The sequence below is a fragment of the Pseudomonas guariconensis genome (genome assembly GCF_900102675.1).
Taxonomy (GTDB): Bacteria; Pseudomonadota; Gammaproteobacteria; order Pseudomonadales; family Pseudomonadaceae; genus Aquipseudomonas; species Aquipseudomonas guariconensis.
In genome coordinates this window covers 1-55,802 of sequence record NZ_FMYX01000009.1, presented here as the reverse complement: position 1 = coordinate 55,802, position 55,802 = coordinate 1, and the positions used below count along the sequence as shown (strand labels likewise).

Genomic DNA, 55,802 nt, shown 5'->3' with positions numbered 1-55,802 from the left:
TCACCAGGCCGACGCACGGGCCTTTGCAGCGCTTGATCTGGTATTGCAGGCATGGCCGGGTGCGGTTGGCGTAATAGCTGTCCTCACATTGGCGCACCGAGAAGGCTTTTTGCAGCAGGCTCAGGCTCTCGCGAATGGCGCCAGCGCTAGGGTACGGACCGAAGTAACGCCCCTTGGCCTTCTTGGCGCCACGATGAATGCCCAGCCGTGGGAATTCACCGTCGGAAAGAAAGACATAGGGGTAGGATTTGTCGTCGCGCAGCAGGATGTTATAGGGCGGACGCCATTCTTTGATCAGCGTCTGCTCCAGTAGCAACGCCTCGGTCTCGTTGGCGGTGATGGTGGTCTCCACCTGGGCGATGCGCCCCACCAGGGCTGCCGTCTTGGGCGCAAGACCCGTCTTGCGAAAATAACTGGCCAGGCGTTTCTTGAGGTTCTTGGCTTTGCCCACGTAGAGCAGCCGCGCCTCGGCGTCGAACATTCGGTAGACGCCTGGGCGACCGCTGCAGGTCGCCAGGAATGCACTGGCATCGAAGATTTGAGACATGGGGCCTTACAGACTTGCGTCAACCATACCGTGGCGAACGGCCAGCAAGGTCAGTTCGACGTCGCTGGTGACCGAGAGTTTTTCGAAGATCCGATAACGGTAAGTATTGACGGTCTTGGGCGACAGGCACAACTTGTCGGAGATGATCTGCACTTTCTGGCAGCCCACGATCATCAACGCGATCTGGATCTCCCGCTCCGACAGGGCATCGAATGGCGAGCCCTGGGGCTGGAACGACTTGAGCGCCAGCTGCTGGGCGATCTGCGGGCTGATGTAGCGCTGGCCGGCAAAGGCCAGGCGGATAGCCTGGACCATTTCGTCCAGCCCTGCCCCCTTGGTCAGGTAACCGGCCGCCCCGGCCTGCATCAGGCGCGTGGGGAACGGGTCGTCCTCACACACGGTGACCGCGACCACTTTGATGTCCGGATGGCTGCGCAACAACTTGCGGGTCGCCTCCAAGCCGCCGATGCCTGGCATTTTCACATCCATCAGGACGACGTCCGGCTTAAGCTCCCGGGCCAGCTTCAGTGCCGACTCGCCGGAATCCGCCTCCCCCACCACCTGCAGGCCATCGATATCGGCCAACATGCGCGTGATGCCGGTACGCACCAGATCGTGATCATCGACCACCAAGACCCTAATCAAACAGACACCTCGTCAATGGGGCGATTGGATCCCGCCACCTTAACAAAATTTTTCACTGCTGACCTAGTGACCTGGTTGGCTATTTCGCCTCCTAGCGCGCAGCGGTCACTAGGTCAATGCATCGTCGAAAATCACAGACCGACCCGATGTGCGTACCTGGCCACCATCGCGCTCGCCCGCCTCTCCAGCCAGACGCTGCAACAGGTGGCGCAAGGCAACCTGATCAGCCTCAGGCAGTCGGCGGAAAAGCGCCAGCACGCGGTCTTCATCGACGGTCAGGCTGTCCAGTGGGGCTGGGGTATGCGCACCACTGAGCACATAGAGCGCATCAACGCCCCGCTTGGCCAGCGCGGCCAGATAATCGACCCGCGGCGTGCGCTCACCACTTTCATACTTGCCCTGGGCATTGGGCTCGACACCGCCGATGTCGCCGAACACCCGCTGGGTGAGGCCAAGGCGCTCACGCTCTTCCCGCAGCCGCGGACCAATTCCACTCATTCGACTCCCTTCCCTTGCTGTCCATGAATCCCACGGAAATGGTGACCTTCGAGCAAGTGGCCATCACCCCGGATGGCACTATGCCAAGTGGGATCCAATCCTGGCAAGCCATCATTGCGCCATTGGTCACGATCCGTCTCGACAGTCAGCTTTTCGGCGCGACCCCGCGTTGCATACGCACGAAACAGTCGTCCTCGCCCATCTCGACGAAACCATGTCGCCGATAGAGCTGACGCGCAGGATTGCTCTTGAACACCATCAATCTGAGCAAGGGCAGCCCCCGTTGCCCTGCCCACTGGGCCAGGGTCTCCAATACCCAAGCGCCGACACCACGCCCCCTGTGCTCCGGCAGCAGGTGCAACTCGCGGATGAACAGGGCCTGACGATCCTGGCTGAGGCTGCAAAAACCCAGCACTTGCCCCTCCTGCGTCACCAGCCACTGTTCGCGCCAACCCCAGGCTTCGTCGAAGGCTTCCTCGATCCACAGCAGGTCGAACTCCCGGTAGTAAGGCAGCATGGCGCGCCGGGTCAGATCGCGGGCGAAGGTGCGGTAGGCGTCGGTGGCGGGGGTCAGTTCGAACGGCATGTGGAGTGGTCTTCCAGTCAATCTACGGGGCATAGCACACCGGTGAACTACCCGGTCCACGGCGCTCCAGTTCATCCTCCAGCCACCCGGCCAGCACCACGGCGTTATTGTGCTTGGTGTCCTTGCCGGCATAGAGCAAGGTCAAGTTGCCCTTGGCCGCCAGATCCAGCAGGGGGTACCAATGCTCGGGATGGGCCGCGAGCTCCTGCTGGTAGCGCTGGGTGAAACCGGCGAAATCAACCTCGCCATGATGAAACGCCTTACGCAACTCATCGGAGGGTGCGACCTCTCGCAACCATCGGCCGTGAAGGTCGTCCTTGCGTTTGTTGCGTGGCCACAGGCGATCGACCAGCACCCGCTGACCGTCCTCGGCCTCCATTGGATCGTAGACACGTTTGCAACGGATCACGACGTTCTCCTACGCCAGGCTTTCCCATCAGCCTAGGGCCTTCATTGACCAAGGTCACGTGCAGACTCTGAATTGCCTTCTATGCTTTGCCCGCCTGGCATCTTTGCCCGACGCCACCCGGAGCCCTCCATGGCAACCTCGTCACTGGCCAACCAGACCGACCTGGCCCACTGCGACGTCCGCCCGCCGTTGTCGCACAGACCCGGCCGCGGCACCCTCACGCTGTTCATCGGCCTGCTGCTGGCCGCTGTGGCTTACACCGCCTGGAGCCTGAAACAGGATGTCAGCGCCAGCGGCACCGTCGTTACTACCTTCACTCCCTTCCTGCTGCTGGGCCTGGCGCTGCTGATCGCCCTGGGCTTCGAGTTCGTCAACGGCTTTCATGACACGGCCAATGCGGTCGCCACGGTGATCTACACCCATTCGTTGCCTGCGTCGGTGGCGGTGGTATGGTCTGGCCTGTGCAATTTCCTTGGGGTGCTGCTGTCCAGCGGTGCCGTGGCCTTCGCCATCATTGCGCTGCTGCCGGTGGAGTTGATTCTGCAGGTCGGCTCAACGGCCGGCTTTGCCATGGTGTTCGCCTTGCTGCTGGCGGCAATCATCTGGAACCTGGGCACCTGGTGGCTGGGTCTGCCAGCCTCGTCCTCACACACCTTGATCGGCTCCATCATCGGCGTCGGCGTGGCCAACGCCCTGATGCATGGCCGCGCAGGCACCAGCGGGGTGGACTGGGCCCAAGCCGGCAAGGTGGGCTATGCCCTGCTGTTTTCGCCGCTGATCGGCTTCGCCTGCGCCGCCTTGCTGTTGCTGGCAATGCGCCTGCTGATCAAGCGTCGCGAGCTATACCAGGCACCGCAAGGGCAGACACCTCCCCCCTGGTGGATCCGCAGCGTGTTGATCCTGACCTGCACCGGCGTGTCGTTCGCCCATGGGTCCAATGATGGCCAGAAAGGCATGGGGCTGATCATGCTGATTCTGGTGGGCACCTTGCCAATGGCCTACGCGCTGAACAAGACCATGCCCACCGAGCAGGCACAGCAGTTCTCTGTCATCGCCCAAAGCACCCGTCAAGCGCTGGTGCGCAGTGCGCCTCAAGCAGCACCGGGCGACCCCCGTCAGGCGCTGGTCGCCTTCATTGCCGAGCCCAAGGCGAGCCCCCAGCTGGTCCCCGCCTTGGCCGCACTCAGCGGGATGATCGGCGAACAGGTCAAAGGCTATGGCTCGCTCAACCGAGTGCCAGCCGAAGCCATGGCCAACATACGCAACGACATGTATCTGGCGAGCGAAACCATCCGCCTCATCGACAAGCAACAGTTGGCACGCTTCGACGCCGATACCCACCGCCAGATAACGGTGTTCAAACAGCAACTGGACGATGCCACCCGCTATATCCCGCTGTGGGTCAAGGTGGTGGTCGCCATTGCATTGGGCCTGGGCACGATGGTGGGCTGGCGACGCATCGTGGTCACGGTGGGGGAAAAGATCGGCAAGACCCACCTGAGCTATGCCCAGGGCGCCTCGGCAGAAGTGGTGGCCATGTGCACCATTGGCGCGGCGGACCTGTTCGGTCTACCGGTGTCGACCACCCACGTGCTCTCATCCGGTGTCGCGGGGACCATGGTGGCGAACGGCTCAGGCGTCCAGCGCCGGACGCTGTTCAATCTGTTGATGGCCTGGGTGTTGACCTTGCCGGCAGCAATGTTGCTGGCCGGATGCCTGTACTGGCTGCTGTGCCAGGTATTCTGAAGGTTCAGGGCCGCGTCGCGACCCTGAACACCTGCAGACTCAGCCCGGAATCTTCAGGCCCCGCTGCACGGCAGGCCGGGCCAGGAAGGCCTCCAGCACTCGCTGCACCTGCTTGAACTCATCGAACCGCACCAGCTCCCGTGCGTTGTAGCGCTCCACCAGGTTGCGCACCCAGGGGAAGATGGCGATGTCGGCGATGCTGTAGTCATCAACCATCCATTCGCGTCCGGACAGATGCCGGTCGAGCACGCCCAGCAGACGCCGGGATTCATTGACGTAGCGGTCCCGCGGGCGCTTGTCCTCGTACTCCTTGCCCGCGAAGAAATGGAAGAACCCAACCTGGCCGAACATCGGCCCGATCCCGCCCATCTGGAACATCAGCCATTGCAGGGTCTGGTAACGGGTGGCCGGGTCCTGGCTGAGCAATTGGCCGGTCTTCTCAGCCAGGTACTGCAGGATCGCGCCGGACTCGAACAGCGGCAATGGCTGACCGTTCGGCCCGTTGGGGTCGAGGATGGCAGGAATCTTGTTGTTGGCGCTCAAGGAGATGAACTCAGGGCTCATCTGGTCATCGTTGTCGAAACTGACCTTGTGCACTTCATAAGGCAGGCCGATCTCCTCCAGCATGATCGAGACCTTGACGCCGTTGGGCGTGGCCAAGGAATACAACTGCAGGCGCTCGGGATGACGCGCCGGCCATTTGCGGGTGATGGGAAAAGCGCTGAGATCGGTCATGGGCACTTCCTGAAAACGAGGAAATGACCACTGTAGGGGTAACCCGGTGGTTTGGCCATCGGTTGTTACTGGGGATTTCGCCGCCATGCGTGGGAGTGGGTTTAGCCGCGAATACGTTGGTGAATCCACTACCGCATTCGCGGGTGAACCCGCTCCCACAAAGACCGTGCAGTGTTTCCGATGGCGCGCCCGTGGATGCGCCATCCGTCACATCAGTAGCGCGTCGGAACGCGCTCTGCACCCTTGGAAATGATCACTTCCACACGACGATTGAGCTGCCGGGAATGCGCATCGGCATTGGAGGCAACCGGGTATTCCTTACCATAACCGCCAGTGGTGATGCGGCCAGGCTCCACGCCCTGACGGCGCAGCGCCATCGCCACGGAAGCGGCGCGCTGTTCGGACAGCTTCTGATTGAATGCATCGCTGCCAGTGGCATCGGTGAAGCCTTCTACCAGCACCTTGCGTTCAGGGTTGTCGTTGAGGAATGCGGCCAGCTTCTGGATATCGCGGTCGCTGCTCGGACGCAGTTGCGCTCGCCCGGTGTCGAACAGCACATCGCCGAACGTCACGACGGTGCCACGCTCGGTTTGCTGGGACTTGAGCGATTGCAACGCCTTGAGCTGGGCGGTACGCACCTGAAGGCGCGCCTCGGTACGCTGGGCCTCGATACGCTGAAGACCGGCCTCGGCCTGACGCAGCACGATGGTCTGCTCGGCCGTCTCGATCTTGCGGTTGGCCAGGTAGGCGAGCTGCTCGACCTGCATGTCCTTGCGGTCCTTGAGCGAGGCCAGCTCCGCCTTGCCAAGGGCACGGTAGGCTTCCTGGGTCTCCAGGGCGGCAAGGCGGCTGGCGTCAGGCTTGCTTTGCAGGACCGAATACGCCTCGCGGGCCTCCAGCAAGCTTGGGTTTTCTGGCGTCGCGCTACAACCGGCCAACGCCAGTGCGAGTACCGAGACACAAGGCAACAGATACGATTTCGACATGGTCAGCTCCTTATTCGGCGGTCACGGCAGGCAGTGTGTCGGGTGCTTCGAGCATTTCCCGCTTGAGCACTTCGATGCCTTCGCGGGCGGCACTGAGTTGTGCCTGTGCCTTGCTCGCCTGGGCCTTGCGCTCGGCGAAGCTGGCATCGGCCTCGGCTTGTTCGGCGAGGGTGCGGACTTGAGCCATGTCCTGCTGGCCCATGGCCCGCTCCATGGCATTGAGTTTGTCTTGGGCCGCACGCATTTCGACGGGCGCATACTGGGTCGCATCGGCAGCCACGGCACGATTGACCGCGTTACGGGTCAGCTCGATCTGTTCTGTCGGCACGACAACACTGGCGCAGCCGCCCAGGGCCAATAACAGGCCGCCCAGAGGCATGAGATTGCGGATGGATCTGGCACGCATGAAAACAACTCCTCGGTGCAAGGCGCATGGGCACGGAGCTCCCGCCGCGATCACGCACGCGTTTGCATCAGGGGGGTAGGAAAAGTCTCGGATGCTCAGCAGAACCTCGCCTGCGTCGCAAAGGCGAGAGTGGGAGCTTTATGTGGGATTAAACGAACATCCAAGACCGTCGGTTGCGAAAACCAGACCAGCCTATTCGTAACCCTGGACGAGCCGCATAGGACTCACCTGACAAGCCCGTAAGGTTTTTCAACGAATTGGGGCATTAACCACTCGGCAGACGGCTCAGGACCGTCTGCCGATAGCAGCACTCAAGACAAACCATGGGCCTTGAGCTTGAGCTTCTCGGTATCCACGCGCACGAATACCGAGTCAGCCGTCACGGTCAGTACATCGCCTGCCCAGACTTCGCAGATGACCCGGGTCTTGCGCCCGACTTCACCTTCTACACGTGCTTTGAGCACCAGCTCCACGCCCATCGGCGTGGGTTTGAGGTACGTCAGGCTGAGGGTGCCGGTGACACAATCGATTCGCGGCAGGCTCCCCGCTTCGCGTCCTTCGGCCCGGTAGTGATAGGCCATGGCCGTCCAGTTGGAATGGCAATCCACCAGCATGGCCAGGAAGCCACCATAGACCAGCCCCGGCCAGCCGATGAAGCTGCTGTCGGGCGAGTGGCGACAGATCAGGTGAATACCATCGTCATCCCAATGACTCTTGATGTGCAGTCCGCTGGGGTGCGAGCAGCCACAGCCGTAGCAGGTACCCTCAGGGGCCGCCAGCTCCTGCTGGGAAAGTACGTGTTCGTTCATACGCGTCCTGTGCTTGTTGGTATGCGGAGAAGACGCCACCGATGGTAGCGCTCCACCCTTCCCCCGCCAACGACGAGGCTGCGCTGGCAGCCTCGTTTTGCGCTACCGATCCGTTGCCGGGGCCAGCACCGAGATACCACGCCTGCGGGTCAGGGCAATCAGCAGGATGAAGCAGGTCACCCCCGCCGTCATCAGCGTCTCGTAGCGATAGGCATCGCTGAACAGCATGTAGCCAAGCACCATGACGATCAGCCCGATCACCAGCCAGGTCAGCCAAGGGAACAACCACATCTTCAGCGCAAGCTCCATGCCTTCGCGCTCGGCACGCGCCCGCATGCGCAACTGCGACACGGCAATCACCAAGTACACCAGCAAGGCGATGGCGCCGGTGGTCGACAACAGGAAGCCGAACACCTTGCCAGGCAACACATAGTTGACGAAGCAACCGGCGAAACCTGCCAGGGTCGACAGCACGACTGCCACGGTCGGCACGCCATTGCCGGAGATACGCTTGATCATCCGTGGCGCCTCGCCCCGTGCACCCAGCGAATAGAGCATGCGTGAGGCGGTATAGAGACCGGAATTCATGCAACTGGTGACCGCCACCAGCACCACCAGGTCAACCATCAACTTGGCACCCGGCACGTTCAGCACCTCGAGTACGCGCTGGAAGGACCCCACTGCTTTAAGGCCAGGGTCGTTCCAGGCCACCAGCGACACCACCAGGAAGATCGAGGCCAGGTAGAAGATGGCGATGCGATACACCACCAGGTTGGTAGCGCGGCGAATCTTGTCTTTCGGGTTGGCGGTCTCGTCGGCCGCAATGGTGACGATCTCGGCGCCGAAGAACGAGAAAATCGTAATCAACACGCCGCCGAGCACCGTGCCAAAGCCGTTGGGCATGAAGCCGCCGCTGGCCCACAGATGGCTGACACCGGAGACTTCCGCCAGCGGCCAGACGCCGAACACGGCCATGCTGCAGATGCCGATGAACGCAAGAATGGCGATCACCTTGACCAGCGCGAACCAGTACTCGAATTCACCGAAGTTCTTCACGCTGATCAGGTTGGTGGCCGACAGCACGACCATGATCAGGAACGCGAGCAACCAGGACGGCACGCCGGGGAAGTACGCATGGAGGATATCCGCGCCGGCAATCGCTTCGACCGGGATGATCAGCACCCAGAACCACCAGTACAGCCAACCGATGGTGAAACCCGCCCAGGGTCCGATGGCCTCGGCGGCATAGGTGGAGAATGAACCACTGTTGGGGTTGGCAATCGCCATTTCGCCCAACATGCGCATCACCAGCAAGACCAGCAGGCCAGTCATGGCGTAGGAAATCAGGATCGCCGGGCCCGCGGTGGCGATGGCGTTGGAAGAACCGATGAAAAGGCCGGCTCCGATGATGCCGGCGATGGAAATCATGGAGACCTGACGCGAGGTCAGGCCATGTTGCAGCGAGCGTTGTTTTTTTGGGTGTGGCGATGCCATGGGGAACCCTCGAATGGGTCGGCCGCCGCCAGCGGCGGCTGAAAAGGGAGCAGAAGGCAAAATCGTTGCTTTCGTGTTCTTGTTGTTTTCGGTCCGATCAGGCGCAGGCCCTTATCGATGCCGTGCAGTCGGACGCTGGCATTTGCCGATGGCAAATAACATTTCAGCCGCGCCGAGACGTTCGAACGCGTCGACAGTCATTGTTCTTCTCCTGTTTCAACAGCGGGTTGTCATCGTTGATACAGGTCAGTATTAATCTAATAAGACGAGGTCAACAAACGACCTTTTCGAAGCACATGATTCCGTTGCGGAATGAAATCCTTCCAAATTCACGGGGTACTCACCGCTCATGTCAAAACGACTGATGCCTTCTTCCACCGCCCTGCAGTGCTTCGAAGCGGCCGCTCGTCATCTGAGCTTCACGCGGGCGGCGCAGGAACTGCACCTGACCCAGAGCGCCGTGAGCAAGCAAGTGGCGCAACTGGAGGACATGCTGGCGCACCCGCTGTTCCAGCGCATCCGCAGGCGCCTGCAGCTGACACCGGCCGGCGCGCTGTACCTGACCGAAGTGAACAAGATCCTCACCCAAATCGACATCTCCAGCCGCTACATCCTGAGCTACGGCGATGAAACCGAGGTGCTGCGCATCGCCACCCAGCCGACGTTCGGAGCCCGCTGGCTGGTGCCCAGGCTCAAGGGTTTCGGCGATCGTCACCCACGTATCCACCTGGACATCCGCAACGAGCTGGAACCTTTCGACCTGGTCCAGTCCAAGGCGGACATCGCCTTTTTCTTCGGCCAGGGCACCTGGCCTGGCGCGACGTGCATCGAACTGTTCAGCGAGGCAGTGGTGCCGGTGTGTGCGCCATCGCTACGGGCCCAACACCGCTTCGACAGCGCCGAAGCATTGACCCAGCATCGCCTGTTGCAATGCGCTTCGCGGCCCGAGGCTTGGCATGAGTGGTTCCTGGGCCTTGGGTTGCATAGCGAAAACAGCTATCACGGCCCACGTTTCGACACGTTCTACCTATGCATCCGCGCCGCCATCGCAGGTTGCGGCATCGCCCTGATCCCGCGATACCTGGTCGCCGAAGAGCTGGCCGAAGGCAAGCTGGTGGTGGCCTGGGACCACCCGGTACCCAGCAATGGCAAGCACTTCATCGCCCATGCCGAGCATGCGGCGGAGGTACCGAAGGTGCGGGCGTTCGTGCAATGGATCCTGGAGCGGGTGGCACAGGGGGACTGAAGTTTGTCGTGGCCGCTGGTGACAGACCGCGCTGGCGCGCAGGAGGCTAGCCCTGGAAAAGCAAGAATTTTTGGAATGACCGCAATCGAATAATTCGTTTGCGAAACGACACTTCGCCGCGCTTGGATAATAAGAAAATCAAACCAAGGTTTGCGTGCACATGAATCAGGAAAGTATCAGTCAGTCCATTGCAATTGTTCATCCGATTACACTTTCCCATGGCCGCAATGCCGAAGTCTGGGACACCGACGGCACACGTTACATCGACTTTGTCGGCGGTATCGGCGTTCTGAACCTGGGCCATTGCAACCCAGCCGTGGTCCAGGCCATCCAGACCCAGGCCACACGCCTGACCCACTATGCGTTCAATGCCGCCCCCCATGGTCCTTACCTGGCGCTGATGGAGCGTTTGCAGCACTTCGTGCCGGTGAGCTACCCCCTGGCGGGGATGCTCACCAACAGCGGCGCCGAGGCTGCGGAGAACGCGCTGAAAGTGGCCCGTGGCGCCACCGGCAAGCGCGCCATCGTCGCCTTCGACGGTGGTTTCCATGGTCGCACCCTGGCCACCCTCAACCTCAACGGCAAGGTCGCGCCGTACAAGCAACGCGTGGGTGAATTGCCCGGGCCGGTGTACCACCTGCCCTACCCCAGCGCCGACACCGGCGTCACCTGTGAGCAGGCGCTCAAAGCCATGGACAGGCTGTTCAGCGTGGAACTGGCGGTGGAAGACGTCGCAGCGTTCATCTTCGAGCCCGTGCAAGGCGAAGGCGGCTTCCTGGCGCTGGACCCGACCTTTGCCCAGGCACTGCGCCGCTTCTGCGATGAGCACGGCATCCTGATCATCATCGACGAGATCCAGTCTGGCTTCGGCCGCACCGGTCAGCGCTTCGCCTTCCCTCGCCTGGGCATCGAGCCTGACCTGTTGCTGTTGGCCAAGAGCATCGCCGGTGGCATGCCACTGGGCGCGGTGGTCGGCCGCAAGACAGTCATGGACTCGCTGCCCAAGGGCGGCCTGGGTGGCACCTATTCGGGCAACCCGATCGCGTGCGCGGCAGCTTTGGCCAGCCTGGAGCAGATGACCGACGAGAATCTCGCGACCTGGGGAGAGCGCCAGGAGCAGGCCATCGTGGGCCGCTACCAGCGCTGGAAGGCCACCGGGCTGACGTCGGCGCTAGGTCGCCTGACCGGCGCCGGAGCGATGCGCGGGCTGGAGCTGGTCAACGCCGACGGCAGCCCCGCGCCAGCCCAACTGGCCAAGGTACTCGAGTCGGCCCGCGCCAAAGGCCTGCTGTTGATGCCAAGCGGCAAGGCGCGGCACATCATTCGCCTGCTGGCACCGCTGACGATCGAGCCGCAGGTCCTCGAAGAAGGCCTGGATATCCTCGAACAGTGCCTCGCCGCGCTGGGCTGACGCGTTAGAGGCCCAACTCTTCCGGGGTGAGCATGTCGGACTCGAAGGCGATCCAGCCGCCTTCGAGTTCGGCGTGGCCATTGACGATCGGGCCGTAGTAGGTCAGGCCGTTCTCCAGCGTCACGCAGATGTGCGTGGCAGACTTTTCCGGTGCGGCCAGGGTGCCGACGAAGTGCACCTTCTTCAGCGTTTCGGTGACCGCTTCCAGGCCCACGCGCATGTTGGGGTTTTCCATGGCTTCGGCATCACCCCCACGGTCTTCGGCGCTGACGGTCACGGTGGCGATGTAGGGGTACTTACTCAATCGGGTTGCCTCATAAGAAAGGGACGGCGCATCGGGCGCCAAGGGTGCGTAGGTTACGGCAGGCGATGCGCGCGCGCGAGTACCGCGCGCGCATTTGCCCGGGCAAACCGCTCGTTCACAGGCATCCGCCCGTCCCGAGACCGCAGCCCCGAAATCTGTTAGGGTGCCCGCCGATGCACGCCCCACCACACGAGGATCCCGAGTGAGCGCCGAAGAACCCCTGATCGCCGACCTGTTCGAAGTCGACAAACGCCTGAGTCTCAAGCCCGTCGTGGACTTCAACGCCTACCTGCGCAATGCCTTCGGCGAAGGCGCCTGCCGCTGCCACCGCTGCCTGGAACGGGGCGGCGACGAAAGTGACTACAGCCACCAGCACACCTTCGCACTCGAAGGCCGTACCATGCACCGGCGCTTCGCCAACACCGCGGGGAGCGATGTCCTGCTGGTGCTGAAGAAGGCCTGGCTGTCCTACACCAAGAACGATCTACCACTGACCGGCGCGCTGGACCTGGCCACCGTCAAGACGTTCACCGAAACCGCCCTGCACGAGCGTCTGCTGGCCCTGCTGCCAGCCAGCGGCCTGGCCCGCGAAACCGACGGCCAGTGGCACTTGCAAGCCCTGGCCGACTGACCCGGGCGCTTGGCCGCCGGGCTTAGCGCCCCTGGCGGCCATGCACGATGGCACGGCCTTTTTCCAGGTAAGCGTCCATCTCCTCACGCGGCACCATGCTGCCGCCCGTCGCCCAGACTAGGTGGGTGGCATTGGCCATGCGCCGCTCATCCAGGCCCAGACGCTGACGATAGCCTTGGTTTTCCTGCAACACCCGGCCCATGCCCGGCACGCCCGCCAGCGCCGAAGGCTCCAATGCCAGCCCTTCTAGCTTCTCCACCAGCGCCAGCAAGCGGAACAATTCGGCATCGCTGACGGTGTAGTAACCGTCGATCAGGCGCTGCATGGCACGCCCGACAAACCCTGAAGGCCTGCCGACCGCGAGCCCGTCGGCGGCGGTATGGTTGTCCAGACCAAAGTCATAGACCGACACCTGCTCATGCAAACCGGTGTACACCCCCAACAGCATGCACGGCGAGTGGCTGGGCTCGGCGAACAGGCAGTGCACCGCATCGCCGAACGCCTGCTTCAAGCCAAAGGCCACGCCCCCTGGACCACCGCCCACGCCACAGGGCAAATAGACGAACAGCGGATGCTCGGCATCGACGACGATGCCCGCCGCCTGCAACTGCCCGCGCAAGCGTTCGGCCGCCACGGCATAGCCCAGGAACAGGTCGGTGGAATTTTCGTCATCGACGAAGTGACATTGGGGATCGGCATCGGCTTCGCGCCGCCCCTGCTCGACCGCGACGCCGTAATCGGCGTCGTATTCGCGCACCTCGACACCACAGGCCCGCAAGCGATCCTTCTTCCATTGACGGGCATCGGCGGACATGTGGACCGTCGTGCGCAACCCCAGGCGCGCCCCCATGACGCCGATGGACAACCCCAGGTTGCCGGTCGAGCCGACGGCGATGCTGTACTGGCTGAAGAAGACCCGTGCCGCCTCGCTGTCGAGCGTTGCGTAATCATCTCCAGGCTTGAGCAGGCCGCCGACCAAGGCCAGACCCTCGGCGTGCTTGAGCACTTCATAGATACCGCCACGGGCCTTGATCGAGCCTGAGATTGGCAGCAGGTTGTCTGCCTTGAGCCACAGCGTGCCGAGCGGCGCGATGTCGAGCTCATCGCACAAGGCAGCCTGCAGGCCGGGCAAAGGCAACAGTGGCGATTCGATCAACCCACCGGCGGCTTGGGTCTGCGGGAAGGCCGAGGCGATGAACGGTGCAAAACGCGTCAACCGTGCGCTGGCCTCGGCGATATCGCCTGCCCCCAGCGGTACATCGCCCAACGCCTGGGCACTCGGTGCGACGCCAGGATTGAACCAAGTGACCGGGGCGTGGCGCACCAGGTCGGCGATCAACGGGTGCTGCTGGCACCAGGTCTGCAGCGGAACTTCGAGGGCCATGGGCGACTCCAGGCAGATCATTAGGCAGGGCCTGGATTAGGCGGCACATCAGCCCCCCTTGGCAACCGTCGGATACTTGGCCTGGGCCCCATCAGCAGCGCCATCGTCTGCTACCTTGGGAGAACCCGCTCACCCACAGGTGAATGACCATGGCCCGCACGACTCCCATCGAGCTGTACCGCAACATCGGCATCGTCGCCCACGTCGACGCCGGCAAGACCACCACCACCGAACGCATCCTGTTCTACACCGGGGTCAACCATAAAATGGGCGAAGTTCATGACGGCGCCGCCACCATGGACTGGATGGCCCAGGAGCAGGAGCGCGGCATCACCATCACCTCGGCGGCGACCACGGCGTTCTGGCAAGGCTCGACCAAGCAGTTTGCCGACAAGTACCGGTTCAACATCATCGACACCCCCGGCCACGTCGATTTCACCATCGAGGTGGAGCGCTCGCTGCGCGTGCTCGACGGCGCGGTGGTGGTGTTCAGCGGCGCCGACGGCGTCGAGCCGCAGTCCGAGACAGTCTGGCGCCAGGCCAACAAGTACCATGTGCCGCGCCTGGCCTACATCAACAAGATGGACCGCCAGGGCGCGGATTTCCTGCGGGTGGTCAAGCAGATCCACCAGCGCCTGGGCCACCACCCGGTACCGATCCAGCTGGCCATCGGCAGCGAGGAGCACTTCGCCGGGCAGATCGACCTGGTGAAGATGAAAGCCATCTACTGGAACGACGCCGACCAGGGCACCAGCTATCGCGAAGAGGAGATTCCCGCTGAGCTGCGCGCGCTGGCCGATGAATGGCGCGCGCACATGGTCGAAGCCGCCGCCGAAGCCAATGACGAGCTGACGATGAAGTTTCTCGAGGGTGAAGCGCTGAGCGTTGACGAGATCAAGGCCGGGCTGCGCCAACGCACCTTGGCCAACGAGATCGTGCCGACCATCCTCGGCTCGTCCTTCAAGAACAAAGGCGTGCCTCTGATGCTCGATGCCGTGATCGACTACCTGCCCGCCCCCAGCGAGATTCCCTCGATCAAGGGCGTCGACCCAGATGACGAGGAAAAGCACCTGGAGCGCCACGCCGACGACAACGAACCGTTCTCGGCCTTGGCCTTCAAGATCGCCACCGATCCGTTCGTGGGCACCTTGACGTTCGCGCGCGTCTACTCTGGCGTGCTCAGTTCCGGCGACGCCGTGCTCAACTCGGTCAAGGGCAAGAAGGAACGGGTCGGACGCATGGTGCAGATGCACGCCAACCAGCGCGCCGAGATCAAGAATGTCTGCGCCGGCGACATCGCCGCACTGATCGGCATGAAGGATGTCACCACCGGCGACACCCTGTGCGACATGAACAAGCCGATCATCCTCGAGCGCATGGATTTCCCCGACCCGGTGATTTCCGTGGCCGTTGAGCCCAAGACCAAAGCCGACCAGGAAAAAATGGGCATTGCCTTGGGCAAGCTGGCCCAGGAGGACCCCTCGTTCCGGGTCAAGACCGACGAGGAGACCGGCCAGACGATCATCTCAGGCATGGGTGAGCTGCACCTGGACATCATCGTCGATCGCATGCGCCGCGAGTTCAACGTCGAGGCCAATATCGGCAAGCCGCAGGTGGCCTATCGCGAGAAGATCCGCAACACCTGCGAAATCGAGGGGCGCTTCATCCGCCAGTCCGGTGGACGCGGCCAGTATGGCCATTGCTGGATCCGTTTTGCACCGGGCGACGATGGCAAGGAAGGCCTTGAATTCATCAACGAGATCGTCGGCGGCGTGGTGCCACGCGAGTACATTCCCGCCATCCAGAAAGGCATCGAGGAGCAGATGCAAAATGGCGTGCTGGCCGGTTACCCGCTGATCAGCCTCAAGGCCGCGGTGTACGACGGCTCGTACCACGACGTGGACTCCAACGAGATGGCCTACAAGATTGCCGCGTCCATGGCCACCAAGCAACTGGCCCAGAAAGGCGGTGCCGTGCTGCTGGAGCCGGTGATGAAGGTCGAGGTGGTCACGCCCGAGGAATACCTGGGCGACATCATGGGCGATCTGAGCCGTCGGCGCGGCATGATCCAAGGCTCGGAGGACAGCCCCGCCGGCAAGGTGATCCGTGCCGAAGTGCCATTGGGCGAGATGTTTGGCTATTCCACCGACATGCGTTCGATGACCCAGGGCCGGGCCAGCTACTCGATGGAATTCACCAAGTATGCAGAGGCGCCGGCAAGCATCGCCGACAGCATCGTCAAGAAGAGCAAAGGGGAGTAATCCGCTGTAGCGGCAAGTGGCCAGACACCTTCGCGGGCTCACCCGCGAAGGGGCCGATGCGGGCAAAAGCCCTGCTCAATGCTGCTCCCCTGCCCGCTTGAGCAGCTTCTTGCAGCGCTCCGACAGGTGCACCACGCGCAGGTGCTTGCCAGCCTTGGCATAGCGTTCGCGCAGGGTCTTCAACGCCGCGATCGCCGAGTAGTCGACAAAGCTCAGGTGCTTACAGTCCAGGGTAACGCTGGCTGGATCCTGCGCCGGGTCGAACTGATCGAGAAACGGCGTGGTCGAGGCGAAGAACAGCGTGCCGTGCACTTGATAGACCTTGCCGCCCGCCTCGTCCAGATGGCTGTCGGCATAGAGTTCGCGGGCGTGCTGCCAGGCAAAGTTGATCGCGGCGATGACGATGCCGAACAGCACGGCAGTCGCAAGGTCAGTCAATACCGTCACCACCGTCACTGCGATGATTGCCAGCACGTCGCTGACCGGCACCTTGCGCAACACTCGAAGCGATGCCCAGGCGAAGGTCTGCTGGGCGACCACGAACATCACGCCAACCAACGCCGCCAGCGGGATACGCTCGATCAGCGGCGAGAGGAACAACACGAACAGCAGGATCATCCCGCCCGCCACCACGCCCGACAGCCGGCCGCGGCCATTGGAGCTGAGGTTGATCACGGTCTGGCCGATCATCGCGCAGCCACCCATGCCGCCACATAGCCCCGAGACCATGTTGGCCGCCCCGAGCGCCACGCATTCGCGATCGGGGTAGCCACGGCTTTCGGTGATCTCATCGGTGAGGTTCAAGGTCAACAGGGTTTCCAGCAGGCCGACCATTGCCATCAACACGGCGTAGGGCGCGATGATCTTCAACGTCTCAAGGTTCCACGGCACCTCTGGCAGGGCCAGTCGTGGCAGACCGCCGGCGATGTGCGCCATGTCGCCCAACGTGCGGGTCGGCAAACCAAGCAGATAGACCAGCAGACCGACACCAAGAATCGCGACCAGCGCCGGAGGCACGGCGCGGGTCAGGCGCGGCAGCACGTAGACCACCAGCATGGTCAGCGCCACCAGGCCGACCATCAGGTACAGCGGTGAGCCGCTGAGCCAGTGCTCGCCGTCCTTGAAGTGCTCCAACTGGGCCAGGGCAATGACGATCGCCAGGCCATTGACGAACCCGAGCATCACCGGATACGGCACCAGGCGCACCAGTTTGCCCAGGCGCAGTACGCCAAACAGGATCATCACACCCCCACCGAGTAGCACCGTAGCCAATAGATACTGGGCACCGTGCTGCACCACCAGGGCGACGATCACCACCGCCATGGAGCCTGCGGCACCGGAGATCATCCCGGGGCGCCCACCGAACAGCGCGGTCAGGGTACAGATGATGAAAGCACCGTACAGGCCCATGAGGGGGTTGAGGTGTGCCACCAGGGCGAAGGCAATACATTCAGGCACCAGGGCGAAAGACGTGGTCAGGCCAGCGAGCACGTCGGCGCGAAGTCGGGCGGGTTTCATGGGGTTCCTGTGTCGTGTCCGGATGCAGAAGCGACCGGGATGAAAAATCGAGGGGCGCGATGTTACGAGATTTGTCCGATAGCGACCACCGATCGGCAGCTCAGCGCACGCGCTCGCGACTCTGTACCGCCAGGTCCAGTGCCCGCAGCATGTCCAGACGCGCCGAACGCCCCAAATCCGGATGCTGCAACTGGCCATTGCGTTCGGAAGGCAGGATTGGCGCGGTCAGGTCTTCGGCGTCCATGGCTTCGAAATCCTGCTGCGGGCCCAAGGTCAGCGCACTGCGGCGCAGCAGCATGCGCACCTGGTCGGGGGTCAGCTGTGGGTTGATCGACAGCATGGCAGCCACTGTGGCAGTGACCAGCGGGGTCGCATAGGAGGTACCGCAATGGACCCTGCCTTGCGGCGCAGGACGGATGCAGGCAGCAGCACTGATATCCACACGCATGTCGACATTGGAGCTGCGCCGCTTGGTCACGTGGGTCGGGCTTTCGAGCGCAACGGCTTGGTCGCTGCGTTGGTGGCCGCCGACCACCAGCAACTGATCGGTGATGAATGACGACGGCAGGCGATATTCATCCCTTCCAGACCAGGAAGCACCGTTGCCTGCCGAATTGACCACTACCACATCCGGATGTGCCTTGCGCAACCACAGGAAGAATTCCTCTAGCAGTTCTTCATAACCGCTCATGGCGAGCCCTGAGCGTACCAGCGAGTCCACCTCATCGCCCCGTACGTCCCTGGCCCCGACGCGGTGGATACCCCAGCTCCAGTTCAGCACCCTCACGCCATCCTCGACCAGATTCACCGAGGCGGCGATGTTGGCAGTGATTCCAGCATCGGCATTGCGCTCGACGATCACTTCGAAGCCCGGGGCGGCCTTGCCCAGCCCAGTGAGAAAGCCGCCTGGCGCGCCCTCGCCGCCTCGTCCGGCGAGAATCCCGGTGACCTGCGTGCCATGGCTTTGCGCCTGGTCGCCATCCCGGGCGTACACACAGGTTTCGCCCGCACCGCAAGCGCCGCGGTAGGCCATGAATGCCGGAGCATCGAAGTCCACCGCCCGCTCGATCACGCCGATCCGCAATGGCTTTACGGGCACCTTTGAGGCCGGGATACGGCGCTGGTAATAATACAAGGCATCCATGAAGCGATTGGCAGCCCATTCCTGGGCCTGATCGATGGGCGGCTTGGCGACTTGCACAGCGCCTTCCTCGCCGCGTTCGGGCGCGGACTCCTCGACGATCACTGCATCCACACTGGTTTCGCTGCCGATACGCAGGATCATCGCGTCCCGCTGCACCAGGTCATGGACTGGCAAGCGCAACTGATAGACGTTGAGCGGAGCAATCGCGCCGACGACCTGGGCGCCATATTTGTCGGCGATGCGCTGCGCTTGACGCAGACCGTCGTGATGTTCCTCGATCAATACACTGACCAAGTTCAGGTAGGTGGTCAGGCCATCCATGTTCTTCGCCACTTCGTCGGGCCCTGCGGCCAGCACATGGCTGCGCTGGCGCGTGAGCCAAACCGGATTGCTCCTCTGGCCGCGGGCTTCGAGCCACAACGGGGCGCTGCGCTGGCGGGGCGGATCGAGGGTCAATGTGAGCGTGTCGCCCTGACGCACCACATGCGTTTCGGACAACGGCTGGTCACCGAGCCACACCGCAGGCTTGCCTTGCTCCAGCCCCTGGACCCGCAGACACCATCGCTGCGGGCCTTCGCCCAGCAGATCGCCACAACGTTGCAGTTGCTGGATGCGCAAGGGTTGCTGTGCGGCCACGGCCGCGCTCAAGGGCAGACAAATCAACAAGACGAGCAAACGCAGCATCAGGGCAGTCCTTTGGGCTTCTTGTGCTGCGACTGCCAGGCCCTGTCAAAGGTTCAGGCAGCCTGCTGCGGGGCCTTCGCAAGCCCGCAAGCAACATGAGCTGCCCAGCCTGTGATCCAGACCCAGCAGAGGCGCGACAAATTTGCCATCATGATCATTCCACCTGCGGAGATCATGGACATGCCGCTACGCCCCTTCATCACGTCTTTTCTGTTGGCCATCAGCCTCACCGCCCAGGCGGCCACCGAGGTGCTGCCACTGCAACATCGCACCAGCGCCGAAATGCTGCCTACCGCTCAGTCATTCCTGGGCAAGGACGGCACGGTCAGCACCTTCGAGAACAAGCTGATCGTCAATGCCAGCCCCGAGCGCATCGATGACCTGCGCGCACTGTTGCAACAGCTCGACACTGCGCCCAAGCGCCTGTTGATCAGCGTCGACAACGACGACAGCAACTTCCAGGACAACCGTGGCAACGCCCGCATCATCCATTACGGCACGAGCAACCGTGAGGGCGGGATGCAGCAGATCCAGGCCAGCGAAGGCCAGCCGGCGTTGATCCAGATCGGTCAGAGCATTCCCATCACCAGTACCAGCACCGACGGCTACGGACGCATTCAAAGCGACACTGAATACCGCAATGTCACCCAGGGTTTCTATGTCACGCCGAGCCTGAGCGGCGATACGGTTCGTCTGCAAATAAGCACCAATAATGACCGAATGAGCCTTGAACGTCAGGATGTAGTAAAAGTTCAAAGCACCGACACGACCGTCACCGGCAAGCTCGGCGAGTGGATCACCCTGGCCGGGTTCAATCAGCAGAGCCAAGCCGAACGTAGCGCCTCAAGCTACACCTACAGCACCCAACGGGGTGAAAACATGACATTACGCGTCAAAGTCGACCTTCTTGACTGATCCCAGGCAATTCAAGGCCTCGACCAAAGGCCTTGAAACTGACCGAAGAGTCTCATTAGACCAAAGATGTAGTAAGCGAAAAAAACCACTACAAAACATTTGACAGGTACTTTTTTCCAAGGGCATGATGGCCTCGCTCCCGCTAATCAGAGGCCCTGGCAAGGGCCTTCGAGACGCGCTCCTCCTTACCCCTGGGGGCGTCTCGTGTCTATACGGCCCACAAGGCGGTTCGACGGGATAGTGACTGCAACGAAGAAGTTGTCCCGAGGGACGGAAGCGCATCACCGCAGTACCTGGCAGTCCTGTCGCACCGCAGCAAGGCATCCACGAGCCGACCTGCCGCCACACCTCGCCCGGCCCTGCACCTCTTCCCCTTCGAGCCTCCCTCGTACGCACTCACCTTCCGCCGGACAGGACAGCCGCCAGGCTTCTGAACCGCAGAGCACAAGCACTTACTTCAAAGACTGATGCGACGAGGTTTTATTTCCATGGCACTGACACGCGAACAGCAAATTGCAGCCCTTGAGAAAGACTGGGCCGAGAACCCGCGCTGGAAAGGCGTGACCCGTACCTATACCGCCGCCGATGTCGTCCGCCTGCGTGGTTCCCTGCAGCCGGAGCACACCTTCGCTCGCCAGGGTGCAGAGAAACTGTGGAAGCTGGTCACCGAAGGTGCCCATCCGTCCTTCCGCCCTGAAAAAGATTTCGTCAACTGCATGGGCGCCCTGACCGGCGGCCAGGCAGTCCAGCAGGTCAAGGCCGGCATCCAGGCCATCTACCTGTCTGGCTGGCAGGTGGCCGCCGACAACAACTCGGCCGAGTCCATGTACCCTGACCAGTCGCTGTACCCGGTCGATTCGGTTCCGACCGTGGTCAAGCGCATCAACAACGCCTTCCGCCGCGCCGACCAGATCCAGTGGAAAGCAGGCAAGAACCCAGGTGACGAAGGCTACATCGACTACTTCGCACCGATCGTGGCAGACGCCGAAGCCGGTTTCGGCGGCGTGCTGAACGCCTACGAACTGATGAAGAACATGATCGAGGCAGGCGCAGCCGGGGTTCACTTCGAAGACCAGCTGGCCTCGGTGAAAAAATGCGGCCACATGGGTGGCAAGGTACTGGTCCCAACCCAGGAAGCCGTGCAAAAACTCGTTGCTGCCCGCCTGGCTGCGGACGTCGCTGGCGTACCGACCATCATCCTGGCCCGTACCGACGCCAACGCCGCTGACCTGCTGACCAGCGATTGCGACCCGTACGACCAGCCGTTCGTGATCGGCGAGCGCACGCGTGAGGGCTTCTATAAAGTCCGCGCCGGCCTCGACCAAGCCATCGCCCGCGGCCTGGCCTATGCCCCGTATGCCGACCTGATCTGGTGTGAAACCGCCAAGCCGGACCTCGAAGAAGCTCGCCGCTTCGCCGAGGCGATCAAGAAGGAGTACCCGGACCAGATCCTGTCGTACAACTGCTCGCCATCCTTCAACTGGAAGAAGAACCTGGACGACGCCACCATCGCCAAGTTCCAGCGCGAACTGTCGGCCATGGGCTACAAGCACCAGTTCATCACCCTGGCAGGCATCCACAACATGTGGCACGGCATGTTCAACTTGGCGCACGACTACGCCCGCAACGACATGACCGCCTACGTCAAGCTGCAGGAGCAGGAGTTCGCTGACGCCAGCAAAGGCTATACCTTCGTGGCGCACCAGCAGGAAGTCGGCACCGGCTACTTCGACGACATGACCACCGTGATTCAAGGTGGCGCTTCGTCGGTAACCGCCCTGACCGGCTCGACCGAGGAAGAGCAGTTCCACTGAGTGTGACGCCCTTCGAACGAGGCCCGACCCTGCAAAGGTGTCGGGCCTTTTTCTTTATCGAGTGGCAACAACGTTGTTCCTACACGTATTTCTGATTACCACGTAGGAACCCGCTTAGCCCTCAGCGTTCGCAGCACAGCCGGCAACATGGGTCTATGCTTGTGGCTACCCAGCAGCAAGGACCGCCCATGCCCCGTCCAAGCCATCTGATCGCCATCGCCCTCACGGCCGCCGCCTTCTATATATATGCATTGGCCAGCGACAATACCCTGCTCGCATTGCTGGCCAAGCCATTGCCAGTGCTGGCATTGATTGCCTGGCTATGCAGCGCTCCTGCGACGCCCTACACGCGCTGGATCAGTATCGGACTCGGTTTTTCGGTACTGGGCGATATCATTTTGGCCGTTCCACGCGATTGGTTCGTTTTCGGCCTTGCAGCCTTCTTCTGCGCACACCTGGCCTACCTGCATGCCTATTGCCGCATCACTCGGCGCCCCGCCCTGGCCACACTGGCGGTATGTGTACTGCTCACCTGCGCGCTGTTCGCACTGCTGGCCAGCCACGGCCTGGGGTCCTTGCTGATACCCGTGGCGCTTTATGCCTTGGCGATTGGTGCAATGCTCTGGCGCGCCCTCGCCTGCGGTGGGCTGGCTGCAATCGGAGCCGGCCTATTCGTGTTCTCCGACAGCCTGATCGGCATCGACCGCTTCGTCATGCCATTCGCCGGCGCCCAATTCTTGATCATTCTCGCCTACTGGCTGGGCCAATGGGCAATCGCCGCGTCGGCTTATCGTGGCTCAATCGATAAACTGTTGATTCAGAGCGGTGCAAGACGCGAGCCCAGCTGCTAGAACGAGAGGCTTTCTTATTTGCAAGATACACGCTGGAAAAATGAACTTTGCAAGCGTCAGGCCAGGTTTAAAACAACACATCAGGCCAAATGATATTAATTATCATTACTGGCGCAAAAGGTCGTTACATGATGCAAGAAACATAATTAACAAAAGCGCGTGCAATGCCCGAAACTCAAGGGTTTCAGCCATTTAGGAGATTTTTTTGTTCTTAATCCTACGAATAAATTTGCCACAGAAATTTTACTTGCACCGGGTTTACCCATAAAATCAGCCCGATTGATTCAGCTGCGACATTTGGTCACTGCAACCGCGACACGCGTCGCCGCTCTACTTATTTCAGACTGCAGAGCTGGGTCTCTGTATAAGGATTTCTAGCATGTCCGATTCGGTAGGACTCATCGCCCACAACTGGGGCTTTGCCATCTTCCTCCTGGGTGTCGTCGGCCTGTGTGCCTTCATGCTCGGCCTCTCCAGCCTGCTCGGTAGCAAGGCTTGGGGTCGCGCCAAGAACGAACCCTTCGAATCCGGCATGCTGCCCGTCGGCAGCGCCCGTCTGCGCCTGTCCGCCAAATTCTATCTGGTCGCGATGCTGTTCGTGATCTTCGATATCGAAGCCCTCTTCCTGTATGCATGGTCTGTGTCCGTCCGCGAAAGCGGCTGGACCGGATTCGTCGAAGCACTCGTTTTCATTGCAATTCTGTTGGCTGGTCTTGTCTACCTATGGCGCGTCGGGGCGCTCGATTGGGCTCCCGAAGGTCGCCGCAAGCGGCAAGCGAAGCTGAAACAATGAGGCTTTGGCATGCAATACAATCTCACCAGAATCGATCCGGATGCGCCCAACGAGCAGTACCCGGTCGGTGAACGGGAAACCGTCACCGATCAACTGCTAGAGGACCAGGTCCACAAGAACATCTTCATGGGCAAGCTCGAAGATGTGCTGCGTGGCGCGGTCAACTGGGGTCGCAAGAACTCCCTCTGGCCGTACAACTTCGGCCTGTCCTGCTGCTACGTGGAAATGACCACGGCCTTCACGGCACCCCATGACATCGCCCGCTTCGGCGCCGAAGTCATCCGGGCCTCGCCCCGTCAGGCCGACTTCATGGTCGTCGCCGGCACCTGCTTCATCAAGATGGCGCCGATCATTCAGCGCCTCTACGAGCAGATGCTCGAACCCAAGTGGGTGATCTCCATGGGCTCGTGCGCCAACTCCGGCGGCATGTACGACATTTACTCGGTCGTTCAGGGGGTCGACAAGTTCCTCCCCGTGGATGTCTACGTGCCTGGCTGCCCGCCTCGCCCCGAAGCCTTCCTGCAGGGCCTGATGCTGCTGCAGGAGTCGATCGGCCAGGAGCGACGCCCGCTTTCCTGGGTTGTCGGTGATCAAGGCATTTACCGTGCCGAGATGCCCGCCCAGAAAGACCTGCGTCGTGAACAGCGCATCCAGGTCACCAACCTGCGCAGCCCCGACGAAGTCTGATCCAGCGACATGCCGCCCGCTCCGGAAGGAGCCGGCGGCCTGGCTTCATTCTCTACGTTGACTCAAAGCGACCGAGACCATGACAGCGGACACCGCTATTTATATTCCGCCTTACAAGGCTGACGACCAAGATGTGGTCGTCGAACTGCACAACCGTTTTGGCGCAGACGCATTCGTCGCCCAGGAAACCCGCACCGGCATGCCGGTCCTGTGGGTAAACCGCGCCCAGCTCAAAGACGTCCTCTCCTTCCTGCGCAACGTTGCCAAGCCGTACAGCATGCTGTTCGACCTGCACGGCGTGGACGAGCGCCTGCGCACCCAGCGCCGCGGCCTGCCGGCTGCCGATTTCAGCGTGTTCTACCACCTGCTGTCGGTCGAACGTAACAGCGACGTGATGATCAAGGTGGCCTTGAGCGAAGGCGACCTGAACCTGCCGTCGGTCACCGGCATCTGGCCAAACGCCAACTGGTACGAGCGCGAAGTCTGGGACATGTTCGGCATCGACTTCGCCGGCCATCCGCACCTGTCGCGCATCCTCATGCCACCGACCTGGGAAGGCCACCCGCTGCGCAAGGACTTCCCGGCGCGCGCCACCGAATTCGATCCGTACAGCCTGAACCTGGCCAAGCAGCAGCTTGAAGAGGAATCGGCGCGCTTCAACCCCGAAGCCTGGGGCATGAAGCGTCACGGCGCCAACGAGGACTACATGTTCCTCAACCTGGGTCCCAACCACCCTTCGGCTCACGGTGCCTTCCGTATCGTCCTGCAACTGGACGGCGAAGAGATCGTCGACTGCGTTCCGGACATCGGCTACCACCACCGTGGTGCAGAGAAGATGGCCGAGCGCCAGTCCTGGCACAGTTTCATCCCCTACACCGACCGCATCGACTACCTCGGTGGGGTGATGAACAACCTGCCGTACGTCCTGGCTGTCGAGAAGCTGGCCGGCATCAAGGTGCCGCAGAAGGTCGACACCATTCGCGTCATGTTGGCCGAGTTCTTCAGGATCACCAGCCACCTGCTGTTCCTGGGTACCTACATCCAAGACGTGGGCGCCATGACCCCGGTGTTCTTCACCTTTACCGACCGCCAGCGGGCCTACACCGTGATCGAGGCGATCACTGGTTTCCGTCTGCACCCGGCCTGGTACCGCATCGGTGGCGTCGCCCACGACCTGCCACGCGGCTGGGACAAGCTGGTCAAGGACTTCGTCGAATGGCTGCCCAAGCGCCTGGACGAGTACGAAAAGGCTGCGCTCAAGAACAGCATCCTCAAGGGTCGTACCATCGGCGTCGCCGCGTACAACACCCAGGAAGCGCTGTCGTGGGGTACCACCGGTGCCGGCCTGCGTGCCACCGGCTGCGACTTCGACCTGCGTAAAGCCCGCCCCTACTCCGGCTACGAGAACTTCGAGTTCGAAGTACCGCTGGCCCACAACGGCGATGCCTACGATCGCTGCATGGTCCGCGTCGAGGAGATGCGCCAGAGTATCCGCATCATCGACCAGTGCCTGCGCAACATGCCGGAAGGCCCGTACAAGGCGGATCACCCGCTGACCACGCCGCCGCCCAAAGAGCGCACCCTGCAGCACATCGAGACCCTGATCACCCACTTCCTGCAAGTCTCGTGGGGCCCGGTCATGCCGGCCAACGAGTCGTTCCAGATGATCGAGGCGACCAAGGGCATCAACAGTTACTACCTGACGAGCGATGGCGGCACCATGAGCTACCGCACCCGGATCCGTACCCCGAGCTACCCGCACCTGCAGCAGATCCCATCGGTGATCAAAGGCAGCATGGTCGCGGACCTCATCGCGTACCTGGGCAGTATCGACTTCGTTATGGCTGACGTGGACCGCTAAGCATGAACAACACGCTTATCCAAACCGACCGTTTCGTCCTGAGCGAAACCGAGCGCTCGGCCATCGAGCATGAGATGCACCACTACGAGGATCCGCGCGCGGCGTCCATCGAAGCCCTGAAGATCGTTCAGAAAGAACGTGGCTGGGTGCCGGACGGCGCCATCTACGCCATCGGCGAAGTCCTGGGCATCCCAGCCAGCGACGTCGAAGGCGTGGCCACCTTCTACAGCCAGATCTTCCGCCAGCCGGTCGGTCGCCACATCATTCGCGTCTGCGACAGCATGGTCTGCTACATCGGTGGCCACGAGTCGGTGGTCAGCCAGATCCAGAGCGAGCTGGGCATCGGCCTGGGCCAGACCACTGCCGATGGCCGCTTCACCCTGCTGCCGGTCTGCTGCCTGGGCAACTGCGACAAGGCCCCGGCACTGATGATCGACGATGACACCTTTGGCGACGTGCAACCTGCCGGCGTCGCCAAACTGCTGGAGGGTTACGTATGACCATCACTTCCTTCGGCCCGGCCAACCGCATCGCGCGCTCGGCTGAAACCCATCCGCTGACCTGGCGCCTGCGTGACGACGGCGAGCCGATTTGGCTCGAAGAGTACCAGGCCAAGAACGGCTACGCCGCCGCCCGCAAGGCGCTGGCGCAAATGTCTGCGGATGATATCGTCCAAAGCGTCAAGGACTCCGGCCTCAAGGGCCGTGGTGGCGCAGGCTTCCCCACTGGCGTGAAGTGGGGCCTGATGCCCAAGGACGAGTCCATGAACATCCGCTACCTGCTGTGCAACGCGGACGAAATGGAGCCCAACACCTGGAAAGACCGCATGCTGATGGAGCAACAGCCCCATCTGCTGGTCGAGGGCATGCTGATCAGTGCCCGCGCCTTGAAGGCCTACCGCGGCTACATCTTCCTGCGTGGCGAATACACCACTGCGGCCAAGAACCTCAACCGCGCCATCGAGGAAGCCAAGGCCGCAGGCCTTCTGGGCAAGAACATCCTCGGCAGCGGTTTCGACTTCGAACTGTTCGTGCACACCGGTGCCGGCCGCTACATCTGCGGTGAAGAAACCGCACTGATCAACTCCCTGGAAGGCCGCCGCGCCAACCCACGCTCCAAGCCGCCCTTCCCTGCCGCCGTCGGTGTGTGGGGCAAGCCGACCTGCGTGAACAACGTCGAGACCCTGTGCAACGTTCCGGCCATCGTCGCCAACGGCAACGACTGGTACAAGTCGCTGGCCCGCGAAGGCAGCGAAGACCACGGCACCAAGCTGATGGGCTTCTCCGGCAAGGTGAAGAACCCTGGCCTGTGGGAACTGCCGTTTGGCGTCACCGCCCGCGAGCTGTTCGAGGACTACGCCGGTGGCATGCGCGATGGCTACAAGCTCAAGTGCTGGCAGCCAGGCGGCGCCGGTACCGGTTTCCTGCTGCCCGAGCACCTCGACGCACAGATGTATGCCGGTGGCATCGCCAAGGTCGGCACCCGTATGGGTACGGGCCTGGCCATGGCGGTCGACGACAGCATCAATATGGTCTCGCTGCTGCGCAACATGGAAGAGTTCTTCGCCCGAGAATCGTGCGGCTGGTGCACCCCGTGCCGTGACGGTCTGCCATGGAGCGTGAAGATGTTGCGCGCCCTGGAGAAAGGCCAAGGCCGTGCCGAGGACATCGAGACGCTGCTGGGACTGGTCAACTTCCTCGGCCCAGGCCGGACCTTCTGTGCTCACGCACCGGGTGCCGTCGAGCCTCTGGGCAGTGCCATCAAGTATTTCCGGTCCGAGTTCGAGGCCGGTGTCGCCCCAGCCAGCGCTGGCGACGCCCTGCGCCCGAACCTGGCCAAGCCGATACCGACCGGGCCGGTCGTGGTCGGCGCATAACAAGATGAATCGCGGATGGTCCGTGCCATCCGCCAGCCTGCAGGCCGGCCCGAACGATTCGTGGCTGGCCGCAGGCTCACCGATTTCCATTAGCCACGCCTGCTCACGCGGGCCAACGAAGAACTTTGAACCATGGCCACTATCCACGTAGACGGCAAAGCGCTCGAAGTCAATGGTGCGGACAACCTGTTACAGGCCTGTCTGTCGCTCGGCCTCGACATCCCCTATTTCTGCTGGCACCCGGCGCTCGGTAGCGTCGGCGCCTGCCGGCAGTGCGCGGTCAAGCAGTACACCGACGAGAACGACACCCGCGGTCGTATCGTCATGTCCTGCATGACCCCTGCCTCCGACGGCACCTGGATCTCCATCGACGATGAAGAATCCAAGGCGTTCCGCGCCAGCGTCGTCGAATGGCTGATGACCAACCACCCGCACGACTGCCCAGTGTGCGAGGAAGGCGGTCACTGCCACCTGCAGGACATGACGGTAATGACCGGCCACAACGAGCGCCGCTACCGTTTCACCAAGCGTACCCACCAGAACCAGGACCTCGGCCCGTTCATCGCCCATGAGATGAACCGCTGCATCGCCTGCTACCGCTGCGTTCGCTACTACAAGGACTACGCAGGCGGTACCGACCTGGGTGTCTACGGCGCCCACGACAACGTGTACTTCGGTCGCGTCGAAGACGGCGTGCTGGAGAGCGAGTTCTCCGGCAACCTGACCGAGGTCTGCCCGACCGGCGTGTTCACCGACAAGACCCACTCCGAGCGCTACAACCGCAAGTGGGACATGCAGTTCGCCCCGAGCATCTGCCACGGCTGCTCCAGCGGCTGCAACATCAGCCCCGGTGAGCGCTATGGTGAACTGCGCCGTATCGAGAACCGCTTCAACGGCTCGGTCAACCAGTACTTCCTGTGCGACCGTGGCCGCTTCGGCTATGGCTACGTCAACCGCAGCGACCGTCCACGCCAACCGCACCTGGCCGACGGCACCAAGCTGGGCCTGGACGCTGCCCTGGACAAAGCCGCCGACCTGCTGCGCGGTCGCACCATCGTCGGTATCGGCTCGCCACGCGCCAGCCTGGAAAGCAACTATGGCCTGCGTGAGCTGGTCGGCGCCGACTATTTCTATTCGGGTATGGAAGCCGGCGAGTTGGCCCGCGTGCGCCTTGCTCTCGAGGTGCTCAACAATAGCCCGCTGCCCGTGCCGACCCTGCGCGACATCGAAGACCACGACGCTGTGTTCGTCCTCGGTGAAGACCTGACCCAGACCGCCGCCCGCGTCGCACTGGCCGTGCGCCAGGCCACCAAGGGCAAGGCCGAAGCCATGGCCGACGCCATGCGCGTACAACCGTGGCTGGACGCTGCGGTCAAGAACATCGGCCAGCACGCGCTGTATCCGCTGTTCATCGCCTCGCTGGCTGAAACCAAGCTCGACGACGTAGCCGAGGAGTGCGTGCACGCAGCGCCGGCGGACCTGGCTCGCCTGGGCTTCGCCGTGGCCCACGCCATCGATCCGAGCGCACCTGCCGTTGACGGCCTGGACGCCGAAGCCAAGGCTCTGGCCCAGCGCATCGCCGATGCCCTGGTCGCAGCCCAGCGTCCGCTGGTAGTCGCCGGCACTTCCCTGGCCGACCCCGCACTGATCGAAGCCGCCGCCAACATCGCCAAGGCCTTGAAGCTGCGTGAGAAGAACGGCTCGCTGAGCCTGGTGGTGCCAGAAGCCAACAGCCTCGGCATGGCCATGATGGGCGGTGAGTCCGTCGACGCCGCGCTGGATGCCGTCATCAGCGGCAAGGCCGACGCTATCGTAGTGCTGGAGAACGACCTGTACGCCCGCGTGCCGGCCGCCAAGGTTGACGCTGCCCTGGCCGCGGCCAAGGTGGTGATCGTCGCCGACCACTCCAAGACCCCGACCACCGACCGCGCCCATCTGGTGCTGCCGGCGGCCACCTTCGCCGAAGGCGACGGTACCCTGGTCAGCCAGGAAGGCCGTGCACAGCGCTTCTTCCAGGTGTTCGACCCGCAATACCTCGACAGCAGCATCCTGGTTCACGAAGGCTGGCGCTGGATGCACGCCCTGCGTGCGACCCTGCTGAACAAGCCGGTCGACTGGACCCAACTGGATCACGTCACCAGCGCCTGCGCCGAAGCCGCCCCGCAACTGGCCGGCATCGTCAACGCAGCGCCTTCGGCCGCGTTCCGCATCAAGGGCTTGAAACTGGCCCGTGAACCGCTGCGCTATTCCGGTCGTACTGCCATGCGCGCCAACATCAGCGTGCACGAACCGCGTACCCCGCAAGACAAGGACACCGCCTTCGCCTTCTCCATGGAAGGCTACTCGGGCTCGGCCGAACCGCGCCAGCAGGTGCCATTCGCCTGGTCGCCGGGCTGGAACTCCCCACAGGCCTGGAACAAGTTCCAGGACGAGGTCGGCGGCCACCTGCGCGCTGGCGATCCAGGCGTGCGCCTGATCGAGCCGCAAGGCGATCGCCTGCACTGGTTCACCACCATCCCGGCGGCCTTCAACCCGGCCCGCGGCACCTGGACTGCCGTGCCGTTCTACCACCTGTTCGGCAGCGAAGAGTCTTCTTCCCGCGCCGCCCCGGTGCAAGAACGCATCCCGGCCGCCTACGTGGCACTGGCCAAGTCCGAGGCCGACCGCCTGGGCGTCAACGAGGGTGCCCTGCTGAGCCTGAACGTGGCAGGCGTCTCCCTGCGCCTGCCGCTGCGTGTCAATGAAGAGCTGGGCGCTGGCCTGGTCGCGCTGCCGAAAGGCCTGGCCGGCATTCCGCCTGCCATCTTCGGAGCATCCGTCGAAGGTCTGCAGGAGGCAGCACAATGAGCTGGTTCACCCCCGAAGTGATCGATGTGATCCTCACCGTCGTCCGGGCCATCGTGGTCCTGCTGGCGGTGGTGGTCTGCGGCGCGCTGCTCAGCTTCGTCGAGCGTCGCCTGCTGGGTTGGTGGCAGGACCGCTACGGTCCGAACCGTGTCGGCCCGTTCGGCATGTTCCAGATCGCTGCCGACATGCTGAAGATGTTCTTCAAGGAAGACTGGAACCCGCCTTTCGTCGATCGCATGATCTTCACCCTGGCGCCAGTCGTGGCCATGAGCGCCCTGCTGATCGCCTTCGTGGTCATCCCGATCACTCCGGTCTGGGGCGTGGCTGACCTGAACATCGGTCTGCTGTTCTTCTTCGCCATGGCCGGTCTGTCGGTGTATGCGGTGCTGTTCGCCGGCTGGTCGTCGAACAACAAGTACGCCCTGCTCGGCAGCCTGCGTGCTTCGGCCCAGACCGTGTCGTACGAAGTGTTCCTGGGCCTGGCGCTGATGGGCGTGGTGGTTCAGGTCGGTTCGTTCAACATGCGCGACATCGTCGACTACCAGGCACAGAACCTGTGGTTCATCATTCCGCAGTTCTTCGGCTTCTGCACCTTCTTCATCGCTGGCGTCGCCGTGACTCACCGTCACCCGTTCGACCAGCCAGAAGCGGAACAGGAACTGGCTGACGGCTACCACATTGAATATGCCGGCATGAAGTGGGGCATGTTCTTCGTCGGTGAGTACATCGGCATCATCCTGATCTCGGCGCTGCTGGTGACCCTGTTCTTCGGCGGCTGGCACGGCCCATTCGGCCTGCTGCCACAGGTTCCGTTCCTGTGGTTCGCCCTGAAGACCGCGTTCTTCATCATGCTGTTCATCCTGCTGCGCGCGTCGATTCCGCGCCCACGCTATGACCAGGTGATGGACTTCAGCTGGAAGTTCTGCCTGCCGCTGACCTTGATCAATTTGCTGGTGACCGCTGCGATCGTGCTCTACAACACGCCAGCCGTCGCGGCCCAGTGAGGATTTGACCCATGTTCAAATATATCGGCGACATCGTTAAAGGCACCGGCACCCAGCTGCGCAGCCTGGTGATGGTGTTCTCCCACGGGTTCCGCAAGCGCGATACCCTGCAATACCCCGAAGAGCCCGTGTACCTGCCGCCGCGCTACCGCGGCCGCATCGTCCTGACCCGCGACCCCGACGGCGAGGAGCGCTGCGTGGCGTGCAACCTCTGCGCGGTGGCCTGCCCGGTTGGCTGCATCTCGCTGCAGAAGGCCGAGACCGAGGACGGCCGCTGGTATCCGGAGTTCTTCCGCATCAACTTCTCGCGCTGCATCTTCTGCGGCCTGTGCGAGGAAGCGTGCCCGACCACCGCGATCCAGCTGACTCCGGATTTCGAAATGGCCGAGTTCAAGCGTCAGGACCTGGTGTACGAGAAGGAAGACCTCCTGATCTCCGGCCCCGGCAAGAACCCTGACTACAACTTCTACCGTGTTGCGGGTATGGCGATCGCTGGCAAGCCTAAGGGCGCTGCACAGAACGAAGCCGAGCCGATCAACGTGAAGAGCTTGCTCCCATAAGGACAGAAAGATGGAATTCGCTTTCTACTTCGCATCCGGGATCGCCGTGGTTTCCACCCTTCGGGTGGTGACCGGCACCAACCCCGTGCACGCCCTGCTCTACCTGATCATTTCCCTGATCTCCGTGGCGATGATCTTCTTCTCCCTGGGTGCGCCGTTTGCCGGCGCCCTGGAAGTAATCGCCTATGCTGGCGCCATCATGGTGCTGTTCGTCTTCGTGGTGATGATGCTCAACCTCGGGCCGGCTTCGGTCGCGCAGGAGCGTGGCTGGCTCAAGCCGGGTATCTGGGCAGGGCCCGTGTTCCTGGCCGCCCTGCTGCTGCTTGAGCTGCTGTACGTGCTGTTCGCCGAGCCAAGCGGCGCGGCCATCAGCGGTACTACCGTGGACGCCAAGGCCGTGGGCATCAGCCTGTTCGGTCCTTACCTGCTGGTGGTCGAACTGGCTTCGATGCTGCTGCTGGCCGCGGCCGTCACCGCCTTCCACCTGGGCCGCAACGAGGCGAAGGAGTAAATCATGGGTGCTATCCCTCTCGAGCATGGGCTGGCGGTCGCCGGCATCCTGTTCTGCTTAGGTCTGGTTGGCCTGATGGTCCGCCGCAACATCCTCTTCGTGCTCATGAGTCTGGAAGTCATGATGAACGCCGCTGCCCTGGCGTTCATCGTCGCCGGCGCCCGTTGGGTTCAACCCGACGGTCAGGTGATGTTCATTCTGGTGATCAGCCTGGCAGCCGCCGAGGCCAGCATTGGCCTGGCGATCCTGCTGCAGCTGTATCGCCGCTTCCACACTCTCGACATCGATGCTGCCAGTGAGATGCGCGGATGAACCTTATCTTCCTGACTTTCGTCTTCCCCCTGATCGGCTTCCTGCTGCTGTCGTTCTCGCGCGGGCGGTTCTCGGAGAACCTGTCCGCGCTGATCGGCGTCGGTTCCGTCGGCCTGTCGGCCGCCGTGGCCGCCTATGTGATCTGGCAATTCAATGTCGCGCCGCCTGAAGGCGGTGCGTACAGCCAGCTGCTGTGGCAGTGGATGTCGGTGGACGGCTTTGCGCCGAACTTCACCCTGTACGTGGATGGTCTGTCGATCACCATGCTCGGCGTGGTCACCGGCGTGGGCTTCCTGATCCACCTGTTCGCGTCCTGGTACATGCGTGGCGAAGCCGGTTACTCGCGCTTCTTCTCGTACACCAACCTGTTCATCGCCAGCATGTTGTTCCTGGTGCTGGGCGACAACCTGCTGTTCATTTACTTCGGCTGGGAAGGTGTGGGCCTGTGCTCCTACCTGTTGATCGGTTTCTACTACAGTAATCGCAACAACGGTAACGCTGCACTGAAGGCCTTCATCGTCACCCGTATCGGCGACGTGTTCATGGCCATCGGCCTGTTCATCCTGTTCGCCCAGCTGGGTACTCTGAACGTCCAGGAACTGCTGGTGCTGGCACCGCAGAAGTTCCAGGCAGGCGATACCTGGATGGTGCTGGCGACCCTGATGCTGCTCGGCGGCGCCGTCGGTAAATCGGCCCAACTGCCACTGCAGACCTGGCTCGCCGATGCGATGGCCGGTCCGACTCCGGTCTCCGCGCTGATCCACGCCGCAACCATGGTGACCGCGGGCGTCTACCTGATCGCCCGTACCCACGGCCTGTTCCTTCTGGCGCCGGACATCCTGCACCTGGTGGGTATCGTCGGTGGCGTGACCCTGGTCCTGGCCGGCTTCGCCGCGCTGGTCCAGACCGACATCAAGCGTATCCTCGCCTACTCGACCATGAGCCAGATCGGCTACATGTTCTTGGCCTTGGGCGTCGGTGCCTGGGAAGGCGCGATCTTCCACCTGATGACCCACGCCTTCTTCAAGGCCCTGCTGTTCCTTGCCTCCGGTGCGGTCATCGTTGCCTGCCACCATGAGCAGAACATCTTCAAGATGGGTGGCCTGTGGAAGAAGCTGCCGCTGGCCTACGCCAGCTTCGTGGTCGGTGGTGCCGCCCTGGCCGCCCTGCCGATCCTGACCGCGGGCTTCTACTCCAAGGACGAGATCCTCTGGGAAGCCTTCGCCAGCGGCCATACCGGCCTGTTGTACGCTGGCCTGGTCGGTGCGTTCATGACCTCGCTGTACACCTTCCGCCTGATCTTCATCGCCTTCCACGGCGAAGCGAAGACCGAAGCCCACGCCGGCCACGGTATCTCCCACTGGCTGCCACTGGGTGTGCTGATCGTGCTGTCGACCTTCGTCGGCGCCTGGATCCACCCGCCTCTGGCGGGTGTACTGCCACAGAGCGTCGGTCATGCAGGTGGCGAAGCCCAGCACTCGCTTGAAATCGTCTCTGGCGCCATCGCCATCGCCGGTATCCTGCTGGCCGCGGTGCTGTTCCTGGGCAAACGCACCCTGGTCAGCGCGATCGCCAACAGCGGCATCGGTCGCGTCCTGTCGGCCTGGTGGTTCGCCGCCTGGGGCTTCGACTGGATCTACGACAAGCTGTTCGTCAAACCTTATCTGCTGATCAGCCACATCCTGCGCAAGGATCCGGTTGACCGCAGCATCGGCCTGATTCCTCGGATGGCTCGCGGCGGTCACGTCGCCATGAGCAAGACCGAAACCGGCCAGCTGCGCTGGTACACCGCCTCGATCGCCGTAGGTGCCGTTCTGGTACTCGGCGCCGTGGTAGTGGCCGCGGTATGACTATGAACCTTGCGACTTTGCGAAAGGAAACGAACCCGTCATGATTCTGCCTTGGCTGATCCTGATCCCCTTCATCGGCGGCCTCCTGTGCTGGCTGGGTGAGCGCTTCGGCGCCACCCTGCCCCGCTGGATCGCGCTGCTGACCATGTCCCTGCTGCTTGGCATCGGCCTGTGGCTGTGGGCTAACGGCGACTACACCCTGGCCCCTGCCCCGGGCGCGGAACCGGCTTGGACCCTCGAATACAAAGTCGAGTGGATCAAGCGCTTCGGCATCAGCATTCACCTGGCCCTCGATGGCCTGTCGCTGCTGATGATCCTGCTCACCGGCCTGCTGGGTGTGCTTTCGGTCCTGTGCTCCTGGAAAGAGATCCAGCGCCACGTCGGCTTCTTCCACCTCAACCTGATGTGGATCCTGGGCGGTGTGGTCGGTGTGTTCCTGGCCCTGGACCTGTTCCTGTTCTTCTTCTTCTGGGAAATGATGCTGGTGCCGATGTACTTCCTCATCGCGCTCTGGGGTCACAGCTCCGCCGACGGCAAGAAGACCCGGATCTACGCTGCCACCAAGTTCTTCATCTTCACCCAGGCCAGCGGCCTGATCATGCTGGTGGCGATCCTTGGCCTGGTACTGGTGAACTACAACAGCACCGGCGTCATCACCTTCAACTACAGCGACCTGCTCAAGGCCGAACTGCCAGCCGGTACCGAGTACCTGCTGATGCTGGGCTTCTTCATCGCCTTCGCCGTGAAGCTGCCGGTGGTGCCGTTCCACTCCTGGCTGCCTGACGCTCACGCCCAGGCACCGACCGCAGGCTCCGTGGACCTGGCCGGTATCTTGCTGAAGACTGCGGCCTACGGCCTGCTGCGCTTCGCCCTGCCGCTGTTCCCGAACGCTTCGGCCGAGTTCGCGCCAATCGCCATGACCCTGGGCCTGATCGGTATCTTCTACGGGGCCTTCCTGGCCTTCGCGCAAACCGACATCAAGCGCCTGGTGGCCTTCTCCAGCGTCTCGCACATGGGCTTCGTGCTGATCGGCATCTATTCCGGCAGCCAGCAAGCACTGCAGGGCGCGGTGATCCAGATGCTGGCCCACGGTCTGTCGGCCGCGGCGCTGTTCATCCTGGCCGGCCAGCTGTACGAGCGCATGCATACCCGTGACATGCGCGAAATGGGCGGCCTGTGGCACCGCATCGCCTATCTTCCTGCCATCAGCCTGTTCTTCGCCGCCGCCTCCCTGGGCCTGCCAGGTACCGGCAACTTCGTCGGTGAGTTCCTGATCCTGATCGGCAGCTTCGTCCATGTACCCTGGATCACCGTGATCGCCACCACTGGCCTGGTCTTTGGCTCGGTCTACTCGCTGATCATGATCCACCGCGCCTACTTCGGTCCGGCCAAGTCCGACACCGTACTGGCCGGCATGGACGGTCGCGAACTGATCATGGTCCTGGTCCTGGCCGGCCTGCTGATCCTGCTCGGCGTGTACCCGCAGCCGTTCCTGGACACCTCTGCCGCCACCATGAGCGGTGTGCAGCAGTGGATCGGTTCCGCTTTCACTCAACTCGCTTCGGCCCGGTAAGAGCGCTATGGAATTCACCACTCAACACTTCATCGCATTGGCGCCGATGCTCATCACCACCGTCACGACGGTGGTGGTGATGCTGGCGATCGCCTGGAAGCGCAATCACTCGCAGACCTTCCTGCTGTCCACCGTGGGCCTGAACCTGGCCCTGCTGTCGATCCTGCCGGCGCTGAAGGTCGCGCCGCTGGCGGTCACCTCGCTTGTGACCATCGACAAGTTCGCCTGCCTGTACATGGCGATCATCCTGGTGGCAACCCTGGCCTGCGTCACCCTCGCCCATGCCTACTTGGGCGAAGGGTCCAAGGGCTACCCGGGCAACCGTGAAGAACTGTACTTGCTGCTGCTGATGTCCGCCCTGGGCGGCCTGGTGCTGGTCAGCGCCAACCACCTGGCTGGCCTGTTCATTGGCCTGGAACTGCTGTCGGTACCGGTCTATGGCCTGGTGGCGTATGCATTCTTCAACAAGCGTTCGCTGGAAGCCGGCATCAAGTACATGGTGCTTTCTGCGGCAGGCTCTGCCTTCCTGCTGTTCGGCATGGCCCTGCTGTACGCCGATGCCGGCAGCCTGACCTTCGACCAGATCGGCAAGGCACTGGCTGCCACCAGCATGCCGAGCCTGCTGGCCCAACTGGGCCTGGGCATGATGCTGGTGGGCCTGGCCTTCAAGCTGTCGCTGGTACCGTTCCACCTGTGGACCCCGGACGTGTACGAAGGTGCTCCGGCGCCGGTCGCCGCGTTCCTGGCCACTGCCAGCAAGGTCGCGGTCTTCGCCGTGGTCGTTCGCCTGTTCATGCTCTCCCCTGCCGCCAGCAGCGGTGTGCTGAGCACCGTACTGGCCGTGATCGCCGTCGCCTCGATCCTGATCGGCAACCTGCTGGCGTTGACCCAGAGCAACCTCAAGCGTCTGCTCGGTTACTCGTCCATCGCCCACTTCGGCTACCTGGTCATCGCTCTGGTCGCCAGCAAGGGCCTGGCCCTGGAGGCCATGGGTGTTTACCTGGTGACCTACGTCATTACCAGCCTGGGCGCCTTCGGCGTGATCACCTTGATGTCTTCGCCCTATGCCGGTCGTGATGCCGATGCCCTGTACGAGTATCGCGGCCTGTTCTGGCGCCGTCCGTACCTGACCGCGGTGCTGACCGTCATGATGCTGTCGTTGGCAGGTATCCCGCTGACCGCAGGCTTCATCGGCAAGTTCTACATCATCGCCACTGGCGTCGAGTCGCACCTGTGGTGGCTGGTCGGTGCCCTGGTCATCGGTAGCGCCATCGGCGTGTACTACTACCTGCGCGTCATGGTCACCCTGTACTTGGTAGAGCCAAACCTGCGTCGCCACGACGCTCCGCTGAAGTGGGAACAGCGCACTGGCGGCGTCATGCTGCTGGCCATCGCTATCCTCGCCTTCGTCCTGGGCGTGTACCCACAGCCTCTGTTGGAACTGGTCCAACAAGCCGGCCTGCAATTGATCGGCTGATCAATCTGCAAAAACAAAACACCCCGCACATGCGGGGTGTTTTGTTTTCTGCTCCATGTAGGCGAAGGCGGGTGTCATGCTGTGCTTGGTGTATTTTTGCCATTGCGCGCCGGCTTGCGTGTACAGCCCGGGTTGTGGGCGGCGCGCCGCAACTCACCATAGGCGCTCGGCAGGTGGACATCTGGATTTGGCATACCGCTGGGGGAGAGTTCATGGGTCATCTCGAACTGGGCACGCACCGACCAGCCGCAGGCCTCGTTGACGCATTGCAGGTAGGCGATACGGAGGAAGATATGACGCCCTTCACTGGTGCGAATCCGCATTTTGCCGGTGCAATGAGGGCATACCAATTTGTAGCTGCTCACAGGCACCTCCTTTTAGGTACCCTCGCCGCGTGTAAGACACCGTGACGATCACAGTCAGTGTCCGCCCCCACCGATTTAAGACTTCTCGATAAATTCATGTTACTTACCATCCGACGCTGAGTGGAGCTTCACCCATCCATCCAGATGGGTTCGGCTCATGGGCTTACAGAAACATTTACTCGTATTGAGTACTTTCTCCGTCCTGCGATAGCCGAACCAAGCGTCCTGCCTGACTATCTTTTGCCTGAGATTTGTCCATAAGCTTGATTGATTGTTGTTGTAGGTATATAGCTGAGCAAATGTAGGCATTTTCGCTGCGATCATCATTCATACCGTTACCGATTTGTTTGGTGCTCCCAATATATTCTTATCGCATATTTTTGCCTACAGATCTCATACATAGTCCTTTTTTGGTATTCATAATGAGTACACTTTCCCTGTCTGCGATATTGCATCGAATGAAGGACCTCACCGGCGCCAGAACCGATGCCGAACTTGCCAAAGCATTGAGTATCAGCCCGCAAACCTTGAGCAGTTGGAAGATACGCGGGAGTATTCCTTACGCGTTGTGCATGGAGTTGGCGCAGAAACAAGGGGTGTCCCTCGACTGGCTGCTTCTAGGGGACGGGCAACAAAACCGAACATCCAGCGCATCCCTCCCTCAAGGGCATCCCTCTGCTTGGGAGGCGGATCTGCTCGATCAGTTGCGGGCCCTGTCGGCACTGGATCTGCAAGCCATCCGCGCGACCATCGAGGACAAGTTGCGCATCTCTCAGCTGGAACGTCGCCTCGAAGAATTGACCCATCGCCCTGTCAAGCATTGATCCCCCTGCGCTTCGCTACCGGCACCGCTCACCGTCGTTTCCCTGACCTGTTGGGCCAGGCTCCAGCGGGTCCGGGCCTCCACCAGACGCAGATAGCAAATCGAAAGTGCCCGCCCCTGCTCATGACCGTCGACATCGATCAGCCGCCGATAGCCACGCTCGCGCAGGCAACGGCGCCAATCAGCGAACTCTCGCGCTGCAACCTCCATCGAGCTCCTGGCGGCGAGCTCCAATCGCGTATCGCTGACCTGCGATGACAACCCCAGTCGCTCACGCAACCGCCCAAGCTCTATCCGCGGCCAGAACGGATCGTGGTAGACCAGATAGCGCTTGGGCCGGCACTCAAATGGGACGTATGAATCCCGACTCACGGCTCGCCCTCCACTCACTGATTGTTCAGCATGCCGTAACGTATCGCCTTGATCACCGCCGCTACCCGGGTGTTCACGGCGAACTTGCGCAAGATATTGCTGACATGGAAGTTGACCGTTGACTCCTTGCAGCCCACGATTTGGCCGATTTCCCAGGAGGTCTTGCCGTAGGCGCACCACAGCAGCACTTCCCGTTCTCTGGGGGTAAGGTGGATGGGCTGATCGGCGTCGACGTCAGGTACCAGTTGGCGTTGCAGGTTCATGAGGCACTCTCCTACGGTCATAAGAGCCCAAAGGCATTTACGTTTGATGTGCTTGAACCTTACGAAGCCGTCGCCGCTTGATTCCAGCGCCCAGGGTTGTAGATCGGCGCCCTACACAAAACGTCCTACATGCAGAGGGGCACTTTTTCCCCATAAAAGCGACGTGCTCTGAAGGATTTTGCGTACGTCTGACACCTGTTACCCGCCCTACTGCCCGGAGTTGTACGATGCGTCCCGTTTCACCTTTCCCTTGCGCTGTCGGCCTATGGGTCGTTGCTACCGGCCATTCGACACTGGCCGCTGCGCCTTTGGAGCTGGAGCAGGTCGTGATCGAAGGCCAGCAGCAAAGTGAGCTGGAGTCTGCCGCGCAGCGCCTACGGGAGGTCCCAGGGGCTACCAACCTCATCGACATGCAACGTGTCGAGCAAGGGCGCGTCGCCACCAACCAGGACGTGCTGGCCTATCAGCCTGGTGTCTTCGCCCAGTCGGCCGGCAACGATGGCATCAAACTGTCGATCCGCGGCTCAGGCATCAATCGCGCACCCGGTGCCCATGGCTCTGGTGTCTACACGATGTTCGACGGCCTGCCGTTGACGGGCCCAGGGGGCACGCCCTACGAGCTGTTCGAACCCCTGTGGCTGAGCCGTGCCGAAGTGCTGCGTGGCGCCAATGGCTTCGACCGGGGGGCATTGGCCCTCGGCGGCGCGATCAACTATGTGACCCACACAGGCTACGACGCTGCGCCTGCTCAAGTGCGCTATGAAGTGGGCAGTCGCGGATACGCCCATCGGCACGTGAGCTCCGGACAGGTATTGGGTGATCTGGATTACTACGTGGCCTTGACCGACGCCGAATACGATGGCTATCAGGAACACAGCAGCGGCAGCGCCAAGGGTTTCGCCGCCAACGTCGGCTATCGCTTCAATCCCAACCTGGAAACACGCTTCTACCTGCGCTACCGCGAAACAGAGAACGACCTGGCTGGACGCCTGACCAAAGAACAGGTCAAGCATGATCCACGTGCAGCCAATCCAGCCTACTTGGCCCGAGACGACAGTCGTCCGCAGCCGGGTAGCACTTGGGTCGCCAACAAGACCACCTTCTACCTGGAGGATGACGCTCGCCTGGAAGCGGGACTGGTCTACCACGACTACCCGATGGACCTGCGCGAAGGCCCCATGCGTCTCAAGGTCGCCTACACCGATGTCAGCGGGACCCTCAACTATGTGCGCCGCGACACCCTGTTCGGGCATCAGAGCAACACCACCATCGGTTGGCGCACCACCAAACACTTGCCCAACAGCGGCGCCTCGCAGTTCGTCCGCGATGGCGATGCCTTCGGCCCACGCACCCGGGACTTCAGCTACCAGGGCTCGGACACCGTACTGCATGTCGGCAACGACCTGGAACTCATGCCTGATCTATGGCTGACCAGCGGCCTGGCGATGATCTATACCCGCCGCGAAAGCGATGTGACCTACCCGCAGGATGGCGGCAAGGTCAGCCAGCATGACTGGGACTATGCGCCTCGCCTGGGCTTGCGGTACGACATCAGTCCGCAAGTGCAGGTGTATGGCAACCTCAGCCGCTCCGTGGAACCTGCACACCCTTGGTCGCTAATCTGGAGCTCGACAGTCCCTACCCAGCCGATCGAAATGCAAAACCAGACCGCCACCACGCTGGAGCTGGGTGCACGGGGCGATTCGCAGCTGGGGCGTTGGGACCTGGCCTGGTACTACTCGCAGGTACGTCACGAACTGCTGGCCGTAGAAATCGTGCAAGGCGCCCTGCCCAAGGAGTTCAACGCCAGCCCCACCGTACACCAAGGCGTCGAGGCTAGCCTGGACAGCACGCTCTGGGAACAGGCCGGCATCGGCAGGGTATCCCTGCGCCAGGCCTATACCTTCAGCGACTTCCATTACCGGGACGACGACACCTTCGGCGACAACCGCCTGCCAGGCATCCCGATGCACTATTACCAGGCCGAGGTACGCTACGACTGGCCAAGCGGCTTCTATGCAGGCCTCAACACCCAGATGGCCTCCAAAGTCCAGGTCGACTACGCCAACAGCTACCATGCCGATGCCTACGCCCTGCTCGGCGCCCGCCTGGGCTGGAATGCTCCGAAGCAGGACTGGCAGACCTGGCTGGACCTGCGCAACCTGACCAACAAACGCTATGCCGCCACGGTGACGCCTGGGTATGACGATCAGGGCAAGGACAACCCACGCTCCACGCCGGGCGAAGGTTTTGCTGTCTACGCCGGCGTTTCCTACAGCTTTCTCTGAAAGGTCATGACGGCAACTGTACCTGCAACCGACTCGTGAAGATCGCCCAGCTGGACATGAATAGCGCGGCGATCAGCGGACCGATGACGAATCCGTTGAGGCCGAACACCGCCAGGCCGCCCAAGGTGGAAATCAGGATCAGGTAGTCGGGCATCTTGGTGTCCTTGCCCACCAGGATCGGGCGCAGCAGGTTGTCCACCAGGCCAATCACCAGTACCCCAAAAGCGATCAACACAATACCCGGCAGTATTGCGCCGGTGGCCAGGAAATAGACCGCCACCGGCGCCCAGACAATGCCCGCCCCCACCGCTGGCAACAACGACAGAAACGCCATCAACACGCCCCAGACCAACGCACTGGGAATGCCCAGCACCCAGAAGATAAGACCACCCAGCGCCCCCTGGGTAATGGCCACCAGCAGATTGCCCTTGACCGTGGCACGTACCACACGGCTGAACTTCAATTGCAGGCGACGCTTTTGCTGCTCGGGAAGCGGCACGGCCAGCCGTACCTTGCGCGCCAGCTCGCCGCCTTCTCGCAGGAAGAAAAACAACAGGTACAGCATGATGCCGAAACTCACCAGAAAATCGAACGTACCCTGACCAAAGCTGAACGCCTGGCCCGCCAGGAACTGGCTGCCTTGCGTGGCCCACTTGGTGATCTTGTCCCGCAGCCCTTCCAGATCGCCCATGCCCAGGCGCTCCAAGGCGTTCTGGACGAAGGCCGGCAACAATGACTTGAAACCTTCCAGATGACCGGCGATATCCAGCTCGCCCTTCTCGATGCGCTGATACAGGCTAGCGCCCTCCTGCACCAGCAAGGTACCAATGATGATCACCGGCAAGATGGCGATCAGCAGGCACACCAGCAACGTCAAGGCTGCCGCCAGGTTGCGCCGTCCTCCCAAGCGCAGCATCAGGTCACGCTGCAACGGGGAGAACAGGATGGCAAGGATCACTGCCCAGAACACCGCACCGTAGAACGGCAGCAAGATCCACAGGAAGGCGATGGTCACCAACGCCAGGAGGACAGTCAGGGCCTTGTTCTGCAGTGCGGTCTGGTTCATGGAGTTTTCTCGCGGGGGTCATCCCTTTAGTGCCCGCCGCTTGGGCAAAAGTGCCGTTGATCCAGATCAATGTCGCATCGACGTGCTGGCTTTAGCATCCGCGCCTTTGCCCCGGTGCGCACATGACCCCTCCCGCCAAGCCCGAACTGCTGGCTCCCGCCGGCACCCTCAAGACCCTGCGCTACGCCTTCGCCTACGGTGCCGATGCGGTCTATGCTGGCCAGCCGCGCTACAGCCTGCGCGTGCGCAACAACGAGTTCGACCACGCCAACCTGGCGCTGGGTATCCGCGAGGCGCATGCCTTGGGCAAGCGCTTCTACGTGGTGGTCAACATTGCGCCGCACAATGCCAAGCTCAAGACCTTCATCAAGGACCTCGCCCCGGTCATCGAGATGGCGCCCGACGCCCTGATCATGTCCGACCCGGGCTTGATCATGCTGGTTCGCCAGCACTTCCCGCAGATGCCGATCCACCTCTCGGTGCAGGCCAACACGGTGAATTGGGCCAGTGTCGAGTTCTGGAAGCAGCTCGGCCTTAGCCGGGTGATTCTCTCGCGCGAGTTGTCGCTCGAAGAGATCGAGGAAATCCGCCAGCACGTGCCCGACATGGAGCTGGAAGTGTTCGTCCACGGTGCCCTGTGCATGGCCTACTCCGGTCGCTGCCTGCTGTCTGGCTACCTGAACCGTCGAGACGCCAACCAGGGCACCTGCACCAATGCCTGCCGCTGGAAATACCAAGCCACCCCAGCCACAGAGAACGCCACCGGTGAAATCGTCCAGCAGGTCGAGCCGACCCTGGGCATCGGCGCGCCGACCGAGCAGGCGTTCCTGCTTCAGGAAAGCAACCGCCCAGGCGAAGAAATGCCAGCCTTCGAAGACGAACATGGCACCTACATCATGAATGCCAAGGACCTGCGCGCCATCCAGCACGTGGAGCGGCTCACCCGAATGGGTGTGCATTCGCTGAAGATCGAAGGCCGGACCAAGTCGCACTTCTACTGCGCCCGCGCCGTCCAGTCCTACCGTCAGGCCATCGACGATGCCGTGGCCGGACGGCCCTTCGATCGCGGCTTGATGGGCAATCTGGAGTCCCTCGCCCAACGGGGCTACACCGAAGGCTTCCTGCGACGCCATGTGCACGATGAGTACCAGAACTACCAACGCGGCAACTCGGTCTCCGAGCGCCAGCAGTTCGTGGGCGAACTGACCGGCGCACGGGTGGAGGGTCTGGCCGAGGTCAAGGTGAAGAACCGTTTTGCCGTGGGCGATCACCTGGAACTGATGACCCCGCGGGGCAACTATCACTTCGACTTGAATCACCTGCGCGACCGCCATCAACAGACCATCCAGGTGGCGCCAGGCGATGGCCATGTGGTTTACCTGCCCATTCCCGAACAAGTCTCTCTGGAATACGGGTTGCTGATGCGCGACCTGGAATTGGAGCACAAGCGCCTGACAGATCTGTAATGCTGCGTTCAGGCCGCTGACAGCTGGCGAAGGCGAACATCGTGCAGGCCGCCGGTACAGGTGGCAACCGACTGCGCTGCGCCAGAAGGCCGGTTACGCTATGCTGCGGGTCAATTCAGGGTTACGGGCCGCCCTTCCAGACACGCTGTTCGCGCGTGTCCCAGCACATCGCGGACATGCAAGCGGCCCATCCAGACGCCAGTATCTGCCTGCGTATCTAGAGGACTATCACCATGCTGCGCAAACACCTGTTCTCCCTCGGCCTGCTGGCGATTGCCGGCCTGGCCCAGGCCGCCGAGACCATCGACGTCTACCGCGACCCCAATTGCGGCTGCTGCAAGGAATGGATCAGCCACCTGCGGGAAAATGGCTTCACGGTCAACGATCACGTCGAGCCGAACATGAGCGAGGTCAAGCAGCGCCTGGGCGTAGCCCCACGTCTTGCGTCCTGCCATACCGGAGTGATCAACGGCAAGTTCGTCGAAGGTCATGTGCCGGCCGAACAGATCCGCCTGCTCGCCAAGCGCAATGACCTCAAGGGCATCGCCGTGCCGGGCATGCCCATGGGCTCGCCCGGCATGGAGATGGGTGACCACAAGGACGCCTACCAGGTCATCGGCCTGACCCAGGAAGGCAAGGACGAAGTGCTGGCCAACTATTGATGCTCAGTCTCTGGGCGCTGTTTCTCAGCGCCTTCGGTGCCGCCACCTTGCTGCCACTGCAATCGGAGGCGGTGCTGGTGGGGTTGCTGCTGCGCCAACCCGAAGCCTGGGCGACGTTACTGCTGGTGGCCACCCTCGGCAACGTGCTGGGCTCGATCGTCAACTGGCTGTTGGGGCGGGCCATCGAGCACCTGCGCGATCGACGTTGGTTCCCCTTCAGTGCCCATCAGCTGGAGCGCGCCCAGCAGCGTTACCGGCGCTGGGGGCAATGGTCGCTGCTGCTGAGCTGGATGCCGGTGATCGGCGACCCATTGACCTTGATCGCCGGCATCATGCGTGAACCGTTCTGGCGCTTCGTGCTGCTGGTGACCTTGGCCAAGGGCGGGCGCTACCTGGTACTGGCGATGATCACCCTGGGCTGGATGCACGGACGCTGACCGTAGTCCGACGTTGAGCCTTGCAAGAGCAGTCTCGCAGGAGAACCGCCGCCCTTACGAGCGTCCCCAGACCAACGCCTCGGTCCATCCCAACTCGGCGAAGTCATCGGCCCGAAGGCAAGCCTCCTCTTCACAGAAGAACTCGTCCAGCTGAGGCGGACGCACCGTCGTATCACTGAGCATGGCGTGCACCTGGCCACGATGATGGATTTGATGCTCGAACAGGTGCGACAGCAAGCGCAGGCGCTGTTCACGCTGCAGGCGATCCGGACGCACGATGCTCACATAACGTTGCAATTGGTCATCGCGCAGAAGCTGGCAATAGGCAATCAGCCGGTGGTCGGCCTGGGCCTGCTCGGCATGCAGGTCTGCACAGGTGGCAAAAGGCTGCTCGGGCTCGAAAAATCGCTCGCCGTCCGGGTCCGGTGCCTCCCCGCGCTGCTCGCACTCCAGCGCATGCAGGTAGAACCAGTCCACCGTCAGGAGGTGGTTGAGCGTGGCCTTGATCGAAGGAAAAAAGCTGCAACGAGGGGCGACGAACTCGTCCTGGGTCAGTTGCAGGCATGCCTTGTACAGGCGGTGGTTAGCCCAGCCATTGTTGTAGGCCTGGGTCAGCAGGTGATGCGACAGCGGCTCCATGGTCGACTCCTTCAGGCGAAGCGTTGCAGTTGCATCTCCCGTAGCCGGCTCAGGGTCCGCTGGTACGGGAACGCCAGATACCCTTGAGTGTAGAGCGCTTCGAGCGGGACTTCGGCTTCCAGGTACAAGGCGACCCGACGGTCGTAGCACTCGTCGACCAGGGCGATGAAGCGACGCACGCTGTCATCCTTGGGTGCCAGCGTCGGCAAGTCGCGGTCTCCGGCCACCACTCGCTGGGCCCCATCTTCGGTGCCACGTGCAATGCGTCCCGCCCGCTGGGCACCGCCCAATGCCGGGATGCCTTGGACCAGAATCGCCGAAAAGCGGTCGCACAACCCCATGAACTCCAGCGCCGACAAGGGTTGCTCGCACACTTCGCTGAAATGGCACCAGATCGTCCGCTCGCTGCGACGAATCACGCGGATTTGCCGCGAACCGATCGACAACGGCTGGTCAGTGGCAGGACCGTCCTGGCTCAGTTGACCGAACACAGCCCCCAGGGCCGTGGGCCGCCCGGGTTCAGCGACCCAATAGCGTTGTCGAAGGGCGCCTGGATGCAGGCGATGATCCTGCTCGCCCGCCACGTTCAGCACACGCATGTGCCGCCCGATGGCGGCGATCGCCGGCAAGAAGCGCTCACGGTTGAAACCGTCTCGGTAGAGCTGCTCCGGAGGCTGGTTTGAGGTGGCGACGATCATCACCCCCTGGTCGAACAGGGTCTGAAACAGGCGACCCAGGATGATTGCGTCGCCAATGTCGCTGACGAACAGCTCATCGAAGCACAACACGCGTATCTCGGTCGCCAGGGCCTTGGCCAAAGCCTGCAAGGGGTCACGGGTGCCATTGAGCTGGAACAGCCGTTGGTGCACCCAGGCCATGAAGTGGTGGAAATGCTGGCGTCGGGACGGGACCTGCAGACTGCGGTGGAACTGATCCATCAGCCAGGTCTTGCCTCGCCCGACCGGGCCCCAGAGGTACACGCCCAAAGTGGGCTTACCCAATCGCAGCGCCTCGAAACACGCCTGGAGCGCGTCCACTGCCAGAGCCTGGGCGCCGTCATGGACGAACCCATGCTCGTCGATAGCCTGGCGATAAAGGGTTTGCGGATCGAAGGACATGCCCTGACGCTCGATAAAAGAACGCATCCTACGCATTCGGGCTTGCTGGGGGCAAACGCCCGTCAGTCTTCGCTCAATCCCACCTTGAGCAGCGCCCCGTCCTTCGCATCGGTCAACACGTACAGATAACCATCCGGCCCGACCCGCACGTCTCGGATGCGCGCCTTGAGCTCACCCAGCAGGCGCTCCTCATGCACGATCTTGTCACCCTTGAGCTGCAAGCGAATCAGCTCCTGGGTAGCCAGGGCACCGATGAACAGGTTGTGGTCCCAGGCCTTGAAGGTCGGGCTGTCATAGAACGCCATGCCGCTGATGGCGGGCGACTTTTCCCAGACATGATGGGGGGGCTGGGTGCCCTCCACGTGCTGGCCCTTGGCTTCGGGGATCGGTAACAGCGAGTAGTTGATTCCATGGGTCGCGATAGGCCAGCCGTAGTTCTTGCCGGGCTCAGGGATGTTGATCTCGTCACCGCCCCGGGGCCCGTGCTCGTGAGTCCAGAGCTTGCCAGTCCAAGGGTTGAGCGCGGCACCCTGCTGGTTGCGATGGCCAAAGGACCAAATTTCGGGCCGCACATTGGCCTGACCGACGAAAGGGTTGTCCTTGGGAATTTCGCCATCCGGGAGGATACGTACGATCTTCCCTTGGAGTTTATCCAAGTCCTGAGCAGTGGCACGCTGGTTGTTCTCACCCAACGCGATAAAGAGATAGCCGTCACGGTCGAATACCAGGCGTGAGCCGAAGTGGATGCCTTCAGAGAGCTTCGGCTGCTGGCGGAAGATCACCGTGAAATGCTCCAACCGGGCGAGATCCTGGGACAGCTGCCCACGACCGACCGCGGTACCGGCCTTGCCGTCGGCGCCTTGCTCGGCATAGGAGAGGTATATCGTGCGGTCCTTGGTGAACTCGGGGGACAGCACCACATCAAGCAGTCCGCCTTGCCCCTGGGCCCAGACCACAGGCACACCGCTCAGTGGCGGACCGACCTTGCCCTCGGCACTGACCACGCGCAGGTTGCCGGAGCGCTCGGTCACCAGCATGCCCTGGCCGCCTGGCAAAAAGGCCAAGGCCCAGGGGTTGCGCAAACCTTCGGCAATCGTGCTGACCGTCAGTTGCCCCTCCTCGCTGGGCAAGCGCTGTTCAGGGGCCGCTTGGGCCAACAGGGGTATCAGGGCGAAGGTGGCCAGCCAGGTTCTACGGTTCATGCTCGGTTCCTTCCAGTGGGGCTCAGGGCGCGCGTTGGTTATCACGCGGCGGCCGAGTAGGTTCCAGGTTCGGGCTTTGCTGCTCGCGCCGCAGGTTATCGCCATTGCCTATGCCACGGTTGTCCAGCGTTGGAGGCCGGATGATCGGCTGAGTGGACGGCCCGCGGACCGGAGGTGTGGCCTGCATGCTGCCTTGGCGACTATTGGGGTTGGCGCGCTGGATCGGGCTGTTGTAGGGATTGTTGCGGTCGGCGGCAATGAGCAACGGTTCGGGGAACGGTGCGGCCGACAGTGGCAGACTCAGCGAAAGGCCGATAACCAGAGCGGATATCGTGGGATTCATGCTCCACCTCCTATACGCAACCGCGCGCTAAAGCGTTGGATAGCCTAAGACGCGACAGGTTCGCGGCAAAAGTGCGAATCCAGGGAGAGAGGTTTCCTGATGTTTCAGTATGAGCCCAGGGGATTGCCCCGCTGGGCTTTCGCGACACAAGAACCACTCATCGCTCAATGGCGCGAGCGGCCTTGATCGAGCTGCTCAAACCTTGGCGTCGACCTTGTGCCGAGCGGCATACAGGCAAAGCATCTCCATGGCCAGCGTGGCGCCAGCCAAGGCGGTGATGTCAGCGTGGTCATAAGCCGGCGCCACTTCCACCATGTCCATCCCCACCAAGTTGATGCCGCGCAGCCCGCCCAGGATCTCCAGCGCCTGCACCGTGCTCAGGCCGCCACAGACCGGCGTACCCGTGCCAGGTGCGAACGCAGGATCGAGGCAGTCGATGTCGAACGTGAGATACACCGGTCGATCTCCCACCCGCTGGCGGATCGCCGCGATCACAGCCTCGGTGCCCTGACGGTGCACCTGGCGCGCGTCGAGGATGGCAAAACCCTGGGTGTCGTCATTGGTGGTGCGCAAACCGATCTGCACGGAACAGGAGGGGTCTACCAGCCCCTCACGGGCTGCGTGCCAGAACATGGTGCCATGATCGATACGCTTGCCCTCCTCGTCCGGCCAGGTATCGCTGTGCGCGTCGAAGTGGATCAGCGCCAAAGCTCCGTGGCGCTCGGCATGGGCCTTGAGCAGCGGGTAACTGATGAAATGATCGCCCCCGAGGGTCAACATGGCGCACCCAGCGTCGAGGATCTGCCTGGCATGGGCCTCGATGCTGGCCGGGACCGACTCGGGTGTACCACTGTCGAAAGCGCAATCGCCATAGTCGATCACCGCCAGATGATCGAAGGGGTCGAACGTCCACGGCCAATGTCTGGCCCAGGCCTGCTGCACCGAGGCGGCGCGGATGGCCCGCGGCCCGAAGCGGGCGCCAGGACGGTTGCTGGTGGCGGTATCGAACGGCACACCGCTGACCACCACATCGACGCCGCGCAGGTCACGGCTATAGCGGCGCCGAGAAAAACTGGTAATGCCGGCGTAGGTGCTTTCCGCGGCAGTGCCGTAAAGGCTATCGCGGGTCATGGCCTGGTCATTGTTATGGGCGTGTTCCACGGTCAAGCTCCTGGTTGTCATTGTTCGTTACTGACGGCTGCGAAACGCAGTCCACATCCGATTGCGCTGGCGCAAGTCGGACAGCGCCATGCCGCGGTCGCCATACAAACGCTGGCGGACCTCGGCGGATGGGTAGATGTCCGGGTCGTTGCGCACGGCATCGTCCACCAGTGGCGTGGCAGCCCGGTTGGCATTGGCAAAGAACAGCGTGTTGGTCAGTTCGGCCACGGATTCAGGACGCAGCATGAAGGCGATGAAGGCGCGAGCAGCCTCCGGGTGCGGGGCGTCCTTGGGGATGACCAAATTATCCTGCCAGACCAACGTTCCCTCGCGCGGGATGCGGTAGATCACTTCGAAGGCCTTGCCGGCACGACGCGCCTGGTCAGCAGCCATCGCCGCATCGCCGTTGTAGGTCAACGCCAGGCATACGCTGCCGTTGGCCAGGTCATTGATCTGCCGGCCGTTGGCCACGTAGCTCACCGAGGGCTGCAACTGACGTAGCAAAGCCTGAGCGGCATCCAGATCGGCCTTGCTCTGGCTGTATGGGTCTTTGCCCAGGTAATTGAGGGTTACCCCGATCACTTCCTGAGGCGAGTCGGGCAAGGCGATGCCACAGCCTTTGAGGCGACTGGCGTATTCGGGTTTGAACAGCAGATCAAGGCTGTCCAGCGGTACGTCCCCCAGACGTTCTCGCACCGCCTCGACATTCACACCCAACCCCAGGGTGCCCCAGGTGTAGGGCACCGCATAGCGATTGCCGGGATCGGTCTCGGCCAGCTTGGCCAGCATATCCGGGTCGAGGTTGCTGTACCCGGGCATTTCCTGGGCCTGCAAGGGCTGCAACGCATTGGCCTTGAGGGCCCTGGCCAGAACCGTGGATGAAGGCACCACCACGTCATAGCCGCTACCGCCGGTGAGCAGTTTGGTCTCCAGTACTTCGGGCGTGTCGAAGGTGTCATAGCGCACCTTGTAACCGGTCTGCTGCTCGAATCGCTTGAGCGTCGACTCCGCGACATAGTCGGCCCAGCTGTAGAGGTTGACGACCTTCTCTTCGGCCTGGAGCGGCAAAGCCAGGACCAGGGACAGCAGACACAGCGATCGACGCATGGCGAACACCTCGGCAAATGAGTGGATGCCGTCAGCATGCCAGCCGGGTTACATTGAAAAAATCGCAAGTTTGCAAAGCTGACATTCACCAGGAGTGATGTAATGCTCGGACAACTGCACGACCCAGACCTGCACCTGCTGAGGCTGTTCGTCACTGTAGTCGAGGCCGGCGGCTTCAGTGCCGCCCAAGGCGTGCTGGGCCTGAGCCAGCCCAGCATCAGTCAGCAGATGGGGCGCCTCGAAACCCGCCTGGGATACCGCCTGTGCAGTCGTGGCAAGGGTGGATTTCGCCTGACCGAAAAAGGCGAGTTGCTGCTCAAGGCTACCCGGGAGTTGCTGGTCCAGATCGAGCAGTTCCGTCAGCAGGCCAATGGTGTAGGCGGACGGCTGCTGGGGTCTGTACGCATCGGCATGGCCGAGAACCAGGACGCCAGCGTCACGCTTCGTCTGGCCAATGCCATCGCACGCTTTCGCCAACGCGAGGAGTCGGTGCAACTGGAGTTGATCAGCGCGCCGCCGGCTGAGCTCGAGCGGCTGCTTCTCGAGCAGCGCCTGGACTACGCCATCAGCTACTTCTCCGGTAGCCAGGCTGCGTTCGATTACCAGCCGCTGTTCAACGAAACCCAACGGCTGTATTGCGGTCAGGGACACCCGTTGTTCGCAGTTATGCAGGTGTCGGCGGAGGAGTTGCTCGAAGCTGACCAGGTCCGCCACCCCTACCGCTTCCTCAAAGCGGGTGAGCCCTTCCAGAGCCGACGCAGCTCTGCCTTGGCCGAGCAGATCGACAGTGCCTTGACGTTCATCCTTTCGGGGCGCCACATCGGCTACCTGCCCCTCCATTGCGCCGCGCCCTGGGAGACGCGCGGGCTGCTACGGGCGTTGGATCCGGGCCTGGATTTCAGCGTGCTCTTTACCCTCGCCCGGCATCGTGCACAAGCACCGGGTGAGGCGCAGCAAGCCTTTGCCGAAGACCTGCGGGAGGCCTTCGCCTGAGTCTTTCGGAGGACTCTGTACAGAGGGTCTTTCAACGCCTGCACCCTTTTGCCACACTGCGGGCTTGACCGTTACGCCAAGGCCATTGCCATGACCACTCGCCGCCTCCGATTCTGGCTGATTGCCCTGTTGGCCTTCACCCTCAATGCCTGCGCCCTGTTCCAGGCGCGTGATCCATTGAACATCAGCGTCGTCGGGATCGAACCACTGCCGTCCGCGGAGCTTGAATTGCGCATGGCAGTGAAAATCCGTGTGCAAAATCCCAACGAGGCGCCTGTCGATTTCAACGGCATTGCGCTCAAGCTTGAGGTCAACGGCCAGCCCCTGGCTGCCGGGGTCAGCGATCAGAAGGGGCACATTGGCCGCTACGACGAAGCGGTCATCGTCGTGCCCATGAGCGTCACGGCCTTTGCGATGGTGCGCCAAGCCTATGGTTTGGGAAGGCTGGGCTCACTGCAAGGGTTGCCCTACGTGCTGCAGGGCAAGATGGCTGGCGGCCCCTTAGGGACCGTGCGCTTCACCGACAAGGGCAAGCTCGACCCGCCCACTGTCGGTAGCGCGACCTGGTGATCGCGCAGGCGGTGTGGCTCAGCGATTGCTGCTGGCCGCGGCCATCATCTTGTTGACTTCGCTGCGCACCATGTTGGCGAACTCAGGGGGCGACATGCCATCGAGTTCGGCGCGAACCCATTCCGCCCATTTGCTCTTGCGCCGTGGCTTCTCACCGATCAACCGCGCAGCCTCGCCCTTAGCCTTGCCGAGGTTGTTCTGCCAATGTTCGAACAGCCGGGCCTTCTCTGCCTCGATCTGTGCCCGTTCCTCGAAGCTTCTGTTGGCCAGATTGAAACTCATGGGATTACCTACCGCTTGAAAATGGCCGCTATCTTACACTGTAGCGGCGAGCAACCGTTACGCCGCGGCAACTTTCCGCACGGCGCGGCATCCATTGCTCAACCCCCTACGATCGAGGACACATTCATGGCCAGGAAAATCGCCGCGCACAGCGACAACGAACAAATCAAGGACCAGGTTTTCAGCGAACTGCAGGCCTTGATCGAAGAATCGGAGCGTCTGCTCCAAGACAGTGCTGCGCTGGTGGGGGACGAGGCCGATACGTTACGGGCACAGGTCGCCCTCAAGCTGCGCCAAGCACGCCAGGCCGCGGATACCCTGCGAGGCAAGGCACAGCCTGCGATAGAAGCTGCCGAGCACTATATGGGCGGACACCCATGGCAGACGGTGGCAATCTCTGCGGGTGTGGGGCTGGTGATCGGCCTTGTGTTGGGCCAGCGACGCTGACTCGCCCGATCACCGGACCGCTCAGGCCGCCATGGCCATTGGGATACCGCTGTGGAAGCGCAGTTCCTGATCTGGCGAACTGATCAGTTCCGCCTCGGCTTCACGCACCTGTTCTACGACCCGGGCGATGTCAGTGGCCTCGCCATATTGGTGGGCCAACTTGAGGTAGCCTTGGTAATGGCGCGCTTCGCTCTTGAGCAGGCCGTGATAGAAGGTCCCGAGTTCTTCGTCCAGGTGCGGTACCAACGCTGCGAAACGCTCGCAACTGCGGGCCTCGATGAAAGCACCGACCACCAGCGTATCGACCAGCTTGACAGGTTCGTGAGCCCGCACCAGGCGCCGCAGACCGGACGCATAACGCCCCGCCGACACCGGTCGCAACGGAACACCACGACGCTTCATCAGGCGCAGGACTTGCTCATGATGCACCAACTCCTCACGGGCCAGGCGCGACATCATGTTGATCAAGTCAAGATGGGTGTTGTACTTGGCGATCAGGCTCAGCGCGGTACTGGCGGCCTTGAACTCGCAGTTTTTGTGATCGATCAACAAGGTTTCCTGGTCGGCGAGCGCCGCTTCGATCCAAGCGTCGGGGGTAGGACAGCCCAGGAAGGCATCGATTTCAGGAATCAGGGACATAAGCTCACAACGACAGGCCAACGGCAGGATTGGCGATTATACCGGCGGTGGCGCTGATCGCCAGCGACTATGCTGATACATATCAAGCGGCACTGCGCGGGATGCTGACTATAGTCAGCCATTGGCCGCCACCTACCAAGGGAGTTAATGCCCATGCAAGCCGTCCGCAGCATACTCGTCGTCCTAGACCCCGAACACGCCCACAGTCGCGCCTTGACACGCGCCAAGCTCATCGCCGGGGTGACAGGCGCACGCATGCACTTGCTAATGTGTGACAAGCGCCAGGACCACAGTGCCCTACTCAGCCTGCTGAGCAGTCAGCTACACGATGACGGGTATGACAACATCACCCATGAACAGACCTGGCATGAAAGCCTGCATGAATCCATCATCGAGGTGCAGCAGGCCGAAGGTTGCGAACTGGTCATCAAGGAGCACCGGCCAGACAATCCACTGCGCAAGGCACTGCTGACCCCTAGCGATTGGAAACTTCTGCGGTATTGCCCCTGTGCAGTCCTAATGGTGAAGAACGAGCGGCCCTGGACGGGAGGCGCGATTCTTGCCGCAGTGGACGTAGGCAACAACGATGAAGACCACAGGCGTCTACATGCCAGCATCATCGACCATGGCTATGCGATTGCCGGCCTGGCCAAGGGTGACCTGCACGTCATCGCCGCCCACCCTTCTCCCATGCTTTCGGCGTCTGACCCGACTTACCAGCTCTCCGAAACCATCGAGCAGCGATATCGCGAAGCCTGCACGGCCTTTCAGGCCGAATTCGGTATTTCTGATGATCACTTGCACATTGCCGAAGGCCCGGCAGACGTTCTTATTCCTTACACCGAAAAACAGCTCGATGCGGTGGTGACCGTCATGGGTACTGTGGCCCGCACAGGCATTTCCGGTGCTTTGATTGGCAATACTTCGGAAGTGGTTCTCGACGCCTTGGAAGGGGACGTGTTGGTCCTCAAGAGTGAAGAGGCGACCGCACACCTGGCAGAGCTGGCGCGTGGCTGACGGAGCCAGGGCAGCGACGCGATTTGTATAGGCGTTTATTTCAGGGACCCAAAAGACAAAACCCCTACCTGCTCACGCAGATAGGGGTTTTGCGAAATGAATCTTGACGATGACCTACTCTCACATGGGGAAGCCCCACACTACCATCGGCGATGCATCGTTTCACT

Annotated in this window: 55 protein-coding genes and 1 pseudogene (1 of these 56 running past the window's edge); 30 read left to right on the top strand and 26 right to left on the bottom strand. The window is 62.2% G+C overall.

Features of this window, described 5'->3' with window-relative positions; genetic code table 11:
• The 5 genes from uvrC to BLS27_RS15825 form a co-directional block, all read right to left on the bottom strand.
• Positions 1–547 carry the 5' end (the start) of an excinuclease ABC subunit UvrC gene (gene uvrC / locus BLS27_RS15845; protein WP_070571852.1) on the bottom strand. It extends 1,277 nt beyond the left edge of the window, so the window shows 547 of its 1,824 coding nt (coding positions 1–547); it begins with the start codon at positions 545–547; its stop codon lies beyond the left edge, outside the window.
• A gap of 6 nt (positions 548–553) precedes the next feature.
• Positions 554–1,192, bottom strand: coding sequence for a response regulator transcription factor GacA (gacA, locus tag BLS27_RS15840; RefSeq protein ID WP_043209199.1), 639 nt, complete (start codon positions 1,190–1,192; stop codon positions 554–556).
• A gap of 108 nt (positions 1,193–1,300) precedes the next feature.
• A complete protein-coding gene (locus BLS27_RS15835) occupies positions 1,301–1,690 on the bottom strand; it encodes a helix-turn-helix domain-containing protein (RefSeq protein ID WP_043209197.1) in 390 nt (129 codons plus the stop codon).
• 145 nt (positions 1,691–1,835) lie between these two features.
• On the bottom strand, positions 1,836–2,276 hold the full coding sequence (locus BLS27_RS15830) for a GNAT family N-acetyltransferase (RefSeq protein ID WP_043209194.1): 441 nt from the start codon (positions 2,274–2,276) through the stop codon (positions 1,836–1,838).
• 22 nt (positions 2,277–2,298) lie between these two features.
• Complete coding sequence (locus BLS27_RS15825; RefSeq protein WP_043209192.1) at positions 2,299–2,685, bottom strand: DUF488 domain-containing protein; 387 nt, start codon at positions 2,683–2,685, stop codon at positions 2,299–2,301.
• 129 nt (positions 2,686–2,814) lie between these two features.
• On the opposite strand from BLS27_RS15825, the gene BLS27_RS15820 reads away from it, so the two are divergent.
• Positions 2,815–4,431, top strand: coding sequence for an inorganic phosphate transporter (locus BLS27_RS15820; RefSeq protein WP_043209190.1), 1,617 nt, complete (start codon positions 2,815–2,817; stop codon positions 4,429–4,431).
• 39 nt (positions 4,432–4,470) lie between these two features.
• Here BLS27_RS15820 and BLS27_RS15815 read toward each other — a convergent pair whose 3' ends face one another.
• The 5 genes from BLS27_RS15815 to BLS27_RS15795 form a co-directional block, all read right to left on the bottom strand.
• Positions 4,471–5,166: a glutathione S-transferase N-terminal domain-containing protein gene (locus tag BLS27_RS15815; protein WP_043209187.1), complete on the bottom strand. Its 696-nt coding sequence runs from the start codon at positions 5,164–5,166 to the stop codon at positions 4,471–4,473.
• A gap of 212 nt (positions 5,167–5,378) precedes the next feature.
• Positions 5,379–6,152: an OmpA family protein gene (locus BLS27_RS15810; RefSeq protein WP_043209186.1), complete on the bottom strand. Its 774-nt coding sequence runs from the start codon at positions 6,150–6,152 to the stop codon at positions 5,379–5,381.
• A 10-nt stretch (positions 6,153–6,162) separates the two neighbouring features.
• On the bottom strand, positions 6,163–6,558 hold the full coding sequence (locus BLS27_RS15805; RefSeq protein WP_070571846.1) for a DUF4398 domain-containing protein: 396 nt from the start codon (positions 6,556–6,558) through the stop codon (positions 6,163–6,165).
• Between the two features lie 311 nt (positions 6,559–6,869).
• A complete protein-coding gene (locus tag BLS27_RS15800; protein ID WP_090345571.1) occupies positions 6,870–7,367 on the bottom strand; it encodes a PaaI family thioesterase in 498 nt (165 codons plus the stop codon).
• A gap of 102 nt (positions 7,368–7,469) precedes the next feature.
• The gene (locus BLS27_RS15795) at positions 7,470–8,861 is read right to left on the bottom strand and encodes an amino acid permease (protein WP_090345568.1); all 1,392 of its coding nucleotides are present in this window, start codon (positions 8,859–8,861) and stop codon (positions 7,470–7,472) included.
• Positions 8,862–9,210: 349 nt separating this feature from the next.
• Here BLS27_RS15795 and gcvA point away from each other — a divergent pair, with 349 nt between their 5' ends.
• Both gcvA and BLS27_RS15785 read left to right on the top strand, forming a co-directional pair.
• A complete protein-coding gene (gene gcvA, locus BLS27_RS15790; protein WP_043209178.1) occupies positions 9,211–10,107 on the top strand; it encodes a transcriptional regulator GcvA in 897 nt (298 codons plus the stop codon).
• A 160-nt stretch (positions 10,108–10,267) separates the two neighbouring features.
• Entirely contained in the window at positions 10,268–11,518 is a 1,251-nt protein-coding gene (locus BLS27_RS15785) for a 2-aminoadipate transaminase (protein ID WP_090345566.1), read from the top strand.
• A gap of 4 nt (positions 11,519–11,522) precedes the next feature.
• Here BLS27_RS15785 and BLS27_RS15780 read toward each other — a convergent pair whose 3' ends face one another.
• Positions 11,523–11,822, bottom strand: coding sequence for a hypothetical protein (locus BLS27_RS15780; protein ID WP_043209175.1), 300 nt, complete (start codon positions 11,820–11,822; stop codon positions 11,523–11,525).
• 202 nt (positions 11,823–12,024) lie between these two features.
• Here BLS27_RS15780 and BLS27_RS15775 point away from each other — a divergent pair, with 202 nt between their 5' ends.
• Positions 12,025–12,453, top strand: a complete 429-nt coding sequence (locus BLS27_RS15775; protein WP_090345563.1) for a hypothetical protein — start codon at positions 12,025–12,027, stop codon at positions 12,451–12,453.
• A 22-nt stretch (positions 12,454–12,475) separates the two neighbouring features.
• On the opposite strand, the gene dsdA is transcribed toward BLS27_RS15775, so the two are convergent.
• The gene (dsdA, locus tag BLS27_RS15770) at positions 12,476–13,837 is read right to left on the bottom strand and encodes a D-serine ammonia-lyase (protein WP_090345560.1); all 1,362 of its coding nucleotides are present in this window, start codon (positions 13,835–13,837) and stop codon (positions 12,476–12,478) included.
• A gap of 149 nt (positions 13,838–13,986) precedes the next feature.
• On the opposite strand from dsdA, the gene fusA reads away from it, so the two are divergent.
• Positions 13,987–16,098 carry an elongation factor G gene (gene fusA / locus BLS27_RS15765; RefSeq protein ID WP_090345557.1) on the top strand — a complete coding sequence of 704 codons (2,112 nt, stop codon included), beginning with the start codon at positions 13,987–13,989 and terminating at the stop codon, positions 16,096–16,098.
• Between the two features lie 75 nt (positions 16,099–16,173).
• On the opposite strand, the gene BLS27_RS15760 is transcribed toward fusA, so the two are convergent.
• Together BLS27_RS15760 and BLS27_RS15755 are read right to left on the bottom strand one after the other, a co-directional pair.
• Entirely contained in the window at positions 16,174–17,616 is a 1,443-nt protein-coding gene (locus BLS27_RS15760) for a SulP family inorganic anion transporter (RefSeq protein ID WP_043209167.1), read from the bottom strand.
• 100 nt (positions 17,617–17,716) lie between these two features.
• A complete protein-coding gene (locus BLS27_RS15755; RefSeq protein WP_090345554.1) occupies positions 17,717–19,444 on the bottom strand; it encodes a S8/S53 family peptidase in 1,728 nt (575 codons plus the stop codon).
• Between the two features lie 150 nt (positions 19,445–19,594).
• Between BLS27_RS15755 and BLS27_RS15750 the strand changes: the two genes are divergently transcribed.
• From BLS27_RS15750 to nuoN, 16 genes are all read left to right on the top strand, one after another.
• Positions 19,595–20,359: a secretin N-terminal domain-containing protein gene (locus BLS27_RS15750; protein WP_180962721.1), complete on the top strand. Its 765-nt coding sequence runs from the start codon at positions 19,595–19,597 to the stop codon at positions 20,357–20,359.
• Positions 20,360–20,847: 488 nt separating this feature from the next.
• Positions 20,848–22,173: an isocitrate lyase gene (gene aceA / locus BLS27_RS15745; RefSeq protein ID WP_043209162.1), complete on the top strand. Its 1,326-nt coding sequence runs from the start codon at positions 20,848–20,850 to the stop codon at positions 22,171–22,173.
• 188 nt (positions 22,174–22,361) lie between these two features.
• The gene (locus BLS27_RS15740; protein ID WP_177343685.1) at positions 22,362–23,024 is read left to right on the top strand and encodes a lysoplasmalogenase; all 663 of its coding nucleotides are present in this window, start codon (positions 22,362–22,364) and stop codon (positions 23,022–23,024) included.
• Positions 23,025–23,403: 379 nt separating this feature from the next.
• Entirely contained in the window at positions 23,404–23,817 is a 414-nt protein-coding gene (locus BLS27_RS15735; protein WP_043209159.1) for an NADH-quinone oxidoreductase subunit A, read from the top strand.
• 9 nt (positions 23,818–23,826) lie between these two features.
• On the top strand, positions 23,827–24,504 hold the full coding sequence (locus BLS27_RS15730) for a NuoB/complex I 20 kDa subunit family protein (protein ID WP_043209157.1): 678 nt from the start codon (positions 23,827–23,829) through the stop codon (positions 24,502–24,504).
• Positions 24,505–24,583: 79 nt separating this feature from the next.
• Positions 24,584–26,365 (top strand): NADH-quinone oxidoreductase subunit C/D, encoded by a 1,782-nt coding sequence (nuoC, locus tag BLS27_RS15725; protein WP_043209154.1) that lies wholly within the window; start codon positions 24,584–24,586, stop codon positions 26,363–26,365.
• Positions 26,366–26,367: 2 nt separating this feature from the next.
• Entirely contained in the window at positions 26,368–26,865 is a 498-nt protein-coding gene (gene nuoE, locus BLS27_RS15720) for an NADH-quinone oxidoreductase subunit NuoE (protein WP_043209152.1), read from the top strand.
• The gene (gene nuoF, locus BLS27_RS15715) at positions 26,862–28,241 is read left to right on the top strand and encodes an NADH-quinone oxidoreductase subunit NuoF (RefSeq protein ID WP_043209150.1); all 1,380 of its coding nucleotides are present in this window, start codon (positions 26,862–26,864) and stop codon (positions 28,239–28,241) included. Before nuoE ends, nuoF begins: the two co-directional genes overlap by 4 nt.
• 132 nt (positions 28,242–28,373) lie before the next feature.
• Entirely contained in the window at positions 28,374–31,088 is a 2,715-nt protein-coding gene (gene nuoG, locus BLS27_RS15710; protein ID WP_043209148.1) for an NADH-quinone oxidoreductase subunit NuoG, read from the top strand.
• Positions 31,085–32,092, top strand: coding sequence for an NADH-quinone oxidoreductase subunit NuoH (gene nuoH / locus BLS27_RS15705; RefSeq protein WP_043209145.1), 1,008 nt, complete (start codon positions 31,085–31,087; stop codon positions 32,090–32,092). The genes nuoG and nuoH overlap by 4 nt, the downstream gene beginning before the upstream one ends.
• A gap of 11 nt (positions 32,093–32,103) precedes the next feature.
• Positions 32,104–32,652: an NADH-quinone oxidoreductase subunit NuoI gene (nuoI, locus tag BLS27_RS15700; RefSeq protein WP_043209143.1), complete on the top strand. Its 549-nt coding sequence runs from the start codon at positions 32,104–32,106 to the stop codon at positions 32,650–32,652.
• 10 nt (positions 32,653–32,662) lie between these two features.
• Positions 32,663–33,163, top strand: coding sequence for an NADH-quinone oxidoreductase subunit J (gene nuoJ, locus BLS27_RS15695; protein WP_043209139.1), 501 nt, complete (start codon positions 32,663–32,665; stop codon positions 33,161–33,163).
• Between the two features lie 3 nt (positions 33,164–33,166).
• Positions 33,167–33,475: an NADH-quinone oxidoreductase subunit NuoK gene (gene nuoK / locus BLS27_RS15690; RefSeq protein ID WP_023631349.1), complete on the top strand. Its 309-nt coding sequence runs from the start codon at positions 33,167–33,169 to the stop codon at positions 33,473–33,475.
• The gene (nuoL, locus tag BLS27_RS15685; protein WP_070091880.1) at positions 33,472–35,325 is read left to right on the top strand and encodes an NADH-quinone oxidoreductase subunit L; all 1,854 of its coding nucleotides are present in this window, start codon (positions 33,472–33,474) and stop codon (positions 35,323–35,325) included. Before nuoK ends, nuoL begins: the two co-directional genes overlap by 4 nt.
• Before the next feature lie 40 nt (positions 35,326–35,365).
• Positions 35,366–36,898, top strand: coding sequence for an NADH-quinone oxidoreductase subunit M (nuoM, locus tag BLS27_RS15680; protein WP_090345551.1), 1,533 nt, complete (start codon positions 35,366–35,368; stop codon positions 36,896–36,898).
• Between the two features lie 7 nt (positions 36,899–36,905).
• Complete coding sequence (gene nuoN, locus BLS27_RS15675; protein ID WP_043209136.1) at positions 36,906–38,375, top strand: NADH-quinone oxidoreductase subunit NuoN; 1,470 nt, start codon at positions 36,906–36,908, stop codon at positions 38,373–38,375.
• A gap of 74 nt (positions 38,376–38,449) precedes the next feature.
• Here nuoN and BLS27_RS15670 read toward each other — a convergent pair whose 3' ends face one another.
• A complete protein-coding gene (locus BLS27_RS15670) occupies positions 38,450–38,740 on the bottom strand; it encodes an Ogr/Delta-like zinc finger protein (RefSeq protein ID WP_043209133.1) in 291 nt (96 codons plus the stop codon).
• A 422-nt stretch (positions 38,741–39,162) separates the two neighbouring features.
• On the opposite strand from BLS27_RS15670, the gene BLS27_RS15665 reads away from it, so the two are divergent.
• Entirely contained in the window at positions 39,163–39,564 is a 402-nt protein-coding gene (locus BLS27_RS15665) for a helix-turn-helix domain-containing protein (protein ID WP_043209131.1), read from the top strand.
• An 8-nt stretch (positions 39,565–39,572) separates the two neighbouring features.
• Here the strand turns inward: BLS27_RS15665 and BLS27_RS15660 are convergent.
• Positions 39,573–39,887: pseudogene (locus BLS27_RS15660) on the bottom strand (head completion/stabilization protein); the annotation flags it as partial.
• Between the two features lie 62 nt (positions 39,888–39,949).
• Positions 39,950–40,198, bottom strand: coding sequence for a helix-turn-helix domain-containing protein (locus BLS27_RS15655; protein WP_043209129.1), 249 nt, complete (start codon positions 40,196–40,198; stop codon positions 39,950–39,952).
• A 227-nt stretch (positions 40,199–40,425) separates the two neighbouring features.
• Here BLS27_RS15655 and BLS27_RS15650 point away from each other — a divergent pair, with 227 nt between their 5' ends.
• Positions 40,426–42,486, top strand: a complete 2,061-nt coding sequence (locus BLS27_RS15650) for a TonB-dependent receptor family protein (RefSeq protein WP_090345549.1) — start codon at positions 40,426–40,428, stop codon at positions 42,484–42,486.
• 4 nt (positions 42,487–42,490) lie between these two features.
• Here BLS27_RS15650 and BLS27_RS15645 read toward each other — a convergent pair whose 3' ends face one another.
• Positions 42,491–43,552, bottom strand: a complete 1,062-nt coding sequence (locus BLS27_RS15645) for an AI-2E family transporter (RefSeq protein ID WP_090345546.1) — start codon at positions 43,550–43,552, stop codon at positions 42,491–42,493.
• 122 nt (positions 43,553–43,674) lie between these two features.
• Here BLS27_RS15645 and trhP point away from each other — a divergent pair, with 122 nt between their 5' ends.
• The 3 genes from trhP (at position 43,675) to BLS27_RS15630 (ending at position 46,117) form a co-directional block, all read left to right on the top strand.
• Entirely contained in the window at positions 43,675–45,018 is a 1,344-nt protein-coding gene (trhP, locus tag BLS27_RS15640) for a prephenate-dependent tRNA uridine(34) hydroxylase TrhP (RefSeq protein WP_070571833.1), read from the top strand.
• A 233-nt stretch (positions 45,019–45,251) separates the two neighbouring features.
• Complete coding sequence (locus tag BLS27_RS15635; protein WP_043209122.1) at positions 45,252–45,680, top strand: DUF411 domain-containing protein; 429 nt, start codon at positions 45,252–45,254, stop codon at positions 45,678–45,680.
• Positions 45,680–46,117, top strand: coding sequence for a YqaA family protein (locus tag BLS27_RS15630; protein WP_043209121.1), 438 nt, complete (start codon positions 45,680–45,682; stop codon positions 46,115–46,117). Before BLS27_RS15635 ends, BLS27_RS15630 begins: the two co-directional genes overlap by 1 nt.
• Before the next feature lie 54 nt (positions 46,118–46,171).
• Here BLS27_RS15630 and BLS27_RS15625 read toward each other — a convergent pair whose 3' ends face one another.
• The 6 genes from BLS27_RS15625 to BLS27_RS15600 all read right to left on the bottom strand — a co-directional run bounded on the left by BLS27_RS15625 (position 46,172) and on the right by BLS27_RS15600 (position 51,687).
• Entirely contained in the window at positions 46,172–46,756 is a 585-nt protein-coding gene (locus tag BLS27_RS15625; protein WP_043209118.1) for a DinB family protein, read from the bottom strand.
• An 11-nt stretch (positions 46,757–46,767) separates the two neighbouring features.
• The gene (gene zapE / locus BLS27_RS15620; RefSeq protein ID WP_090345544.1) at positions 46,768–47,874 is read right to left on the bottom strand and encodes a cell division protein ZapE; all 1,107 of its coding nucleotides are present in this window, start codon (positions 47,872–47,874) and stop codon (positions 46,768–46,770) included.
• A 62-nt stretch (positions 47,875–47,936) separates the two neighbouring features.
• Positions 47,937–49,076 (bottom strand): PQQ-dependent sugar dehydrogenase, encoded by a 1,140-nt coding sequence (locus BLS27_RS15615; RefSeq protein ID WP_090345542.1) that lies wholly within the window; start codon positions 49,074–49,076, stop codon positions 47,937–47,939.
• A gap of 22 nt (positions 49,077–49,098) precedes the next feature.
• Complete coding sequence (locus BLS27_RS15610) at positions 49,099–49,419, bottom strand: hypothetical protein (RefSeq protein ID WP_043209110.1); 321 nt, start codon at positions 49,417–49,419, stop codon at positions 49,099–49,101.
• Positions 49,420–49,614: 195 nt separating this feature from the next.
• Positions 49,615–50,580, bottom strand: coding sequence for an agmatinase (speB, locus tag BLS27_RS15605; RefSeq protein ID WP_090345540.1), 966 nt, complete (start codon positions 50,578–50,580; stop codon positions 49,615–49,617).
• A 27-nt stretch (positions 50,581–50,607) separates the two neighbouring features.
• Positions 50,608–51,687, bottom strand: coding sequence for an extracellular solute-binding protein (locus BLS27_RS15600; protein ID WP_043209106.1), 1,080 nt, complete (start codon positions 51,685–51,687; stop codon positions 50,608–50,610).
• A gap of 102 nt (positions 51,688–51,789) precedes the next feature.
• Between BLS27_RS15600 and BLS27_RS15595 the strand changes: the two genes are divergently transcribed.
• Together BLS27_RS15595 and BLS27_RS15590 are read left to right on the top strand one after the other, a co-directional pair.
• On the top strand, positions 51,790–52,680 hold the full coding sequence (locus tag BLS27_RS15595) for a LysR family transcriptional regulator (protein WP_090345538.1): 891 nt from the start codon (positions 51,790–51,792) through the stop codon (positions 52,678–52,680).
• Positions 52,681–52,770: 90 nt separating this feature from the next.
• The gene (locus BLS27_RS15590) at positions 52,771–53,250 is read left to right on the top strand and encodes an LEA/WHy family protein (protein ID WP_090345536.1); all 480 of its coding nucleotides are present in this window, start codon (positions 52,771–52,773) and stop codon (positions 53,248–53,250) included.
• 18 nt (positions 53,251–53,268) lie between these two features.
• Here BLS27_RS15590 and BLS27_RS15585 read toward each other — a convergent pair whose 3' ends face one another.
• Positions 53,269–53,532 carry a hypothetical protein gene (locus tag BLS27_RS15585; RefSeq protein ID WP_043209099.1) on the bottom strand — a complete coding sequence of 88 codons (264 nt, stop codon included), beginning with the start codon at positions 53,530–53,532 and terminating at the stop codon, positions 53,269–53,271.
• A gap of 126 nt (positions 53,533–53,658) precedes the next feature.
• Here BLS27_RS15585 and BLS27_RS15580 point away from each other — a divergent pair, with 126 nt between their 5' ends.
• Positions 53,659–53,979 (top strand): ElaB/YgaM/YqjD family protein, encoded by a 321-nt coding sequence (locus BLS27_RS15580; RefSeq protein ID WP_070571826.1) that lies wholly within the window; start codon positions 53,659–53,661, stop codon positions 53,977–53,979.
• Between the two features lie 21 nt (positions 53,980–54,000).
• On the opposite strand, the gene BLS27_RS15575 is transcribed toward BLS27_RS15580, so the two are convergent.
• Positions 54,001–54,618, bottom strand: coding sequence for a MiaE family protein (locus BLS27_RS15575; RefSeq protein ID WP_090345534.1), 618 nt, complete (start codon positions 54,616–54,618; stop codon positions 54,001–54,003).
• A 153-nt stretch (positions 54,619–54,771) separates the two neighbouring features.
• Here BLS27_RS15575 and BLS27_RS15570 point away from each other — a divergent pair, with 153 nt between their 5' ends.
• A complete protein-coding gene (locus BLS27_RS15570) occupies positions 54,772–55,635 on the top strand; it encodes a universal stress protein (protein ID WP_043209095.1) in 864 nt (287 codons plus the stop codon).
• Positions 55,636–55,802 lie beyond the last annotated feature (167 nt).

What these genes read in the sequence shown, in the direction of transcription:
- BLS27_RS15835 (WP_043209197.1), bottom strand. Translation starts at nt 1,690, where the DNA reads ATGAGTGGAATTGGTCCGCGGCTGCGGGAAGAGCGTGAGCGCCTTGGC.
- BLS27_RS15830 (WP_043209194.1), bottom strand. Translation starts at nt 2,276, where the DNA reads ATGCCGTTCGAACTGACCCCCGCCACCGACGCCTACCGCACCTTCGCC.
- BLS27_RS15820 (WP_043209190.1), top strand. Translation starts at nt 2,815, where the DNA reads ATGGCAACCTCGTCACTGGCCAACCAGACCGACCTGGCCCACTGCGAC.
- BLS27_RS15815 (WP_043209187.1), bottom strand. Translation starts at nt 5,166, where the DNA reads ATGACCGATCTCAGCGCTTTTCCCATCACCCGCAAATGGCCGGCGCGT.
- BLS27_RS15810 (WP_043209186.1), bottom strand. Translation starts at nt 6,152, where the DNA reads ATGTCGAAATCGTATCTGTTGCCTTGTGTCTCGGTACTCGCACTGGCG.
- BLS27_RS15805 (WP_070571846.1), bottom strand. Translation starts at nt 6,558, where the DNA reads ATGCGTGCCAGATCCATCCGCAATCTCATGCCTCTGGGCGGCCTGTTA.
- BLS27_RS15800 (WP_090345571.1), bottom strand. Translation starts at nt 7,367, where the DNA reads ATGAACGAACACGTACTTTCCCAGCAGGAGCTGGCGGCCCCTGAGGGT.
- BLS27_RS15795 (WP_090345568.1), bottom strand. Translation starts at nt 8,861, where the DNA reads ATGGCATCGCCACACCCAAAAAAACAACGCTCGCTGCAACATGGCCTG.
- gcvA (WP_043209178.1), top strand. Translation starts at nt 9,211, where the DNA reads ATGTCAAAACGACTGATGCCTTCTTCCACCGCCCTGCAGTGCTTCGAA.
- BLS27_RS15785 (WP_090345566.1), top strand. Translation starts at nt 10,268, where the DNA reads ATGAATCAGGAAAGTATCAGTCAGTCCATTGCAATTGTTCATCCGATT.
- dsdA (WP_090345560.1), bottom strand. Translation starts at nt 13,837, where the DNA reads ATGGCCCTCGAAGTTCCGCTGCAGACCTGGTGCCAGCAGCACCCGTTG.
- fusA (WP_090345557.1), top strand. Translation starts at nt 13,987, where the DNA reads ATGGCCCGCACGACTCCCATCGAGCTGTACCGCAACATCGGCATCGTC.
- BLS27_RS15760 (WP_043209167.1), bottom strand. Translation starts at nt 17,616, where the DNA reads ATGAAACCCGCCCGACTTCGCGCCGACGTGCTCGCTGGCCTGACCACG.
- BLS27_RS15755 (WP_090345554.1), bottom strand. Translation starts at nt 19,444, where the DNA reads ATGCTGCGTTTGCTCGTCTTGTTGATTTGTCTGCCCTTGAGCGCGGCC.
- BLS27_RS15750 (WP_180962721.1), top strand. Translation starts at nt 19,595, where the DNA reads ATGATCATTCCACCTGCGGAGATCATGGACATGCCGCTACGCCCCTTC.
- aceA (WP_043209162.1), top strand. Translation starts at nt 20,848, where the DNA reads ATGGCACTGACACGCGAACAGCAAATTGCAGCCCTTGAGAAAGACTGG.
- BLS27_RS15740 (WP_177343685.1), top strand. Translation starts at nt 22,362, where the DNA reads ATGCCCCGTCCAAGCCATCTGATCGCCATCGCCCTCACGGCCGCCGCC.
- BLS27_RS15735 (WP_043209159.1), top strand. Translation starts at nt 23,404, where the DNA reads ATGTCCGATTCGGTAGGACTCATCGCCCACAACTGGGGCTTTGCCATC.
- BLS27_RS15730 (WP_043209157.1), top strand. Translation starts at nt 23,827, where the DNA reads ATGCAATACAATCTCACCAGAATCGATCCGGATGCGCCCAACGAGCAG.
- nuoC (WP_043209154.1), top strand. Translation starts at nt 24,584, where the DNA reads ATGACAGCGGACACCGCTATTTATATTCCGCCTTACAAGGCTGACGAC.
- nuoE (WP_043209152.1), top strand. Translation starts at nt 26,368, where the DNA reads ATGAACAACACGCTTATCCAAACCGACCGTTTCGTCCTGAGCGAAACC.
- nuoF (WP_043209150.1), top strand. Translation starts at nt 26,862, where the DNA reads ATGACCATCACTTCCTTCGGCCCGGCCAACCGCATCGCGCGCTCGGCT.
- nuoG (WP_043209148.1), top strand. Translation starts at nt 28,374, where the DNA reads ATGGCCACTATCCACGTAGACGGCAAAGCGCTCGAAGTCAATGGTGCG.
- nuoH (WP_043209145.1), top strand. Translation starts at nt 31,085, where the DNA reads ATGAGCTGGTTCACCCCCGAAGTGATCGATGTGATCCTCACCGTCGTC.
- nuoI (WP_043209143.1), top strand. Translation starts at nt 32,104, where the DNA reads ATGTTCAAATATATCGGCGACATCGTTAAAGGCACCGGCACCCAGCTG.
- nuoJ (WP_043209139.1), top strand. Translation starts at nt 32,663, where the DNA reads ATGGAATTCGCTTTCTACTTCGCATCCGGGATCGCCGTGGTTTCCACC.
- nuoK (WP_023631349.1), top strand. Translation starts at nt 33,167, where the DNA reads ATGGGTGCTATCCCTCTCGAGCATGGGCTGGCGGTCGCCGGCATCCTG.
- nuoL (WP_070091880.1), top strand. Translation starts at nt 33,472, where the DNA reads ATGAACCTTATCTTCCTGACTTTCGTCTTCCCCCTGATCGGCTTCCTG.
- nuoM (WP_090345551.1), top strand. Translation starts at nt 35,366, where the DNA reads ATGATTCTGCCTTGGCTGATCCTGATCCCCTTCATCGGCGGCCTCCTG.
- nuoN (WP_043209136.1), top strand. Translation starts at nt 36,906, where the DNA reads ATGGAATTCACCACTCAACACTTCATCGCATTGGCGCCGATGCTCATC.
- BLS27_RS15665 (WP_043209131.1), top strand. Translation starts at nt 39,163, where the DNA reads ATGAGTACACTTTCCCTGTCTGCGATATTGCATCGAATGAAGGACCTC.
- BLS27_RS15655 (WP_043209129.1), bottom strand. Translation starts at nt 40,198, where the DNA reads ATGAACCTGCAACGCCAACTGGTACCTGACGTCGACGCCGATCAGCCC.
- BLS27_RS15650 (WP_090345549.1), top strand. Translation starts at nt 40,426, where the DNA reads ATGCGTCCCGTTTCACCTTTCCCTTGCGCTGTCGGCCTATGGGTCGTT.
- BLS27_RS15645 (WP_090345546.1), bottom strand. Translation starts at nt 43,552, where the DNA reads ATGAACCAGACCGCACTGCAGAACAAGGCCCTGACTGTCCTCCTGGCG.
- trhP (WP_070571833.1), top strand. Translation starts at nt 43,675, where the DNA reads ATGACCCCTCCCGCCAAGCCCGAACTGCTGGCTCCCGCCGGCACCCTC.
- BLS27_RS15635 (WP_043209122.1), top strand. Translation starts at nt 45,252, where the DNA reads ATGCTGCGCAAACACCTGTTCTCCCTCGGCCTGCTGGCGATTGCCGGC.
- BLS27_RS15630 (WP_043209121.1), top strand. Translation starts at nt 45,680, where the DNA reads ATGCTCAGTCTCTGGGCGCTGTTTCTCAGCGCCTTCGGTGCCGCCACC.
- BLS27_RS15625 (WP_043209118.1), bottom strand. Translation starts at nt 46,756, where the DNA reads ATGGAGCCGCTGTCGCATCACCTGCTGACCCAGGCCTACAACAATGGC.
- zapE (WP_090345544.1), bottom strand. Translation starts at nt 47,874, where the DNA reads ATGTCCTTCGATCCGCAAACCCTTTATCGCCAGGCTATCGACGAGCAT.
- BLS27_RS15615 (WP_090345542.1), bottom strand. Translation starts at nt 49,076, where the DNA reads ATGAACCGTAGAACCTGGCTGGCCACCTTCGCCCTGATACCCCTGTTG.
- BLS27_RS15610 (WP_043209110.1), bottom strand. Translation starts at nt 49,419, where the DNA reads ATGAATCCCACGATATCCGCTCTGGTTATCGGCCTTTCGCTGAGTCTG.
- BLS27_RS15600 (WP_043209106.1), bottom strand. Translation starts at nt 51,687, where the DNA reads ATGCGTCGATCGCTGTGTCTGCTGTCCCTGGTCCTGGCTTTGCCGCTC.
- BLS27_RS15595 (WP_090345538.1), top strand. Translation starts at nt 51,790, where the DNA reads ATGCTCGGACAACTGCACGACCCAGACCTGCACCTGCTGAGGCTGTTC.
- BLS27_RS15590 (WP_090345536.1), top strand. Translation starts at nt 52,771, where the DNA reads ATGACCACTCGCCGCCTCCGATTCTGGCTGATTGCCCTGTTGGCCTTC.
- BLS27_RS15585 (WP_043209099.1), bottom strand. Translation starts at nt 53,532, where the DNA reads ATGAGTTTCAATCTGGCCAACAGAAGCTTCGAGGAACGGGCACAGATC.
- BLS27_RS15580 (WP_070571826.1), top strand. Translation starts at nt 53,659, where the DNA reads ATGGCCAGGAAAATCGCCGCGCACAGCGACAACGAACAAATCAAGGAC.
- BLS27_RS15575 (WP_090345534.1), bottom strand. Translation starts at nt 54,618, where the DNA reads ATGTCCCTGATTCCTGAAATCGATGCCTTCCTGGGCTGTCCTACCCCC.
- BLS27_RS15570 (WP_043209095.1), top strand. Translation starts at nt 54,772, where the DNA reads ATGCAAGCCGTCCGCAGCATACTCGTCGTCCTAGACCCCGAACACGCC.